51 protein-coding genes, 1 pseudogene and 1 riboswitch (2 of these 53 running past the window's edge) are annotated in these 56,526 nt (G+C 69.8%); of the genes and pseudogenes, 26 read left to right on the forward strand and 26 right to left on the reverse strand.

Features of this window, described 5'->3' with window-relative positions:
- From FG385_RS00480 to FG385_RS00490, 3 genes are all read right to left on the reverse strand, one after another.
- On the reverse strand, positions 1-149 hold the start of the coding sequence (locus tag FG385_RS00480) for a hypothetical protein (protein WP_139094562.1). The gene continues 244 nt to the left of window position 1, outside the view; the window shows 149 of its 393 coding nt (coding positions 1-149); it begins with the start codon at positions 147-149; its stop codon lies beyond the left edge, outside the window.
- A gap of 170 nt (positions 150-319) precedes the next feature.
- Positions 320-967 (reverse strand): GntR family transcriptional regulator, encoded by a 648-nt coding sequence (locus tag FG385_RS00485; protein ID WP_139094563.1) that lies wholly within the window; start codon positions 965-967, stop codon positions 320-322.
- A gap of 8 nt (positions 968-975) precedes the next feature.
- Positions 976-2,136 carry an acyl-CoA dehydrogenase family protein gene (locus FG385_RS00490; protein ID WP_139094564.1) on the reverse strand — a complete coding sequence of 387 codons (1,161 nt, stop codon included), beginning with the start codon at positions 2,134-2,136 and terminating at the stop codon, positions 976-978.
- 82 nt (positions 2,137-2,218) lie between these two features.
- Here FG385_RS00490 and FG385_RS00495 point away from each other — a divergent pair, with 82 nt between their 5' ends.
- The 3 genes from FG385_RS00495 to FG385_RS00505 all read left to right on the forward strand — a co-directional run bounded on the left by FG385_RS00495 (position 2,219) and on the right by FG385_RS00505 (position 5,518).
- Entirely contained in the window at positions 2,219-3,373 is a 1,155-nt protein-coding gene (locus tag FG385_RS00495) for a CaiB/BaiF CoA transferase family protein (protein ID WP_139094565.1), read from the forward strand.
- A gap of 368 nt (positions 3,374-3,741) precedes the next feature.
- A complete protein-coding gene (locus FG385_RS00500) occupies positions 3,742-3,987 on the forward strand; it encodes a hypothetical protein (RefSeq protein WP_139094566.1) in 246 nt (81 codons plus the stop codon).
- A gap of 82 nt (positions 3,988-4,069) precedes the next feature.
- Positions 4,070-5,518: a phytoene desaturase family protein gene (locus tag FG385_RS00505; RefSeq protein ID WP_139094567.1), complete on the forward strand. Its 1,449-nt coding sequence runs from the start codon at positions 4,070-4,072 to the stop codon at positions 5,516-5,518.
- Here FG385_RS00505 and FG385_RS00510 read toward each other — a convergent pair.
- The 3 genes from FG385_RS00510 to FG385_RS00520 form a co-directional block, all read right to left on the reverse strand.
- Positions 5,486-6,955, reverse strand: a complete 1,470-nt coding sequence (locus FG385_RS00510; RefSeq protein ID WP_235022286.1) for a PH domain-containing protein — start codon at positions 6,953-6,955, stop codon at positions 5,486-5,488. The genes FG385_RS00505 and FG385_RS00510 overlap by 33 nt on opposite strands.
- Complete coding sequence (locus FG385_RS00515; RefSeq protein ID WP_235022287.1) at positions 6,952-7,446, reverse strand: PH domain-containing protein; 495 nt, start codon at positions 7,444-7,446, stop codon at positions 6,952-6,954. The genes FG385_RS00510 and FG385_RS00515 overlap by 4 nt, the downstream gene beginning before the upstream one ends.
- 178 nt (positions 7,447-7,624) lie before the next feature.
- Positions 7,625-7,897 carry a hypothetical protein gene (locus tag FG385_RS00520; RefSeq protein WP_139094568.1) on the reverse strand — a complete coding sequence of 91 codons (273 nt, stop codon included), beginning with the start codon at positions 7,895-7,897 and terminating at the stop codon, positions 7,625-7,627.
- A 7-nt stretch (positions 7,898-7,904) separates the two neighbouring features.
- On the opposite strand from FG385_RS00520, the gene FG385_RS00525 reads away from it, so the two are divergent.
- Positions 7,905-9,287 (forward strand): aminotransferase class I/II-fold pyridoxal phosphate-dependent enzyme, encoded by a 1,383-nt coding sequence (locus FG385_RS00525; RefSeq protein ID WP_139094824.1) that lies wholly within the window; start codon positions 7,905-7,907, stop codon positions 9,285-9,287.
- Here the strand turns inward: FG385_RS00525 and FG385_RS00530 are convergent.
- The 4 genes and pseudogenes from FG385_RS00530 to FG385_RS00545 form a co-directional block, all read right to left on the reverse strand.
- Positions 9,275-9,805, reverse strand: a complete 531-nt coding sequence (locus FG385_RS00530; protein ID WP_139094569.1) for a TetR/AcrR family transcriptional regulator — start codon at positions 9,803-9,805, stop codon at positions 9,275-9,277. The two genes, FG385_RS00525 and FG385_RS00530, sit on opposite strands and share 13 nt — an antisense overlap.
- Positions 9,778-10,584: an SGNH/GDSL hydrolase family protein gene (locus FG385_RS00535; protein ID WP_139094570.1), complete on the reverse strand. Its 807-nt coding sequence runs from the start codon at positions 10,582-10,584 to the stop codon at positions 9,778-9,780. Before FG385_RS00535 ends, FG385_RS00530 begins: the two co-directional genes overlap by 28 nt.
- A 71-nt stretch (positions 10,585-10,655) precedes the next feature.
- Positions 10,656-11,144: pseudogene (locus tag FG385_RS00540) on the reverse strand (family 20 glycosylhydrolase); the annotation flags it as partial.
- A gap of 109 nt (positions 11,145-11,253) precedes the next feature.
- A complete protein-coding gene (locus tag FG385_RS00545; RefSeq protein ID WP_139094571.1) occupies positions 11,254-13,119 on the reverse strand; it encodes a propionyl-CoA synthetase in 1,866 nt (621 codons plus the stop codon).
- Positions 13,120-13,244: 125 nt separating this feature from the next.
- Here FG385_RS00545 and FG385_RS00550 point away from each other — a divergent pair, with 125 nt between their 5' ends.
- The gene (locus tag FG385_RS00550) at positions 13,245-14,972 is read left to right on the forward strand and encodes a serine/threonine-protein kinase (protein ID WP_235022288.1); all 1,728 of its coding nucleotides are present in this window, start codon (positions 13,245-13,247) and stop codon (positions 14,970-14,972) included.
- 51 nt (positions 14,973-15,023) lie between these two features.
- Here FG385_RS00550 and FG385_RS00555 read toward each other — a convergent pair whose 3' ends face one another.
- Positions 15,024-16,571 (reverse strand): dolichyl-phosphate-mannose--protein mannosyltransferase, encoded by a 1,548-nt coding sequence (locus FG385_RS00555; protein WP_139094572.1) that lies wholly within the window; start codon positions 16,569-16,571, stop codon positions 15,024-15,026.
- A gap of 60 nt (positions 16,572-16,631) precedes the next feature.
- Here FG385_RS00555 and rsmI point away from each other — a divergent pair, with 60 nt between their 5' ends.
- Both rsmI and FG385_RS00565 read left to right on the forward strand, forming a co-directional pair.
- Positions 16,632-17,456 carry a 16S rRNA (cytidine(1402)-2'-O)-methyltransferase gene (gene rsmI / locus FG385_RS00560; RefSeq protein ID WP_139094573.1) on the forward strand — a complete coding sequence of 275 codons (825 nt, stop codon included), beginning with the start codon at positions 16,632-16,634 and terminating at the stop codon, positions 17,454-17,456.
- A 244-nt stretch (positions 17,457-17,700) separates the two neighbouring features.
- Positions 17,701-18,648: a quinone oxidoreductase family protein gene (locus tag FG385_RS00565; protein WP_139094574.1), complete on the forward strand. Its 948-nt coding sequence runs from the start codon at positions 17,701-17,703 to the stop codon at positions 18,646-18,648.
- A 144-nt stretch (positions 18,649-18,792) separates the two neighbouring features.
- Here the strand turns inward: FG385_RS00565 and FG385_RS00570 are convergent, their stop codons facing one another.
- The 5 genes from FG385_RS00570 to FG385_RS00590 form a co-directional block, all read right to left on the reverse strand.
- The gene (locus tag FG385_RS00570) at positions 18,793-20,079 is read right to left on the reverse strand and encodes an aminodeoxychorismate synthase component I (RefSeq protein ID WP_139094575.1); all 1,287 of its coding nucleotides are present in this window, start codon (positions 20,077-20,079) and stop codon (positions 18,793-18,795) included.
- Between the two features lie 30 nt (positions 20,080-20,109).
- The gene (locus FG385_RS00575; RefSeq protein WP_139094576.1) at positions 20,110-20,799 is read right to left on the reverse strand and encodes a G1 family glutamic endopeptidase; all 690 of its coding nucleotides are present in this window, start codon (positions 20,797-20,799) and stop codon (positions 20,110-20,112) included.
- A 142-nt stretch (positions 20,800-20,941) separates the two neighbouring features.
- Positions 20,942-21,991, reverse strand: a complete 1,050-nt coding sequence (locus FG385_RS00580) for an ABC transporter substrate-binding protein (protein ID WP_139094577.1) — start codon at positions 21,989-21,991, stop codon at positions 20,942-20,944.
- Between the two features lie 15 nt (positions 21,992-22,006).
- The gene (locus tag FG385_RS00585; RefSeq protein WP_139094578.1) at positions 22,007-22,882 is read right to left on the reverse strand and encodes an ABC transporter permease; all 876 of its coding nucleotides are present in this window, start codon (positions 22,880-22,882) and stop codon (positions 22,007-22,009) included.
- A complete protein-coding gene (locus FG385_RS00590) occupies positions 22,872-23,675 on the reverse strand; it encodes an ABC transporter ATP-binding protein (RefSeq protein ID WP_139094579.1) in 804 nt (267 codons plus the stop codon). The genes FG385_RS00585 and FG385_RS00590 overlap by 11 nt, the downstream gene beginning before the upstream one ends.
- Before the next feature lie 186 nt (positions 23,676-23,861).
- Between FG385_RS00590 and FG385_RS00595 the strand changes: the two genes are divergently transcribed.
- The 3 genes from FG385_RS00595 (at position 23,862) to FG385_RS00605 (ending at position 27,362) form a co-directional block, all read left to right on the forward strand.
- Positions 23,862-25,439: a sensor histidine kinase gene (locus FG385_RS00595; RefSeq protein ID WP_139094826.1), complete on the forward strand. Its 1,578-nt coding sequence runs from the start codon at positions 23,862-23,864 to the stop codon at positions 25,437-25,439.
- A complete protein-coding gene (locus FG385_RS00600; protein WP_139094580.1) occupies positions 25,436-26,092 on the forward strand; it encodes a response regulator in 657 nt (218 codons plus the stop codon). The genes FG385_RS00595 and FG385_RS00600 overlap by 4 nt, the downstream gene beginning before the upstream one ends.
- 280 nt (positions 26,093-26,372) lie before the next feature.
- On the forward strand, positions 26,373-27,362 hold the full coding sequence (locus FG385_RS00605; RefSeq protein ID WP_139094581.1) for a DUF4185 domain-containing protein: 990 nt from the start codon (positions 26,373-26,375) through the stop codon (positions 27,360-27,362).
- Here the strand turns inward: FG385_RS00605 and FG385_RS00610 are convergent.
- From FG385_RS00610 to FG385_RS00620, 3 genes are read right to left on the reverse strand one after another with little or no spacing between them, the layout of a single operon-like run.
- A complete protein-coding gene (locus tag FG385_RS00610) occupies positions 27,334-28,068 on the reverse strand; it encodes an HpcH/HpaI aldolase family protein (RefSeq protein WP_139094582.1) in 735 nt (244 codons plus the stop codon). The genes FG385_RS00605 and FG385_RS00610 overlap by 29 nt on opposite strands.
- Entirely contained in the window at positions 28,058-28,930 is an 873-nt protein-coding gene (locus FG385_RS00615) for a cupin domain-containing protein (RefSeq protein WP_139094583.1), read from the reverse strand. Before FG385_RS00615 ends, FG385_RS00610 begins: the two co-directional genes overlap by 11 nt.
- A 10-nt stretch (positions 28,931-28,940) precedes the next feature.
- Positions 28,941-29,834: a DUF6282 family protein gene (locus FG385_RS00620; protein ID WP_139094584.1), complete on the reverse strand. Its 894-nt coding sequence runs from the start codon at positions 29,832-29,834 to the stop codon at positions 28,941-28,943.
- Between the two features lie 168 nt (positions 29,835-30,002).
- Between FG385_RS00620 and FG385_RS00625 the strand changes: the two genes are divergently transcribed.
- Together FG385_RS00625 and FG385_RS00630 are read left to right on the forward strand one after the other, a co-directional pair.
- Positions 30,003-31,325, forward strand: coding sequence for an MFS transporter (locus FG385_RS00625; RefSeq protein ID WP_139094585.1), 1,323 nt, complete (start codon positions 30,003-30,005; stop codon positions 31,323-31,325).
- A gap of 13 nt (positions 31,326-31,338) precedes the next feature.
- Positions 31,339-32,139, forward strand: coding sequence for an IclR family transcriptional regulator (locus tag FG385_RS00630; RefSeq protein WP_139094586.1), 801 nt, complete (start codon positions 31,339-31,341; stop codon positions 32,137-32,139).
- Here the strand turns inward: FG385_RS00630 and FG385_RS00635 are convergent.
- Entirely contained in the window at positions 32,106-32,720 is a 615-nt protein-coding gene (locus tag FG385_RS00635) for a glycoside hydrolase family 25 protein (RefSeq protein ID WP_139094587.1), read from the reverse strand. The genes FG385_RS00630 and FG385_RS00635 overlap by 34 nt on opposite strands.
- 270 nt (positions 32,721-32,990) lie before the next feature.
- On the opposite strand from FG385_RS00635, the gene FG385_RS00640 reads away from it, so the two are divergent.
- The 7 genes from FG385_RS00640 to FG385_RS00670 are packed head-to-tail and all read left to right on the forward strand — an operon-like array spanning position 32,991 to position 41,703.
- Entirely contained in the window at positions 32,991-34,145 is a 1,155-nt protein-coding gene (locus FG385_RS00640; RefSeq protein ID WP_139094588.1) for an acyl-CoA dehydrogenase family protein, read from the forward strand.
- A gap of 23 nt (positions 34,146-34,168) precedes the next feature.
- Positions 34,169-35,770, forward strand: coding sequence for an acyl-CoA carboxylase subunit beta (locus FG385_RS00645; RefSeq protein WP_139094589.1), 1,602 nt, complete (start codon positions 34,169-34,171; stop codon positions 35,768-35,770).
- 10 nt (positions 35,771-35,780) lie between these two features.
- A complete protein-coding gene (locus FG385_RS00650; protein ID WP_139094590.1) occupies positions 35,781-37,778 on the forward strand; it encodes an acetyl/propionyl/methylcrotonyl-CoA carboxylase subunit alpha in 1,998 nt (665 codons plus the stop codon).
- Positions 37,778-38,539 carry an enoyl-CoA hydratase/isomerase family protein gene (locus tag FG385_RS00655; RefSeq protein ID WP_139094591.1) on the forward strand — a complete coding sequence of 254 codons (762 nt, stop codon included), beginning with the start codon at positions 37,778-37,780 and terminating at the stop codon, positions 38,537-38,539. The genes FG385_RS00650 and FG385_RS00655 overlap by 1 nt, the downstream gene beginning before the upstream one ends.
- 1 nt (position 38,540) lies before the next feature.
- Positions 38,541-39,350 (forward strand): TIGR03084 family metal-binding protein, encoded by an 810-nt coding sequence (locus tag FG385_RS00660; protein ID WP_139094592.1) that lies wholly within the window; start codon positions 38,541-38,543, stop codon positions 39,348-39,350.
- Entirely contained in the window at positions 39,344-41,107 is a 1,764-nt protein-coding gene (locus tag FG385_RS00665) for an acyclic terpene utilization AtuA family protein (protein ID WP_139094827.1), read from the forward strand. Before FG385_RS00660 ends, FG385_RS00665 begins: the two co-directional genes overlap by 7 nt.
- Positions 41,108-41,115: 8 nt before the next feature.
- On the forward strand, positions 41,116-41,703 hold the full coding sequence (locus FG385_RS00670) for a TetR/AcrR family transcriptional regulator (protein ID WP_139094828.1): 588 nt from the start codon (positions 41,116-41,118) through the stop codon (positions 41,701-41,703).
- A 7-nt stretch (positions 41,704-41,710) separates the two neighbouring features.
- Here the strand turns inward: FG385_RS00670 and FG385_RS00675 are convergent, their stop codons facing one another.
- Positions 41,711-42,736, reverse strand: coding sequence for an LLM class F420-dependent oxidoreductase (locus FG385_RS00675; protein ID WP_139094829.1), 1,026 nt, complete (start codon positions 42,734-42,736; stop codon positions 41,711-41,713).
- Positions 42,737-42,883: 147 nt separating this feature from the next.
- Here FG385_RS00675 and FG385_RS00680 point away from each other — a divergent pair, with 147 nt between their 5' ends.
- Positions 42,884-44,557: an AMP-binding protein gene (locus FG385_RS00680; protein WP_139094593.1), complete on the forward strand. Its 1,674-nt coding sequence runs from the start codon at positions 42,884-42,886 to the stop codon at positions 44,555-44,557.
- Positions 44,558-44,699: 142 nt separating this feature from the next.
- Here FG385_RS00680 and FG385_RS00685 read toward each other — a convergent pair whose 3' ends face one another.
- Entirely contained in the window at positions 44,700-45,332 is a 633-nt protein-coding gene (locus tag FG385_RS00685; RefSeq protein WP_139094594.1) for a TetR/AcrR family transcriptional regulator, read from the reverse strand.
- A 336-nt stretch (positions 45,333-45,668) separates the two neighbouring features.
- Here FG385_RS00685 and FG385_RS00690 point away from each other — a divergent pair, with 336 nt between their 5' ends.
- A complete protein-coding gene (locus FG385_RS00690) occupies positions 45,669-46,925 on the forward strand; it encodes an alpha/beta hydrolase (protein WP_160148698.1) in 1,257 nt (418 codons plus the stop codon).
- A 46-nt stretch (positions 46,926-46,971) separates the two neighbouring features.
- On the opposite strand, the gene FG385_RS00695 is transcribed toward FG385_RS00690, so the two are convergent.
- From FG385_RS00695 to FG385_RS00705, 3 genes are all read right to left on the reverse strand, one after another.
- Complete coding sequence (locus FG385_RS00695) at positions 46,972-47,739, reverse strand: ABC transporter permease (RefSeq protein ID WP_139094596.1); 768 nt, start codon at positions 47,737-47,739, stop codon at positions 46,972-46,974.
- Positions 47,729-48,715, reverse strand: coding sequence for an ATP-binding cassette domain-containing protein (locus FG385_RS00700; RefSeq protein ID WP_139094597.1), 987 nt, complete (start codon positions 48,713-48,715; stop codon positions 47,729-47,731). Before FG385_RS00700 ends, FG385_RS00695 begins: the two co-directional genes overlap by 11 nt.
- Before the next feature lie 81 nt (positions 48,716-48,796).
- Positions 48,797-49,384 (reverse strand): PadR family transcriptional regulator, encoded by a 588-nt coding sequence (locus FG385_RS00705; RefSeq protein WP_139094598.1) that lies wholly within the window; start codon positions 49,382-49,384, stop codon positions 48,797-48,799.
- A gap of 48 nt (positions 49,385-49,432) precedes the next feature.
- Here FG385_RS00705 and metG point away from each other — a divergent pair, with 48 nt between their 5' ends.
- The 5 genes from metG to FG385_RS00730 all read left to right on the forward strand — a co-directional run bounded on the left by metG (position 49,433) and on the right by FG385_RS00730 (position 55,967).
- Positions 49,433-51,226 carry a methionine--tRNA ligase gene (metG, locus tag FG385_RS00710; RefSeq protein ID WP_139094599.1) on the forward strand — a complete coding sequence of 598 codons (1,794 nt, stop codon included), beginning with the start codon at positions 49,433-49,435 and terminating at the stop codon, positions 51,224-51,226.
- Positions 51,216-52,094: a TatD family hydrolase gene (locus tag FG385_RS00715; RefSeq protein WP_139094600.1), complete on the forward strand. Its 879-nt coding sequence runs from the start codon at positions 51,216-51,218 to the stop codon at positions 52,092-52,094. The genes metG and FG385_RS00715 overlap by 11 nt, the downstream gene beginning before the upstream one ends.
- 216 nt (positions 52,095-52,310) lie before the next feature.
- Positions 52,311-53,720, forward strand: a complete 1,410-nt coding sequence (locus FG385_RS00720) for a resuscitation-promoting factor (RefSeq protein WP_139094830.1) — start codon at positions 52,311-52,313, stop codon at positions 53,718-53,720.
- 47 nt (positions 53,721-53,767) lie between these two features.
- Positions 53,768-54,616, forward strand: a complete 849-nt coding sequence (rsmA, locus tag FG385_RS00725; RefSeq protein ID WP_139094601.1) for a 16S rRNA (adenine(1518)-N(6)/adenine(1519)-N(6))-dimethyltransferase RsmA — start codon at positions 53,768-53,770, stop codon at positions 54,614-54,616.
- A gap of 66 nt (positions 54,617-54,682) precedes the next feature.
- A riboswitch (SAM riboswitch) is annotated at positions 54,683-54,773 on the forward strand.
- A gap of 183 nt (positions 54,774-54,956) precedes the next feature.
- On the forward strand, positions 54,957-55,967 hold the full coding sequence (locus FG385_RS00730; RefSeq protein WP_139094602.1) for a methionine ABC transporter ATP-binding protein: 1,011 nt from the start codon (positions 54,957-54,959) through the stop codon (positions 55,965-55,967).
- On the opposite strand, the gene FG385_RS00735 is transcribed toward FG385_RS00730, so the two are convergent.
- A protein-coding gene (locus FG385_RS00735) for a class I SAM-dependent methyltransferase (RefSeq protein WP_139094603.1) crosses the window boundary here: on the reverse strand, positions 55,964-56,526 show its 3' portion. It continues 241 nt past the right edge of the window; only the last 563 of its 804 coding nucleotides appear in the window; its start codon lies off the right edge, out of view; it ends in the stop codon at positions 55,964-55,966. The two genes, FG385_RS00730 and FG385_RS00735, sit on opposite strands and share 4 nt — an antisense overlap.

The following is a 56,526-nucleotide window of genomic DNA, read 5'->3' on the forward strand; positions in this document are numbered from 1 at the left end:
CTGGTGTACGAGCATTCGTCGGACACCGGGCCGAACTTGAACGGGGCGCCGCTCGCGCGGCTGTGGCACAGGGTCGCCGCCTGGCTTTCGCCCGCGGTGGCGACGACCGTGCCCGCTGCGGCCGTCAGCACGAGCAGGGCCGCCGACAAGATTTTGACTGAATGTCGCAGTGGTTCGTTTATTATTGACATGAATCGAAAGGTACAGACCACGCGGATGGTCCGCCTCGGCCAAACGGCCGACCCCGAATGGGCGATCGGCCGATCCGGTGGCGCTGTCGCGGACGGCGCCGCTGCGCTGATCGGTCCGCCAAGCGCGGTCAGCCGGCGAGGATGCCGGTGAGGACCTTCAGCGCGCGGTCGCGGTGCTCGTCGAGTTCCGCGATCACCTCCTCGACTGCTTTGCGGCGGACCGCGTCGAGGATCTTGTCGTGGGCGCCGATCGTCTCCTCCCGCTCCTCCGGCGAGTTGTAGTACATCGCGCGGTACGCCTCGGTGGAGTCCCAGAGCAGCCGGATCACGCGCAGCGTGTGCGGTTGGTCGGGCGACTCCAGCATGCCGAAGTGGAACCGGCGGTTCGCCGCCAGTTCCGCGGCCACGTCACCGCGCCGGGCGGCCTCGGCGCAGTCGCGGGCGGCGAGGGCGATGCGTTCGACGGCGTCCTCGTCCAGGGTGGGCAGGGCGTGGCGCACCGCGCGCTCTTCCAGTACCTGCCGCAGCGCGTAGATCTCCCGCAGATCGGCCGTATGCAGCTCGGTGATGAAGTACCCCCGCCGCGGCCGGTAGACGACCTGCCCTTCCTGCTCGAGCGCGCGCAGCGCCTCGCGAACCGGCGCGACGCTCACCCCGAGGCTGCCGGCAATCTCCTCCTGGCCCACCCGCTGCCCGGGCCGGTAACGCCCGGCGACGATCGCCCGCCGCAACTCGTCGAGTGCGTGCTGCGCGGTCGTTCCCGGCCCCTGCGTCATCGAGCCGGTCACCGGAACGCGTCGATCCCGGTCAGCGCACCGCCGATGACCAGCGAATGCACGTCCGCGGTGCCCTCGTAGGTGACCACCGACTCGAGGTTGTTCATATGCCGGATCACCGGGTACTCCAGCGTGATCCCGTTCGCCCCCAGCACCTGCCGCGCGGTCCGGGCCACGTCCAGCGCCGCGTTCACGTTGCCCAGCTTGCCCATGCTCACCTGCTCCGGGCGCAACTTCCCGGCGTCCTTGAGCCGCCCGAGATGCAGCGCGAGGATGGTCGCCCGGTTGACCTCCAGCGCCATCGTCGCGAGTTTCTGCTGCTGGATCTGGAAACCGCCGATCGGCCGGCCGAACTGGACGCGGGTCTTGCTGTAGTCGATCGCCGCCTCCAGGCAGGCCCGGGCGGCACCGGCCGCGCCCCAGATGATCCCGTACCGCGCCTCGCTCAGGCAGGAAAGCGGGCCCCGCAACGAAGTCGCGCCGGGAAGCTGTGCCGAGGACGGCAGGCGGACGTCGTCGAGGACGAGTTCGGACGTGATCGACGCGCGCAGCGACAGCTTCTTGTGGATGTCGTTGGTCGTGAAACCCTTGGTGCCCTTGGGGACCAGGAACCCGCGGACGCCCTCGTCGGTGCGCGCCCAGACGACCGCGACATCCGCGAGCGAGCCGTTGGTGATCCACATCTTCCGTCCATTGAGGACCCAGTCCTCGCCGTCACGCCGGGCGGCGGTGCGCATCGAAGCCGGGTCCGAACCGGAATCCGGCTCGGTGAGGCCGAAGCAGCCGACCGCTTCACCGGCGGCCATGCGCGGTAACCACTCCTGCTTCTGCTCCTCCGAGCCCCACCGGTGGATCGCGAACATCGCCAGCGAACCCTGTACCGACACCATGCTGCGGATCCCGCTGTCCCCAGCCTCCAGTTCGAGGCACGCCAGCCCGTACGCGGTGGCGCTCGTCCCGGCGCAGCCGTAGCCCTCCAGATGCATGCCGAGCACGCCCAGCTTGCCCAGTTCGCCGATCAGGTCCCGCGGGATCCGCCCCTGCTCGAACCAGTCTCCGACCTCGGGCACTATCCGGTCGCGGACGAATGCCCGCACCGTGTCCCGGATGTCGCGCTCCTCGTCGGAGAGGAAGTGATCGACCGAGAGGAAGTCCAGCGGGGTGGTCATTCGCGTCTCCTTGACCTCGTGCGGGAGGCACCCTAGCCTACTGATCATCGATTTTCGAAAATCGATGATTGGATGCTCGCATATGCCGACCGCTCTTGACAACCTCCGCGTGCTGGACTTCTCCCGGGTGCTGGCCGGGCCGTTCGCCACGATGCTGCTGGCCGATCTGGGCGCCGTCGTGACCAAGGTCGAGCGCCCCGGCACCGGCGACGACACCCGGTCCTGGGGCCCGCCCCACGACGAGCACGGCCAGGCGACCTACTTCCAGGCGGCCAACCGCAACAAGGACGCGATCGTGCTCGACCTGTCGGACCCGCGCGACCGGGCCGAGGCGCGGCGGCTGGCGCTGGCCGCCGACGTGGTGGTCGAGAACTTCCGCCCGGGGCTGATGACGGAGTTCGGCCTCGGCGAGGAGCAGCTGCGGCCGGGCAACCCGGGCTTGATCTACTGCTCCATCACCGGTTTCGGGCGCGGCGCGGGTGCGCGTCTGCCCGGCTACGACCTGCTCGTCCAGGCGCTCGGCGGGCTGATGAGCATCACCGGGGATCCGGCGGGCGAGCCGCAGAAGGTCGGCGTGGCGGTGATCGACGTGTTCGCCGGGTTGTTCGCCGCCACAGGCATTCTCGCCGCGCTCCACCACCGGACGCGCACCGGCGAAGGGCAGCGGATCGACGTGGACCTGCTGTCGAGCCTGCTCGCCGCGCTGGTCAACCAGGCCAGTTCCTACACCTCCGCGGGTGTCGTGCCGGCCAGGATGGGCAACCAGCACCCGAGCATCGCGCCGTATGAGCTGCTGCCCTGCGCCGACGGTGATCTCGTGCTCGCGGTCGGGAACGACCGCCAGTTCGCCGGACTCTGCCGCGTGCTCGGCGCCCCGGGGCTCGCCGACGACGAGCGGTTCGCCACGAACGCGGCCCGCGTAGGGAACCGCGCGTGCCTGCGTGCGGAACTCGTTCGCCTGCTCGCGGACCGCCGGGTGGCGGCCTGGGTCGAGGAGCTGACGGCGCGGCGCGTTCCGGCAGGGCAGGTCAACGACATCGCGGGCGCCTTCGCGCTCGCCACGGAACTCGGGCTCGCCCCGACCGTCGAGTTGCCGCGCACCGGCGGCGGCACCGTGACCCTGCCGCGGAACCCGATCAATCTCTCCGTGACGCCACCGGTTTACCGGTCCGCGCCGCCGGATTTGCCGGAGAGAGCGCGGACTTCGGGGACCCGCCACCGTGGATCGCGGCGGTGAACAGCAGATTCCCACCCGGAACTGATGAACCACGCCCGGAAAAAGCATCCGTCAGTGGCTCCTGCCACGGCGCGGCCCCGACGTCTGCACTCGAAAGGGTGAAGATCTCCGCTGGAATGCTGCTCAAATGATGACCGCTCGCCCGTTCGTCGCTGAGGCGTTGCCGGTTACCGCAGCCTCCGCTCGGTGACGCGGCGAACCGCGTCCGGCCCGGGCACTATGGATTCGCGACCGGCTGGCAAAGGAGCGACCTCAGAACGCAGACCCACTCGCCAGAATGAAAGAAGGCTCCGAGTTTGGTCACCGTACCCCCCGATCCGGCCGGCGTGCCAGAGGACCATCCGATCCGGAGCCGGCGACCGGTCATCTTGAACGACAAGTTCTTCGCCGAGGCCAAAATCGAGAGCGACGCGCCCTTCGAGGCGCCGCCGCTTCGCCGCCGGCATGGCCGCCCGCGAGTGCTTGGCGTGGTCACCGGGGTGTGGGCGTTCGTCGCGGCGAGCGGGCTGGTGGTGTTCGCGATCCTGCAGTCGGTCGTGCTGAGCGCGGTGGCGGTGTCCGCGCTGGTGCTGGCGAAGGCGGTCGATCACTGGACCCGGCGGGCGGTGACCTGACCACCGTCGTGACCACCCGCGGCAACCGGACTCACCGGACGCGGTGGTTTGCCCAGCTCTTCTGATGGGGTAAACCCGACTGGTGCCCGGTGATGTCGTCGTGGTCGGCTCGGGGCCCAACGGGCTCGCCGCCGCCGTGCTGCTCGCGCGCGCCGGGCTGCGCGTCGAGGTGCGCGAAGGAGCGGACCAGTTGGGCGGCGGTATGCGGTCCAAGGCGCTGTTCGACTCCGGGATCGTGCACGACGTGTGCTCCGCGGTGCATCCGCTCGCCGTCGCGGGGCGCTTCTTCCGCGAGTTCGATCTGCCGGGCCGCGGGGTCGAGATGTGCCAGCCCGAGATCGCCTACGGTCATCCGCTCGATGGTGGCCGCGCGGCGCTGGCGTACCGGAGTCTCGACCGCACGTGCGAGGCGCTCGGCCTGGACGGCCCGCGTTACCGGATGCTGATGGCGCCCCTCGTCGCGCATTCGCGGGCCGTGGCGGACGCGCTGCTTTCCGATCTCCGCTCCGTTTCGTGGGCGCTCGCGTTGTTGCCGTTCCGGGTCCTCGCCGCCGGGAACCCGCGTTTTTTTCGGACGGAGGAAGGGAAAGCCCTGCTTACCGGCGTCGCCGCGCATACCGGGGGCAGGCTGCCGCGCCTCCCGGCCGCAGGCATCAGCCTGCTGCTCGGTCACCTCGCTCATACGACGGGCTGGCCCGTGCCACGTGGCGGCAGCCAGCGGATCGCGAACGCACTGGCCGACGATCTCCTCGACCACCGCGGGATTATCCACATCGGACAGCCGGTGACCGATCTGCGGGAGCTGGGCGAGTTCCGTGCCGTGCTGCTGGACATCGGGCCGCGCAACCTCCTTGACATCGCTGGAAATCTCCTGCCCGACGGTTACCGGCGAGCCCTTGAGAAGTACCGGTACGGCCCCGGCTCGGCGAAGGTCGATTTCCTGGTGTCCGAACCGGTGCCGTGGGCCAACCCCGAACTGAGCCGGGCGGGGACGGTGCACGTGTGCGGGGACCAGGCAGCGGTGTACGCGAGCGAAAACGCCACGGTACAAGGGCAACTGTCGGACGAGCCGTACGTGCTGGTGACCGACCCGATGGTCGCGGACCCGAGCCGGGGCCTGCCAGGGAAGCGGCCGGTGTGGGCGTACTGCCACGTGCCGAACGGGGATCCGCGCGATGTCACCGGCCTGATCCGCCGCCAGATCGAGCGGTTCGCACCAGGGTTCTCCGACACTATCCTGGCCAGCCGCGGCACGAATGCCGTGCAGCAGAACGAATACAACCCCAACTACGTCGGCGGCGACGTCTCGGCCGGTGCGCTCGACCTACGCCAGGTCCTCGCCCGGCCGGCGCTGAGGTGGAACCCGTACCGCACCCCGCTGAACGGCGTCTACCTGTGCTCGGCGGCGACCCCGCCCGGTCCGGCCGTGCACGGGATGGGCGGGTACCACGCGGCGAAATCCGTGCTGCGCGACGTGTTCGGCATCAGCGAGTTGCCGTCACTCGCGCCGGACGAGGAACGGGTCCAGTAGTCCTGGCACCGCGTCGTGCGCGAGCGCGATGGCTTCCGCGGTAGGCAGATCGGGGCAGGTGTAGTGCTGCCGCCCCGCCGCGGTGGTCGCCGTGAGCGAGACGAGCCCGGCGCGGCGCTGGAAGAACGACCGGTGCACGACCCAGCCGATCACCCCGTCCGAAGACAGCATGTACCGGCGCCGCACGAGGCTGCCGTTCCGGAACACCAGACGGCGCCCGAGCAGCACATGGCCCAGATTGCGGTACCGGTCCTCGGCCAGCAGCGCGCCGGCCGGGAACAGGGCGAGTGAGATCTGCCAGGGCAGGGCGGGCCAGCGCGCGAGCCACCACAGCAGTACGAGGACGCCGGTCACGATTGCCGCGAAGGCGAACGCACGCGTGTAGCGGCGGCGGTGGGCTCGGGGGCCGTGGCCGGCAAGCTCGTGCACCGTCGGATCGGCGTCACCGATCACCTCGCCCGCGACGCGGCGCGCCTCGGCGAGCGGCGCGGGCGGCAGCAGGACCGATCCGCCGTGCTCGGCGCCGCGGCCGACGCGCAGGCCGGTGGTGATCGCCATGCAGCGGGCCCCGCCGGCCGCGCGCAGCAGGAGCGGCTCGCTGATCTCCGCGCCTCGTAGCCGCCGGACCTCGATCGTCGTCGAGCGGCTGGTGAGCAGGCCGCGCGTGACGTGCAGCGTGCCGTCCACGCGCACCAGCCGGAAGTTCCAGAACGCGAGGATGTACGCGAGCGCGGACAGGACGGCGACGAGCACCACGGCGAACACGGTGATCTCGCCGACCGCGACCGGCACCGGTAGCGACGCGAGCTGGCCGATGACCGATCGCAGCAGGCCGAATTCCTCGGGGTCGAGCCTGGTTTCGTTGAACAGGTTCGCGAGCGACCCGACGACGACACCGATCGTCGCGATCCCGGACAAGGTGAACGGTCCGAATCGGACCCAGCTCGGCGAGAGCTGGGCGACGGTGGTGCCCTCGGGCGCCGCCCGCTCGACCGGGGCCGTGCGGTGCAGGAGTTCTTGGCGCAGCGTCGCGGCCGCCGGGGTGGCGAGCGCGTCGAGGGTGACGCCTTCGTCATGCCGGTCCGAACGGCCGGTGCCGATGACGACCCGGCTCAGGCCGAGGACCCGTTGCAGCGGATGCGCCGTCAGGTCGACCGAGCGGATCCTGTCCCGCGGCACGGAAAGTTCGCGCCGGCGAAGCAGTCCCCGGCGGACGCGGACGTGTGTCGGGGTGAGCTGGTAGGTCGTGGTGAACCAGCGCAGCAGCCCGCCGGCCACGGCAAGGCCGAGGCCGACGAGGGTCCAGATGTGGCCCTGGCCGTTGCTGCCGATGAACAGCACGCCGATGAGCACGGGCAGGAAGCGGACGATCTCCTGGACCGGGTGCACGGCGAGCATCTTCGCGCTCAGGCGGTGCCAGGGCAGTGGCTCGGTCACGTGGCGTCCCCGACGGTCGCCTGCGTGCGGGTCGCGAGATCGGCGGCGAGCCGCTGCGCGGTGTCGAGGTCCAGGCCGTGGATATGCACGGGGCCGCGCGCGGAGGCCGTGGTGACGGTCAGGTTGGCGAGGCCGAACACGCGCTCCAGGGGACCGCGTTCGGTGTCGACGGTCTGGATCCGCGAAACCGGCGCGATCCGGCGTTCCTGGTTGAACCAGCCGGACTGGGTGTAGACGACCTGGTCGGTCGTCTCCCAGCGGTGCACGCGGTAGCGCCATTGCGGCATCACGAGCAGGTGCGCGACGGCGAGCACGAGCGTCACGATCAGCGCGATCGCCAGCGGGGTTCCGCCGTCGCCGACGGCGAGCCACAGCAGCTCCGCGACCAGCGGGACGGCCCAGCCCAGGCCCGCTCTGGTGGTCCAGAACAGCACCGCGCGGCGGCTCACCAGATTGGCCGGCGCCCGGAGATCCAGCACAGGTTCACTCACACGCCCACTCTGCCAGCTACCCCCACCCCGTGCCCCCGACCCGACCCCACTTGCCCCCCGCGAGCCGGGCTCTCGCCGCCCGCGAGTCCGGCTTTGGCTGCGGGTGAGTCGGGTTTTGGCTGTGGGTGAGTCGGGCGTTCGGCGCGCGTCGCGAGGAGTCGCGACAGCGGGACGGTGGCTATGCGGGTTCCGCGCGGTCCTGCATGCCGAGCCGTAGATGCTCGATGTGGTAAACGGCCATCGCGGCGACGTTCATCCTCGGGCTCGTGCTGTGGGACATCCTCGGCCGGTTGCCGTTGCCGCTGGGCGTCGCGGGCCACGAGGGCTCGACGATTCTGGTGGCGCTCAACGGGTTGCGCTTGTTGCGGAAGTCGGCGTGGAGGTGCGCCAGCCCCTCGCCCGACCACCACCCCTGATGGGCACGCTTCGCGTGGCTAGTCTCATGGCCCATGCCACACATGTCGCCAGAGGAGTTCCGGCACTACGGCAAGCAGGTCGTCGACTGGATCGCCGACTACCTCGCCGGGATCGAGCAGTACCCGGTGCGCTCGCGGGCGCGGCCGGGCGAGGTGCGCGCGATGCTGCCGGCGCATCCGCCGGAGCGGGGCGAGCCGTACGAGCAGGTGCTCGCCGACATGGACCGGGTGATCCTGCCCGGTATCACGCACTGGCAGCACCCGAACTTCTTCGCGTATTTCCCGGCGAACGCGAGCGGCCCCGGCATCCTGGGGGACCTGCTTTCCTCGGGCCTCGGTGTGCAGGGCATGGTGTGGGCGACGAGCCCCGCGTGCACAGAACTCGAGACGGTCGCCGTCGACTGGCTCGCGGAATTACTGGGGCTGCCGGACCATTTCCGGACCGACTCGGCCGGCGGCGGCGTGATCCAGGATTCGGCGTCGAGCGCCGCGCTCGTCGCGGTGCTGGCCGCTTTGCGCCGCGCCGAGGGGACCACAAAGCGGATCTACGTTTCCTCGCAAACGCATTCCGCGCTCGAGAAGGCCGCGCGGATCGCCGGAATCGGATCGCAAAACGTGCGGACGGTGGACGTTCACCCCGAAACGCTGGAGATGGATCCCGCGCGGCTGCGAACCCTGATCGACGAGGACGTGGCCGCGGGCCTGACCCCGGCGCTGGTGTGCGCGACGATCGGCACCACGTCCACGACGGCGATCGATCCGGTGCGGGCGATCGGCGAAATCTGCCGGGAACGCGGGATCTGGCTGCACGTCGACGCGGCATACGCCGGTGTCGCCGCAGTGTGCCCGGAACTGCGGTGGATCAACGACGGCGTGGCCGAGTACGTCGATTCCTATGCCACGAACCCGCACAAATGGCTGCTGACCAACTTCGACTGCGGCGTGCTGTGGGTCCGCGACCGCGCACCGATGATCAACGCGCTGTCGATCCTGCCCGAGTTCCTGCGCAACGCGGCGACCGAGTCGGGTCAGGTGATCGACTACCGGGACTGGCAGGTGCCACTCGGCCGGCGGTTCCGGGCGCTGAAGCTGTGGTCGGTGATCCGCTGGTACGGCGCGGAGGGTCTGCGGGAGCACATCCGCACCGGGATCGCGCTGGCGCAGCGGTTCGCCTCGTTGGTGGCCGCGGAGCCCGATTTCGAGGTGCGCGGGCACCATCCCTTCGGCCTGGTGTGCTTCCGTCCACTTCGGACGGACGTGCTGGAGTTGATGGAGCGGGTGAACGCCTCGGGCGCGCTGTATCTCAGCCACACCAAGGTGGGCGACGAAGTGTGGCTGCGGATGGCGATCGGCGCTCCCACGACGACGGAGGCACATGTCGACGCGGCGTGGGCGGCCTTGCGGGCGGCGGCTCAGTCCAGGTAGGCGCTCAGCGTCAGATCCAAGGTCATCAGCAGATCCCGGTCGGCCAGCCCGCCCCACAACCACAGTTCCGCCAGCCCGTGCAGCGCCGCCCACAGCGAGGCGGCCAGGGCGCGCGGATCCGTCCCCGCACGCCAGCCCGCCGCCTGCGCGTCCGTGACCAGCTTCGTGAACCGGGCGAAAACCGCCTGGTCCAGTTCCGCCGTGTCGATGAGGTCGTGCCGGAACATCAGTTCGAACATCGCCGGGTTGCGCTGCGCGAACTCGACGTAGGAGCGGCAGGCGGCGAGCAGCCGCGCCCGCGCGCCGCGCGAAGGCAGTTCCGCCTCGGCAAGTTCGGCGAAACCTTCGCTCGCCACCGCCGAAAGCAACTCCGCCCGGCCGGTGAAATGCCGCAACGGCGCGCCATGCGACACACCCGCGGCTCGCGCGATCCGCCGCAGCGTGACCGCCTCGACGCCTTCGTCGGCGAGGAGCGCGACCGCGCTGGAGATCAGGCGCCGCCTGGGATCGCTGTCCACGGGTTCAGTTCGTCGGCCAGCACGGGCAGGAGTTCGGGGCGTTTCGGCGCGAACCCGTCGCCGGGCGAGCGGCCGACGAACCAGTTGCGCGTGCGCGTCGCGGCGGCGGGCAGCACCTCCCGCGCCATCCACCGCACATGCGCCCGCACCCCCGGGTGCAGCGGGTCGCCGGGCAGCGGTTCGAGCCAGGCCGGTTCGACCGGGACGCCCAGCCGGGTCAGCAGGTGCGCGGCCAGCCGCCGGTGGCCCGGCTCCGACAGGTGCAGCCGGTCCGGGCCGAAATACCGCAGGTCGTGCACGTCCTCTTCGGACAGTTCGACCAGTGTGGCGCCGTACTGCCGCGCCGAAGCCCGGACCGCCTCGTTCAGCGCCTCGATCCGCGGCCGGACACGCAGCACGCCGGGCATCCGGCTGGACACGTCGCTCAGGGTGAACACGACGACGGTGGGCACGGACCTGGTCAGGATGCGGATCGCGCCCTCGACCCGTTTCGCGACGATGTCGGCGCGGAAATGCCTGGTCATGACGTCGTTCGCGCCGCCGAACAGCGCCACGAGATCGGGCTGGAGGTCGAGCGCGGACGGGATCTGCTCGACGATGATCTGGTCGAGCCGCCGCCCCCGGACGCCGAGGTTGGCGTACCGGAGCCGGGGGTTGGCGGTGGCGAGGGTGGCCGCCGCCAGGTCCGCCCAGCCCCGGTACGTGGTGCTGCCCGGGTACGGGTCGTGCAGGCCCTCGGTGCAGCTGTCCCCGAGGGCAATGAACCGTTCGTACTGCATTCAGGTCTCCGTCATGAGTTGTTCACCCAAGAGACCTTGGTATCAAAAGAAGTAGACAGTGTCTACGGGGACTACTTCCAGTCGACCTGTGGTGACCGATAGAAGTCGATGCCCTGCGCGGTCCACCGCGGCGCCTGTTGCGCGAGCCGCTCGCGGTAGGCGTTCCAGTCGTGCGCCGACCGCGGTGACCAGCCGATCTCGGCGATCCCCGCCAGCCGCGGGAAGGCCATGTACTCGATCGCGTCGCTGGTGGTCAGCGTTTCCGACCACAAGGGCGCCTCGACGCCGGCCACCTGCTGTTCACCCACGCCCGGCACGGCCGACGCGGGATCCCAGTCGTAGGAGTCCCGGACCTCGACGTACCCGGCCCAGTGCAGGCCGAGCGGGCTGTCGGGGTCGTACTGCATGTCCAGGTACACCTTGTTCGCCGGCGACATCAGGATCTTGTTGCCCCGCGCGGCCGCGGCGGCCGTCGCGTCGTCCTGGCCGTCGGTGTCCCAGAACTGCGGGACCGCGGAGAGCGGCGGATCGACGCTCGCGATCTCGTGCCAGCCCTGGGCCAGCTTGCACAGGCTTGCCAGGGACACGCGTCTACGCATCGGGCACACTCCGGCTGTCGTGGGGAGCGGATCCTCAAAGGTATAGACCACTCGACGCCGGTGTGCAACGCTACCGCAGGACGGACCGGAGCGCGTCCAGCACCGCGGGGTCCTCGATCGTCGAAGGAACCGGTTCGTTCCGGCCTTCGGCGATCCCGCGCATCGTCTTGCGGAGGATCTTGCCGGACCGCGTCTTCGGCAGAGCGTCCACAATGGACACCTGGTGGAAGGCCGCCACCGGGCCGATGTCGCGGCGGACGGCGGCGACGAGTTCCGCTCGCAGCGTCTCCTCGGCGATGTCCGCACCGGCCTTGAGTACCACGAGCCCGCGCGGCAGCTGGCCTTTCAGCTGGTCCCGCACCCCGATCACCGCGCACTCCGCGACCGCCGGGTGCGCGGCGAGCACCGCCTCCATCGAACCGGTGGACAACCGGTGCCCGGCCACGTTGATCACGTCGTCGGTGCGGCCCATGACGAACAGGTAGCCGTCCTCGTCCTGGTAACCGGAATCGCCGGTGAGGTAGAAGCCCTGGTATTGCGACAGGTACGAGTCGATGTACCGCTGGTCGTCGCCCCACAGCGTCGGCAGGGTGCCGGGCGGCAGGGGCAGCCGGATCGCGATCGCGCCCTCGTGGCCCGGCGGCAGCGGCTCGCCGTCCGGGGCGAGGATCCGCACGTCGTAGCCGGGCACCGGCACGGTCGCCGAACCCGGTTTGACCGGCATCGGTTCGAGGCCGCGCGGGTTCGCGGCGATCGGCCAGCCGGTTTCGGTCTGCCACCAGTGATCGACGACCGGGGTGCCGAGCTTTTCGTGCGCCCAGTGATACGTCTCGGGATCAAGCCGTTCACCGGCCAGGAACAGGGTCTTGAAATCGGCGAGGTCGTATGCCTGCAGTTCGCGGGCGTCCGGATCGACGCGCTTGATCGCGCGCAACGCCGTCGGCGCGGTGAACAGGGACTTCACCCGGTGCTCGGAGATGACGCGCCAGAACGCGCCGGCGTCCGGGGTGCCGATCGGTTTCCCTTCGTACAGAACGGTCGTCGCGCCGATGAGCAGCGGCGCGTACACGATGTACGAGTGGCCGACGACCCATCCGACATCGGAAGCCGTCCACCAGATGTCGCCGGGCCGGACGTCGTAGACCGCGCCCATCGACCACGCGAGCGCGACCGCGTGGCCGCCCGTGTCGCGCACGACGCCCTTGGGCTTCCCGGTCGTGCCCGAGGTGTAGAGGATGTACAGCGGGTCGGTCGCGGCGACGGGGACCGGGTCCGCCGGCTCGGCATTCAGGTCCTGCCAGTCGATGTCACGAGGCCCGAGTTCGGCCCTTGCCGCGTCGCGTTGCAGGACGACGACCTTGTCCGGCTGGTGCGCCGTCGCGCCGAGCGCCGCGTCGATGATCGGTTTGTACTCGACGATCCGGTTCGGCTCGATCCCGCACGAGGCCGCGACGATGACCTTCGGTTTGGCGTCCTCGACACGGGCCGCCAGCTCCTTCGGCGCGAACCCGCCGAAGACCACCGAGTGCACCGCGCCGATCCGCGCGCACGCGAGCATCGCGATCACGGCCTCGGGCACCATCGGCATGTAGATGATCACCCGGTCGCCCTTGCCGACGCCGAGTGAACGCAACGCACCCGCGAAGCGGGCAACCTCGTCCCGCAGCTGTGCGTAGGTGTACGTCCGCTTCGCCGAGGTCACCGGTGAGTCCCAGATCAGCGCCGCCTGCTCGCCGCGCCCGCGTTCGACATGCCTGTCCAGGGCGTTGTACGCGGTGTTGAGCTCGCCGCCGGGAAACCACCGGTACAGCGGCGGGTTCGAGGCGTCGAGGGCCTGGACGGGTTCCCGCACCCAGTCGATGGCCTTGGCCGCGCCCAGCCAGAACCCCTCCGGGTCGGTCAGGCTGTGCTGGTACTCCTCGGCGTAGGCACCCATCAGAACGGACCTCCTCATCGTCGAGCCGGTCCCAACATCATGACGCATCGCGGCCCGGCCGACATCGCTTCGCAACCCGCCCGTCGGGCCCCGCGTCCTCAGGACGAATAGGGTGGGGACCCGGAATGGCACCCGAGCAGGAGGGACCGGCGGTGAACGCTTTCGCGAGCTGGTTGCTGTCGCTCGCGCACACCCTGTTCAACCCGGGGTTCTGCCCTGGCGACTGGGTGTGGGCGACCAGCGCGGCCGGTGCGCTCATCGCGCTGTTCCCGGTGCTCGGCGCCGTGATCGTGGCGATCATGCGCAAGTTCACCGGCAACACCTACGACGCGGTCACGATCAGTGTCATCGCGGTGACCGGGCTGGTGACGGTGCTCCTGCTGCCGTGGCTGCTGGCCAACGGCATCTCCGGAACCTTCCGCGCGGCGTTCACCGGTCAGGATTCCGGTCTGTCCGCCGCCGAGCTGTCCACGTTCGGCCGTGACTACTGCGGGTTCATCGGGAAGCAGAGCGAGTACCTCGGTGGCGGGCAGAACGTGTTCGAGACGCTGTTCTACCCGTCGGGCAGCAAACTCGCCTACGGCTACTACATCGGCGCGCTCGTCGGGCTGCCGGTCGCGTCGCTGTTCTTCATGATCCTGCAGGCGCGCACGGCGATGCGCCGCGGGCAGAAGTGGCCGGGCCGGCTGCTGTGGGTGCCGTACGTGCTGTTCGTGGTGTTCAGCTCGACGGTCGAGGCCAACACGGCGGTGCACCTGTGGCTCGGGTTCCTGCCGGTCGCCGTGCTCGGGCTCATCCCGATCGCGCTCGTGGGGCCCCCGCCGTGGGCGGTGATCAACCGGGGGGCGCGCCGGGACCGCGCGCCCGAGCCCCGGCCCGCGCCGCCCCCGCCGCCGCAGAAGGAGTACAAGCCGACCACTGTGGCGCCCGCGCAGCAGCTCGCGGCCGCACCCGGTCCGGTGCCTGTGCCGCCGGGTTCGACGGCGAACGGCAGCGAGCGGTACCGGCGGATCCGCAGGCTGGGGCACGGTGGGTTCGGCACGGTGTGGCAGGCGGTGGACAACCAGCTGGGCCGCACGGTGGCGCTGAAGATCGCGCACGCGCCCGACCGGGACACCGAGGAACGCATGCGCCGCGAGGCCCGCGCGCTCGCGATGGTCAGCCACCCGAACTGCGTCCGGGTGTACGACCTGGTCGAGGAGCCGGATGGGCTCGCGCTGGTGATGGAGTACCTGGAGGGGCAGGCGCTGGCCGGCGCCGTGGACGCGCAGGGCCCGCTCGACGACGTGGCCGCCGGGCGGCTGTGGGCGACGATGGCCGGTGCGCTGCAGGCCGCGCACGAGAAGGGCGTGCTGCACCGGGACATCAAGCCGTCGAACATCATTCTCGACCCGGGTGGCCTGCCCCACCTGATCGACTTCGGCATCGCCCGCAGTCGCGGCGACTCGACGATGACCGCGACCGGCATGATGATCGGCACGCCGGACTTCGTCGCGCCCGAACAGGCGGCCGGTACGGGGGCGTCTCCGGCTTCGGACGCGTGGCAGCTCGCGGCGACGGTGTCTTACGCCTTGTCGGGCTACCCGCCGCGAGGGACGCGCGAGAGCCCGATGGCGGCGCTGATGGCGGCGGCCAGGGCGGAACCGGTGTCACGCCTGCCGCAGCGGTCGGCACACGCGCGGTTGCTGATCGCCTCGCTGGACAACGAACCCCGCAGGCGCCCGACGCTCAACGCCGTGCGCCACGAGGTCGAGGGCTGGCTCGCCCGCGCGGGAAAGACCCCCGACGGCCCGGTCACGCGCATCGTCCCCAGGCAACCCTCGGCCACGCGCGCCCTCCCGCCACGGCCGTGAGGGACCCCCTGATGCCCTTATTTGCCGTTAGGGGGTCCCTCACGGCACTTCCTAGCGCCAGCTGGGCAGCCAGAGTTCGGCCTGCCAGTGCGCGCCGGAAATGGGGTCGCCGTTGAGGATCGGCCATAGCCAGGCGAAGTTGGCGACCACCAGGCCCACGTACAGCGAGACCACGAGCAGGCCCGTGCCGCGGCGTTCGAAACCGCGCCTGGCGCTGCCGAGGATCTGCCCGAGGGCGAGGGTCAGGCCGAGTGCCAGGAACGGCGCCATCGGCGTGGCGTAGAAGAAGTACATCTGCCGGTCGATGTTGAGGAACCACGGCAGGTACCCGGCCAGGTACCCGACGACGACCACGGCGTACCGCCAGTCGAACCGGCAGATCCAGCGCCACAGGCCCCAGCCGAGCATCGGGAACGCCAGCCACCAGGTCGCGGGCGTGCCGATCAGCATCGTCGCCTGGACGCAGTCGCTGCTGCCGCAGGTGGCGGTGCCGGACTCGTAGTAGTAGAGCATCGGCCGCAGGCCCATCGGCCAGGTCCACGGCTTCGACTCCCACGGATGCGGGTCGTTCTTCGGGGTCAGCAGGGTCTCGTGGAAGTGCAGCACGTTCATCGAGTAGTCCCCGAGCGAACGCAGCCCCGCCGGTACCCAGCCCCAGAAACCCGGCGCGATGCCCTGGATCTCCGTGTAGTGCCGGTCGGTCGCGGACTCGCTCGCGAACCAGGCCCACCAGCTGGCCAGGTAGACCAGGGCGGGCAGGAGGACCATCGCCCACAACGCGGGCAGGACGTCGCGCCGCAGCGTGCCGAGCCACGGGCGCGGGACACCCGCCGCGTGCCGGGCGGCGACGTCCAGGCCGACGACCAGCAGGCCGAAGAAGGCCATGTAGTACAGCCCGGACCACTTGACCGCGAACGTCAGCCCGACGCACACCCCGGCCGCGAAGCGCCACCACCGGAACCCCAGCCGCGGCCCCCACGGCGATTCGTCCGCCCAGCCTTCCCGCACCGCGACCGCGAGCCGTTGCCGCACCTGGTCCCGGTCGACGAGCAGGCACGCGAAGGCGGCGAACGAGAACAGCGCGATGAAGATGTCGAGCATCCCCATCCGTGACTGCAGGAACAGCACGCCGTCGCAGACGACCAGGATGCCCGCGACCCCGCCGAGCAGCGTGGAGCGGGTGAGCCGGCGCGCGGCCCGCACCACGAGGATCACGATGACCGTGCCCGCGACCGCAGAGGCGAACCGCCAGCCCCAGCCGTCGGAGCCGAGCATCCATTCGCCGAGCGCGATCAACTGCTTGGCCAGCGGCGGATGCACGATGAGCTCGTACCCGGCGTTGTCCTCGTACCCGCCGTTGCGCAGCATCTGCCACGCCTGCACCACGTAGTACTTCTCGTCGAAGACCGGGGTGCCCTTGTCGGTGGGGAACCCGAGGTTCTGGAACCGGGTGACCGCCGCGACCAGCCCCAGCACGATCGTGACGAGCCAGCCGCGCAGCCGGTCCGGCGGCATCGGCCGCCCGACGAGGGTCGCCTCGCGGTCCGTCGGCGGCCGCGACGCATCGACGGCGTCCGGGCGGGTGAGGAGGGCGGTCACGGCTTGATCCTAGGAGTAGCGCGTGACGGTGATGCTTCGCATCGCGGTACCTTGCCAGATATGCCGCTCGTGCTCGCCGCCACACCCCTGGGCGATTCGCGTGACGCGTCGCCGCGCCTGGTCGCGGCGCTGGCGGACGCCGACGTCATCGCGGCGGAGGACACCCGCCGCCTGCGGGCACTGGCCGCCGCGCTGGACGTCACGCCGGGTGGGCGGATCGTCAGCTTCTACGAGGATGTCGAGACCGCGCGGCTGCCCAAGCTGCTCGAAGCGTTGCACGAGGGCGAGACCGTGCTGCTGGTGACGGACGCCGGCATGCCCAGCGTGTCGGACCCCGGCTACCGGCTCGTGGCGGCCTGCGTCGCCGAGGATCTGCCGGTGACCTGCCTCCCAGGCCCGTCGGCCGTGACCACGGCGCTCGCCGTCTCCGGGCTGCCCAGCGCCCGGTTCTGCTTTGAGGGGTTCGCCCCGCGTAAGGCCGGGGAGAAGGCGAAATGGTTCGCTTCGCTCGCCGGCGAGCAGCGGACCGTGGTCTTCTTCGAGTCGCCGCACCGCCTGGCCGCGACTCTCGGGGAGGCGGCCGAGGCGCTCGGCGAACGCCGGGCCGCCGTATGCCGTGAGCTGACGAAGACCTACGAAGAGGTGCGGCGCGGCACGCTCCCCGAACTCGCGAAGTGGGCGGCCGAGGGTGTGCGCGGCGAGATCACGGTGGTGCTCGAAGGGGCCGAGCCGGCGACCGTGCGGGTCGACGATCTGGTCGAGGAGGTCGCGTCACGCGTCGCGGCGGGCGAACGGCTCAAATCCGCCGCGGCCGATGTCGCCGGCGTCGCCGGCGTCTCCCGGAAAGAGCTCTACGACGCCGTCCTCGCCGCCCGTCGAGGCTAATGCCCGCTTCGCGGCGATGACCACCCGCCTGCTGATCACGGCGGTCGGGAGCTTGCGCACGGCCCGCACGTTGAGTTCGACCGTCAGCCGCCGCTTGCGTTCCCCGACGATCACGTATCCGATGTCGCCCGCGATCGGATAGCTCACGCTGTTGTCATTCATGATTTCCCCCCGCTGACGAATTCCCCACAGCGCCGCCAGACTACCGCCGTTCGTCGCATTACCGGCAGGTAAGGTTTAGTCCATGCGCGCGGTCCAGGTAACGGAGTTCGGCGGTCCCGAAGTCCTGCGAAATGTCGAAGTGCCCGAACCGATGCCAGGTCCTGGCCAGGTCCTGGTCGAGGTGGATCACGCCGGGGTGAACTACGCGGACACCCACCAGGCCGAGAACACTTACCTGGCACCGAGTGTGTTACCGCTGGTCCCGGGCGGCGAGGTGGTCGGGCGGACGCCCGACGGGTCCAGGGTCGTGGCGCTGCTGGCCAGTGGCGGCTATGCCGAACGGGCCGTCGCGGACCGGCGGGCGCTCGTTCCGGTTCCGGACGGGGTCGAGGATCTTTCCGCGCTCTCTTTCATCGTCCAGGGCGCGACCGCATGGTTGTTGTTGCGTAAGAACGCGCATTTGGAATCGGGAGAAAGCGTCGTCGTGCACGCGGCGGCCGGCGGGGTCGGCACGATAGCGGTGCAATTGGCGAAGGCGTGGGGTGCCGGGCGGGTGATCGCGACGGCGAGCAGCGAGGCGAAACGGGCGCTGGCACTGGAACTCGGCGCGGACGTGGCGGTGGACTCACGGGCCGGGGACATGACGGCGACCCTGCGCGAGGCCAACGGCGGCAGCCGGGTGGACATCGTGCTGGACATGACCGGCGGGCGCGTGACCGACCAGAGCATCGCCGCGCTGGCCCCGTTCGGGCGGCTCGCGTTCTACGGGATGGCCAGCCGCGAGCAGCCGAAGCCCGTGCAACTGGGCTCGCTGCTTCGCCACTCGACGACCGTCTCGGGGATGTGGCTCCCGCATGCGCCCGCGGGGGTCATGGCGGCGGCGATGACGGACCTGTTCGAGCTTTCGCTCGCCGGCAGGATCCGCGCCGTGGCAGGCGGCGAGTACCCGTTGTCGCAGGCCCGCCAAGCCCACGAGGCACTGCGCTCCCGCGCCACGATCGGCAAACTCCTCCTGGACCCCCGCCGCTGACCCCGGGCCCCCGCACCCACCCGCGCCGAGTTCTACATTCAGGACGGCGAGTTCTGCGTTCGGGACGGCGAGTTCTGCGTTCGGGACGGCGAGTTCTACGTTCGCGACAGCGAGTGCCCGACCCGCGCGCGGCGGGAGCCCGACTCACCTGTCGTGGGAGCCGGGCTCGGGGGAGGGTGGGTGGGGGCGAGGGGTGGGCTGGGTGGCTAGGAGTTGTTCGAGGAGGGCGGCTTTGTGCAGGCATTCTGCCCACTCGGCCGCGGGATCCGAGCCGGCGGTGATTCCGCCGCCTACGCCGAGCGCGATGTGCCCGCCGGAGATCTCGAACGTCCGGATCGCCACGTTCAGCTCCAGTCCCGCGACGGGCGACACCAGCCCCACGGCGCCGGTGTAGACCCCGCGCGGCGAGGGCTCCAGCTCCGCGATCAACTCCAGTGCGCGGATCTTCGGAGCCCCGGTCACCGACCCCGGCGGGAAGGCCGCCGCCAGCAGGTCCTCGTCGGTACCGCGCAACCGTCCCTCCACTGTGGACTCCAGATGCCATACCCCGGGCGCGGGCCGCACGGCCAGCAGTTCCGGCACCCGCACGCTCCCGACCTCGCACACCCGGCCGAGGTCGTTGCGCACGAGGTCGGTGATCATGACGTTCTCCGCCACGTCCTTCACCGACTCTCGCAACCGGGCACGCAGGTGCTCGTCCTCGGGGCCGCGCCGGGGGAGGGTGCCCTTGATCGGTGCCGACCGCACGGAATCCCCGTGCCGGGCAAGGAAAAGCTCGGGCGAAAGCGAGACGATCGCACCCCAGCGGCCTTCGAGATAGGCGGCCCGCCGCGGCGCCAGGGCGCGCACACCGGCGGCGAACAGGCCAGCTGGATCCCCCGAGAACCGGCCGGTGAACCGCGTGCAGATGTTGGCCTGGAACAGCTCACCCGCTTCGATGGCGTGGATGCAGGCCTTGACGGCCTCGGAATTGGGCAGCGGCCGTTCCAGCGACGTGGGCTCCCAGGTCAGCCGCGGCGGCTCGGCCGCGAGCAGCGACTCGAACTCGGCTGGGTCCACGTCCGGGGTCAGCGCCTCGAACCACCACTGCCCGCCGGCGTCCAGCCGCAACACGTGATCGGCCCAGCCCCAGACCGCCCGCGGGATGCCGGTCGAGCGGCCGGACGGGTCGGTCAGGTCGTAGGCCAGGTAGCCGAACCAGCCGCCCCCGACGCCGTCGCCGGGAACCCGCGGCAGGTTCCGCAGCGGCGCGAACGGATCGGCTACCGGACCGAGCCGCACCTCCGGTGCCAGGACGGCCTGCGCGCCGAACCAGTCGCCGCACAGGCCGCCAGCCGCGCCCACCCCTCGCTTCCGGGCGCGCACCGTCAGTGACGCCAGGGCCTCGTCCGCGGTCCGGTCACCCCGCAACCGTTTCCGGACGAACCGCACCCGGACATTCTGACCTGCCGCCCGCGGGGCTCAATGCCGGGTCATCGTGAAGTCGGTGCCGTCGGACGCGATCGCGCTCGGGCTCCAGGTGTAGGTGCCACGGTCGTCTGCGTTCAGCCCCTGCGGCGAGGTCGACGCCAGGTTCGTCCCGTTGAACTTCACGGCGGTGAAGTTCACTCCACCGCTGATGTTCGGGTACGAGTCGGTCGGCGACTCGATGATCGCCTCGGCCGAGGAATGCTGCGAGGACAACGACTTCGACACGCTCTTCGACCAGCCCTTGGTGGTGTCGGTGATCACCAGGTTGTACGTGTTCGTGCCGGTGCGGGTGACGGTCGCGGTGATGTGGTCACCGGCGCTCACCGAGTCGCTGTAGTACACCGGCCCGGCGGGGTACATCTCGTACCACGCCTGGTACACGGGAGATCCGCTCGAGCAGTCGGTCGCGACACCCGTCTGTTCGACCGTCGACGAGCCGTCGCCGTCGATACCGACCCATGGCGCGAACAAGTCGTTGGTCGAGTTGCAGGTGACCGACGGTTCCACCCAACTGGCGGTCGCGGTGGTGAAACTGCCGAAACTCACGTAACCGCCCCAGTTTCCACCGGAGAAGTTGTCCGCGCCGAACACGGGCGCCGCTGCCGCCGTTCCCGCGAACGCGGTGGTGGCGACAGCGGCGACCGAGAACAGGCCGGCGCAGCGGGCAAGGGTCGATTTCATGGCGGATTCCAATCCGTTCACTGGCAGGGACTCGAGCGTGATCGGTGTTGTTCCGCCGGTAATTATCGATTTGTGGGAACCTTGCCAACAGCTACTTTCGGCTCAAAATGATCAACCAAGCGCAGGTAAAGTAGTCGTAAACTCACCCCTGTTTGGCCGCGGCGTCCACGAACTCCGTCGTGTAGGTCTTCGACAGGTCGATGGAATCCTTGCGGGGCTTGACGTTCGTCGAGAACGTGGACAGCACCTCCAGTGCGTTCTTCGCACCGTCGGCGTCCATCGTCCCGTCGGTGTTGAACATCCCGATACTGTCCTTGATGGACTTCACGTACAGGGCCTGGTCGCCGCCGCTGTAGGAAGGCGGCATCTTCGCCGCGATCTCCTCCGGGCTGTGCTGGCTCATCCATTTCAGCGTCGCCACGAAAGCGTTGGCCAGCTTCTGCACGACGTCCCGGTGCTGCTGGACGAAGTCGCAGTTCAGGTACAGCGACGAGGCCGGGTATAGCCCACCGAGCGCGGCCTTCGTGCCCTCGACCGTGCGCAGGTCGTAGAGCACCTTCGCCTTGCCCGTGCTGGTCAGCTTGGCGATCGTCGGGTCGGTCGTCATCCCGCCGTCGATGCCGCCGTTGTCCAGGCTGGCGATGAACGTCTGCCCGGCCCCGACCTTGACCGGGGTGTACTGGTCGGCGCCGACGCCGGCTTTGGCGGCCAGCGCCTTCGTCAGGAAGTCGGTGGACGAGCCGAGCGAGGTGACGCCGAGCTTCCTGCCCTTGAAGTCCGCCGCGCTCTTGATCGTGTTCGCGTTCGCGGTGCCGATCATCTCGGCCTCACCGGGAATGTTGGCCATCTGCACGACGCTTTCGATGCACTGGCCCTTGGCCTGCAGGTCGATCGTATGGTCGTAGAACCCGACGACCCCGTCGACCTGCTTGGCCACCAGCGAGGTCTCCGCGGTGGCGCCCGACTGCTCGCCCTGCAGTTCGACGTCGAGACCCTGTGCCGCGAAGTTGCCGAGTTGCTGGCTCAGCATCGCGGGCAGGTAGATGACCTTCTCCAGGCCGCCGACGATGATCGTCACCTTCGGCTTGCCGCCCGAGCCGGTCGCCACGCCGCGCGAGTCCTGGCAGGCGGTCGTGCCTGCGGCGATCAGGGCGAGCGCCGCGACGGCACCCGCGATCCTGCGAATCCTCATTGATCCGGTTTCCTTTCAGAAGACGGCGGTTTCGGAGTTGCTCGAGACGGAGGGCCGCCAGCGCAGCAGCCGTCCCTCCAGATGCCCGATGCCCCATTCGGCGACCAGGGCGACGACCGTGATGATGATCATGGCGGCGTAGATCCCCGCCGAGTCGAACGTGCCCTGCGCGTTCGCGATGAGGAAGCCGATACCGGCCTTCGAACCCGCGTACTCACCGACCACGGCGCCGATCAGGGCGAAGCCGAAGGCGGTGTGCAGGGAGGACAGGATCCACGAAGTGGCGCTCGGCAACACGATGGAGCGCAGCACCTGCAACCGCCCGGCACCGAGGATGCGGGCGTTGTCGATCAGGTTCCGGTCCACTTCGCGGGCACCGGTGAAGGCGTTGAAGAACACCGCGAAGAACACCAGCACGATCACGGTCGCGACCTTCGAGGCGAGCCCGAGGCCGAACCAGATCACGAACAGCGAGGCCAGCACGATCCGGGGAACCGCGTTGGCGGCCTTGATGAACGGCGCCAGCACGTCCGCGAGGTACTGGCTGCGCCCGAGAATCACCCCGAGTACGACCCCGGCGAGCGCGCCGAGCACGAACCCGAACACGGCCTCCTCGACCGTCACCCACAGCTGGTACCAGATCGAACCGAAATCGGTGCCCGCGGTGAACCAGCCGGCCAGCCGTTCCCAGATCCGGGACGGTTTGGAGTAGAAGAACGGGTCGATCCAGAAGGTGGCGGCCAGCTCCCAGGAGCCAAGCCACCCGACCGCGATCGCCAGGCGCAGCAACCACGTGTTGCGCCGGCGCCTGCCGACGGCCTTGCGCTGCCTGGCCAGGATCATCTCTTCGGTTTCCGGTTGTGTCAGAACCGGCATGGTGTCAAGCGACATCGCTGATCCCTCCCCGCGCCTTGCCGACCTCCCCGCGCAGCGATTCCCAGACCTCGCGGTAGATGCGCAGGAACTCCTCGGTGAGGCGCAGTTCTTCGACCTGGCGCGGGCGCGGCAGGTCGATGATGAACACGTCCTTGACGGTGGCCGGGCTTGTGGTCAGCACGACTACCTTGTCGGCCAGCGCGATGGCCTCCTCCAGGTCGTGGGTCACGAACACGACCGCGGCGCCAGTGCCCGACCACAGGCGCAGCAGTTCGTCCTGCATCAGCGCGCGGGTCTGCACGTCCAGCGCCGAGAAGGGCTCGTCCATCAGCAGGATCCGGGGCTCGGTGACCAGCGTCTGGGCGAGCGCAACCCGCTTGCGCATGCCGCCGGAAAGCTGGTGCGGGTAGTACTTTTCGAATCCGGCGAGGCCCACGCGCCTGACCCAGTCGGCCGCGCGCTCGCGCGCCTGCGCCTTGGCGGCGCCCCGGAAGCGCGGCCCCGAAGCGACGTTGTCCAGTACCGAACGCCACGGCATCACCGCGTCGTTCTGGAACATGTAGCCGACACCGTCCGGAATGGACGTCACGGGCTCGCCGTTGACGCGCACCTGCCCCGCGGAAGCCGGCTGCAGGCCGGAGACGAGCGAGAGGGTGGTCGACTTGCCGCATCCGGTGGGGCCGACCACGGCGACGAACTCGCCGGGATCGACGGTCAGCTCGAGATCTCGGACCGCGGTGTGCACCGAGCCGTTCCCGCTCGGGAACCGCTTGGTCGCACCGATCAGTTCGATCAGTGGTGAGGACATCGGGTGACTCCTTCGTCACGCGCTGGAGGAATCCGTGTGACGCACGTTAAGAAGCCGGCCCGCCCCGCGGGAAGCTTGTCCGCGTTCTGCGTCCCCACCGCGCGTTCTTCGCGTTTTGCACATTCTGTGCACAGCCTTGACCAGCGCGTATCGTGTCCCCGCATGGACAAGGGTGTCTTCGGGCGCATGCGGTTCTCGCGCCAGATCCTGATCCTGCAGATCGGGGTCGTGGTGCTGCTGCTCGCCGTCGGGCTGGCGCTGGTGAGCTGGTTGCTGTGGGGCACCCTGCGTGACCAGTACGGGGAACGCGCCCTCGGGATCGCGCGCTCGGTGGCCGTCGATCCGGTCGTCGTCACGAACGTCACGGACAAGCGCCCGGGCGGCCCGCTCGAGGATCTGGCGCAGGCGGTCACCCGCCGGACCGGCGCGTTGTTCGTGGTGATCACCGACGACAAGGGCATCCGGCTGGCGCATCCGAACCCGGGTGAGATCGGCAAGCCGGTCAGCACGCCCGCGGTCGAGGCCCTGGCGGGGAACGACGTCGTCAGCGCGGTCCAAAAAGGAACGCTGGGGGTTTCCGTGCGGAGCAAGACACCGATCTTCGCCGCGGATGGCCGGGTCGTCGGCGAGGTCAGTGTCGGGTACGAAATCGGTGAGGCGACGGGGGATCTGATCCGGTTGATCCTGACCAGCGCGCTGTTCGCGGCCGGGGCGCTGGCGCTCGGCGTGGCCGCGTCGGCGCTGCTGACCCGCAGGCTGAACCGGCTGACGCACGGGCTCGAACCGCGCGAACTGACCGAACTGCTCTATGAACGGGAGGCCGTCCTGCACGGGATCGGGGAGGGCATGCTCGCGGTGGACGCGGGCGGCCGGGTTTCGGTGCGGAACGCCGAAGCCGAGCGGCTGCTGGGAAAGCCGCTGCCGGTCGGGGTGCCGGTGTCCGAACTGGGCCTTTCACCACGGCTGGGGAAGGCGGTGGCCGATCACCAGCCGGTGGACAATCTCCTTGCCGTGGCGGGGAACCGGGTGCTGGTGGTGAACTCCCGCGCGGTGCAGCGGGACGACCGCGATCTGGGCATGGTGCTGACCTTCCGGGATCGTACGGATCTCGATACGCTGACCCGCGAGCTGGACGCCGTCCGGTCCCTTTCGGACGGTCTGCGCGCGCAGCGGCACGAGTTCAGCAACCGGCTGCACACGCTGTCCGGCTTGCTGCAGCTGGGGCACAACGGCGAGGCGGTCGAGTACCTGCAGACGCTGACCGACACCTCGATCTCGAGTCCCGGTGCGCTCGGCGACAGTGTGACCGACCCGTACCTGCAGGCGCTGCTCGCCGCGAAAATCGAGCAGGCGCAGGAAAAAGGCGTCCGGCTTCGGTTGTCGGACGACTCGTGGGTGCGGGCTCCGGTGACCGATCCGATCACCGTGAACACAGTCGTGGGCAACCTGCTTGACAACGCGCTGCACGCGGCTCGGCTCGGCCGCCTGCCCGCGTTCGTCGAAATCGCTTTGCTGGCCGAGGGAACTACGTTGCACGTATCTGTTGTGGACAGTGGTAGCGGGGTCGCCGCCGAGGTGCGGGAGAAGCTGTTCGACGAGGGAGTGTCGACGAAGATCTCGCCAGGGCACGGGCTGGGCCTCGCGCTCGCCAGGCAGGCGGCGCGGGCGCACGGCGGCGACGTGTGGCTCGCGGATCCCGGCGGCGAGGACCGGGGCGCGCTGTTCGTGGCGGCTTTGCCGGACCTGCTGGAGGCACAGGAATGATTCGCACGCTCATCGTGGACGACGACTTCCGGGTCGCCGGAGTGCATGCGGGGTTCGTCGAGGAGGTGCCGGGGTTCGCGGTCGTGGGCACGGCGCGCACGGCGGCGGAGGCCAGGGCGCGGGTGCGCGAGCTTGCGCCGGATCTGGTGCTGCTGGACGTCTACCTGCCGGACGAGTCGGGCTTGACCCTGCTGGCGGAACTGCAGACGGACACGATCATCCTGTCCGCGGCGACCGACACGAACTCGGTCCGCGCGGCGGTTCGCGGCGGGGCGCTGAACTACCTGATCAAGCCGTTCACGACCCGGCAGTTCGCGGAGCGGCTGGCCGGGTACGCGCGGTACCGGCGGCTGGTCGGGGAGGAGCGGAACCTGGACCAGTCGGACGTCGACCGGGCGTTCCGGGTGCTGCACGAACAGGACCGGGCGGCGCCGCCCAAAGGCCGGTCCGGCGCGACGGCGCGCCTCGTGTCCGAGCAACTCCAGCGCGCGGCGCGCCCCCTGTCGGCGGCGGAGATCGCTTCGGAACTGGGCGTCGCCCGCGCCACGGCGCAGCGCTACCTGACGGCCCTGGCGGAGGCGGGCACGATCGAGATGCGCCTGCGGTACGGGGCGACGGGCCGCCCGGAACACGAGTACAGCTGGCGCTCGTGAGGCGGATCGGTGCGCCCGGCGCACACCGCCCGCCGCCCCTAGCGTTTCGTGATCTTGTTGTCTTTGCGCGCGGGTGTGTTTGTTCGCCAGGGTACTGAGTTGGCCCTTGGCGTCGCCGAGTTGGCTCGGGGCGTTATCGAGTTGGCCGGCCGCTGTCGCCGGGGGCACAGTCAGCGACCGGACCAGCCAACTCGACACCGCAGCGGACAAACCCACCGACCCTACGGGCAAACACGGCAACGTAAACCGGACAGGATCACACGCCCCTAGCCTGGGTCGCATGAAGATCGAGCAGACGGAGTTGGTAGCGAAGATCACCGGACCCGGGTCGGTGAACCGGACCGACGAGCGGTTCGCCGTGCACGGGACCGACCTCGGGATCCTGTGGGACGCCGGGGACGGGCGGGTGTTCGCGCTGTTCGGGGACACCTTCGGCGAAGGCTGGGGCGGGGACGGAGGCGGGCCGAACACCGCGGACTGGCGCTCGAACGTCCTCGGCTTCTCCCGGACCCGCGACCTGTCGCAGGGCCTGCTGCTCGACGGGTTCATCCCGCGCCAGGACGGCACGGCCGCGCAGGTGATTCCCCGCGACAGGCGCCGCGACGAGGTCACCGTCATCCCGAACACGGGCATCGCCGTCAACGGGGTGCAGTACGCGCAGTACATGTCCGTCCGCCAGTGGGGCCCGCCCGGCACCTGGCAGACGAACTACGGCGGCCTCGCCGTTTCCACCGATGGGGGCGTCACGTGGGACAAACCGCACGGCTCCCGCTGGATCAACCGCGCCGAGCGCGACGATCCGTTCCAGATGGGCGCCTTCGCCCGCGACGGGGACCACGTGTACCTGTTCGGCACCACCAACGGCCGCCACGGCGACGCGTACCTCGCGCGCGTCCAAGCCACCGGCATCATGGACGCGCAGGCGTACGAGTACTTCACCGGCAACGGCTGGACCTACGACGAGTTCGCCGCGGCGCCGGTGCTGCCCGGCCCGGTCGGCGAACTGTCCGTCGCCTACAACGTCCATTTGGGACGGTGGCTCGCCATGCACCTCGACGACCCCGGCGGCGCGATCCTGCTGCACACGGCCGACCGCCTCGAAGGGCCGTGGTCCCCGGGTGAGGTCGCCGTCCCCGGCGCGCAGTACCCCGGTCTGTACGGCGGCTACCTCCACCCGTGGGCGCTGGACGGACCCGACGTCTACTACCTGATGTCGCAGTGGGGCCCGTACAACGTGTTCCTCATGCGGTCCCGGCTCGCACCTGGCTGACGAGCGACCGGGCGGCCGTCGCGAGCATCGACGTGTCGTTCGAGACGACGACGAACCCGCAGCCCTGCCCGATCGCCTCGACGGCCGGGCCGGCGGCACCGAACGCGAGCCCGCACGGCTCACCCGCCGACGCGGCATGCCGCAGTGTCTGCGCGATCAGTTCCCGCACGGCCGGATCCGCCGGCGTGGTGCCCATCGACATCGACAGGTCGGCCGCGCCGACGAACACCGCGTCCACGGCCGGCAGCGCGAGGATCTCCGGGGCCGCCGCGATCGCCTTTTCGCTTTCCAGTTGCGGGATGCACAGCACGTGCTCGCCGACATACTCCGCGTTCGGCCGCAGCCCCCACCGGCCGGCCCGGCTGGTGCCGCCCGCGCCGCGGTCGCCCTCGGGCGGGAACCGCACCGCGCGGCCCACTGCCCGCGCCTGCTCGACACTGTCCACTTTGGGCACAAGCACGCCCTGCGCGCCGGCGTCCAGGATCTTCTGGATCGTCGACGGCGTATGGTCCGGTACCCGCACGAGCGGCGTCATCCGCAGCGCCGCCGCGCTGTTGACCAGGCGATACGCCGTTTCGAGCGTCAGCGGCGCGTGTTCGAGGTCGACGATCACGAAATCGAACCCGGCGTAGGCCATGATCTCCACCGGCTCGGGCCCGGCGATCTTCAGCCAGGTGCCGACCGGCACTCGCCCGTCACCGAACATCTTCGGGGTACTCCTCCTCGTTCAGCACCCACCCCGGCTGCGCCGAGAAATCCTTGCGCGGCGGGGAGAAGATGTCGATCAGCTGGTTGCGCCCGGCGGCGATCGCGGCCGAGGTGTGCACGGTCGGCGGCGGGATGACCGTCACCGACGGGCTCCCGGCACGCTCGTGATCGTCCTCCCGCCACGCGCGCGAGTCCGTCGTCCACGGGGTGCGGATGTGGTGCACGTACTCACCCTCGACGGCCAGCGAGATCTGCTCGAAGTCGTCGTGATGATGCGGTGAGAGCTTCGACGGATCGCGCGGACCCTCTTGCGGGGCAAGGAAGTTCACCATGAAGGCGCGGGTGCGGAAGATGCGCCCGAACCGTTTCGGATCCTCGGGCACGTCGGCGAGCGGGTAGAAACGCAGCCGGTCCTCCGCGGGAGCGGGCCACGGGGTGAGCGGCGTGACCCGGGGATGGGGTTCGGCATAGGAAGCGGCGTTGCGAGCCCGCGAAGCCCAGTCCGCCTCGTCGGGCTGGATCAGCCGCACGAGGTCACCCTCGCCGAGGGACACGATTTCGCTGATCCCGGGCGGGATCACGATCATGCCCTGGCCCCGCAACGAAACCTTCCCGTCCCCGGCGACGACTTCCGCCGCCGACGAGTGGTGCACGAGCAACAACACGTGCTCGAACCGGAATTCGCCCTTCCCGAGCGACTCGCCGGCGGACGGGCGGGTGTAGGCCAGCACGACGTTCTGCGCTCGCGTGATCTCGGTCCTGCGGCCGGATCCGGAGAAGTCGTGGTATTCGGGCGCCGCGATGCCCGAGGCGACCCCGGATCCGCCCAGCGCGGCGCGCGGATCGTCCGTTGTGTACATTTCGCCCCCTTCAGTCGAGTCCGAGCAGGTAGGACGGGTTGTCGCGGGTCATCCGCTGAAGATCCTTTTCGCGCACCCCGAGGTCGAGCAGCGCGCCGCAGACGCGCAGGTACGCGTCGACCGGCTTGGGGTTCGTCTTCTGGCCGAGGTCCGAGGACAGCACGGTGTGCCCCGGCCCGATGCGCTCGATCCAGTCCACCAGCAGCTTCGGGTCCCAGCGTTGATGCCCCTCGGGGTCGTACATGGCGACCTCGTGCTCGATGAAGGCACCGAGCCGGACGAACTCCTCGCATTGCCCGGGTTCGGCGCCGATCACGAAGTTCGGGTGGTTCACGATCATCCGGCGGATCCCCTTCCGCCCGGCTTCTTCGAAGAGCAGCTGGATGTCGTCCGGGTACATATGCCCGCCGGACAGCAGCGCCCCGGTCTCCTTGACGACGTCGAGGATCTCGCCGACCTCGGGCCTGAGCCCGCCGGAGGAGTCCCGGATGTCGACGCGTTCGCAGGTCAGCGGCACGGTCTCGGTGGGGAAGCCGTCGCCGTCGTGATGACATTCGATATGCCGGCCGGACGACATCGTCGGGAACCAGACGACCTTCCCGCCCATCCGCAGCGACATCCGCACCGCGTGGGGGTTGAGCCCGCCGACGAAGCTGTTGAGCGCGATCCCGCCGAACACCCGGGTCCGCAGGTCCCGTAGCCGGGGTGCCATCGCAAGCACGTCCATCACGGTGTTGTGGTGGTGCGACTTGACCACGATGGCCCGCATCCCGAGCCGCTCCTGCGCGTCGAGCGCGGCCTCGACGTGGTCGAAGCGGCGGGGGAACGGGCTCGGTCCGGAGTGGCAGTGCAGATCGACGCTGCCTTGCAGCACCTTCGCGACGGCGTCTGACCTCGTTGTCATCAAGGAAACTCCCTTCGTTGTCCGTATATCAGGATGGAGTTTCGTATTGCGAACGTCAAGGGGCGATTGCTACCGCGAGCCGGGATATGTACAGTCGGATCGTTCGTCATACAGGACGTGCTTGCGTGATGTGAACATCAACGGCGATCCTCACCGCAAGGAGCCCCCATGACCGAGATCCGCGCCGACCACGGCGTTCCGGTGACCGGAACCCATCCCAAGGCCCGGGCCGCGATCCGCGCGGGCGTGCTGGCCTACTTCGTCGACCAGTTCGACATCTACCTGCCGATCATCGCGCTCGCCCCGGCCAGCGCCTACTTCCAGTCGGCGGGCGTGAGCGCCGGGACCGCGGCCCTGCTCAACGCCTTCGTGTTCGCCTCGACGCTGATCGCCCGGCCGATCGGCGCCGCGGTCTTCGGCCACTTCGCGGACAAGCGCGGCCGCCGCGGCACCACGCTGATCGCGGTCGCCGGGTTCGGCATCACCACCGCGCTCATCGCCTGCCTGCCCGGGTACGAGACGATCGGTGTCGCCTCGGCCGGGCTGCTCATCGCGTTGCGGTTCGTGGACGGCTTCTTCCTCGGCGGCGAGTACACGACGGCCGTGCCGCTGGCGATGGAGTGGAGCCCGCGCCGTCGCCGCGGCCTGATCTCCGGCACCATCACCAGCACGTCGCCGGGTGCCTACGGCCTGGTCGCGGCCATGACGCTGATCCTGCTCAGCGTGATGCCCTCGGCCGGCGTGCATTCGGCGTACTCGCAGTGGGGCTGGCGGATCCCCTTCCTCATCGGTGCCCTGCTCGCCGTGGTGCTGTTCCGGCACTACCGCAACGAGGTCGAAGAGCCGGCGACCGAGCGCACGCACACCGGCTCGCCCCTGACGATGCTGGTCAAGGGCGCGCACCGGCGCGACATGGTGCAGGTGTTCGTGCTGATGACCGGCGTCTGGCTCGCCACGAACGCCGCGGTCGCCGTACTGCCCGCGCTGCTCAAATCGCATATCGGGCTGAGCAGCAAGCAGGTCTCGGTGACGATGATGGTCGCGGAGGCGGTGACCGTCGTGTCGTACCCGCTGTTCGGGTTGCTGTCGCAGCGCATCGGCCGCCGCCGGTTCTACGTCGGTTACGGGCTGGCCATGGTCGTCATCGGCGGGCCGGCCTACGGGTTCGCGATGACGCTCCACAGCGGACTGGCCGGGGTGATCGTGGCGACCAGCGTGACGCTCGTGTTCACCATCGGTACCTTCGGCCCGATCGCGGCCTACCTGACCGAGCGGTTCCCGGCCCGCGTCCGGGCCAGCGGGTACGGCGTCGGCTACAGCCTCGCGCTGATCATCCCCGCGTTCTACGCGTTCTACCTCGACGGCATCGGCGCGTTCCTGCCCGCGCATCTCGCGCCGATCGTGCTCGTCGTCGTGGCCGGGCTGCTGGTCAGCATCGGCGGGTTCGCCGGGCCCGAGACGAAGAACGTGGACATGGGTCATACGGTGTGAGGAGTACGTGGCGATGAGGGAGTTCCCAGTGATCGACGGTTCGGTGTCCTCCGGTGACATCCAGGCGGTGAGCCGGGTCGGGCAGATCCTCGGGCTGTTCTCCGTGGAGAATCCGACCACCACCGTCGCCGAAGCGGCTGAGCGGCTGGGCCTGAACCGGAGCACGACGCACCGGTACTTCACCTCCCTCGTCGCCGCCGGCCTGCTCGAGCGCACGCACGAGCCGTCGCGGTTCGAGCCCGGCCGCCTCCTGATGCAGCTCGGCGCCGCCGCGCTGTCGAGGCGGCGGGTGCTCGACGTGGCGCCGCCGTTCCTGCGCCGGGTGAGCCGGTCGACGCACCTGACCACGGTCATCAGCCTGTGGGGTTCGTCCGGTCCGGTCGTTTCGCGGACCGAGGAGGACAACACCCGCTCGGTCATGGTGACCGTCCGCGCCGGCACCCAGCTCGGGTTGCGGTCGGCACAGGCGAAGGTGTTCCTCGCGTTCCTGCCCGACCAGTTGCGCGTCGACCGGCTGCTCGCGACGCTGCGGCCGGACGAGCGCGACGAGCTGACCGCGCAGCTCGACGAGGTGCGGCGAACCGGTGTCGCCACTGATCATCTCGTCGAATCGGGCTTCACCGCGGTCGCCACCGGGGTGTTCGACGAGTACGGCATCTGCGCGACGATCGCGCTGGTCGGCACCCAGCGGACGCTGCCGGTCGAGGGCCCGTTCCGCGACGACCTGGTGGCGGCCGCCGCGGAGATCTCGGAACGGATGGGCGGTTCGAGCCCGGTGGCTCAGAGCAGCACGTCGGCCATCGTGAACGGGTAGACGAGCGCGTCGAGGCCGATCGGGCCGTCGAGCCCGGGTGCGATCGGCGCCGCGCGGTGCTGGTGCAGGCCGAGCCGCGGATGGAACCAGCCGGGGCGGCCCGGGATCCCGTTGTGCCGGCGCACCCAGAGGACCACGTCGGAGTCGGCCCATTTGTTCGGGTGCAGCTGGTGCAGCCAGGCGTCGTACGGTGCGTACACCAGCACGCGGCGGATCCCGGCCGCGTTCCGGACGGCCTTGATCCAGGCCTTGATGAACCGGTCGGTCACCCCGACGGCTTCGACGTCGAGCGCGGGCGCGAGCGAACCGGGCCCGAAGACGCCGAGTTGCTTACCGAGGCGCACGCAGTGCTCGGCCTGGTCCTGCGGGGCGCCGGGCCGCGCGTAATGGCGGATCCCGGCGCGCACCCCGGCCTCCTGCGCGGCGGCGATCTGCCGCCAGGCACCCGAATCGCTCCAGTTGACGTTCTCGGTGACGGTGATGGAGGCGAAAGCGACAGCGGCGGACCGCACCGTGTGCCAATCGGCCACGGTCGCATGCAGCGACAGGTTTATCCCACGCGCCGTTTCGCCCTCGCTCAAACCTCCACCTTCGCACTCCCCAGAGCCGTTCCAGCCACTCTAGGTGCGAAAAGGCCAGGATGCGGGATTGACGCGAGCCCCACGGACTCCAGGACCGGCCCGAGTGGTCCGGCCGAGGCCGAGTTATCCGGGATTCACGTTCTTGGCGAGGCTGTGATCTGAATCGCGGCGCAGAAAACTTCCAGCAGCTAGGGACATGAGCGAGATCCAAGCCGACTTGCCAAAATCGCGGGTAGTGAATCATGATGCACTAGAGCGGAAGGAGTCGGTGTGGACTTTCGGGAGACCTCGGAACACAGGGATCTGCGGGACACCGTGCGCGCGATCACCGCGAAGTTCGGCCCGGAGTACTACGTCCCGCGGGCCGAGGCCGGCGAACCGACCCATGAGCTGTGGGCGGAACTGGGGCGTAACGGCTTTCTCGGGATCAACCTTCCCGAGGAGTACGGCGGGGGTGGCGCGGGTCTCGCCGAGCTCGCGATGGTGTGCGAGGAAACCGCCGCGGCGGGCTGCCCGCTGCTCCTGCTGCTGGTGTCGGCGGCGATCTCGGGCGAGATGATCTCGGACTTCGGCACCGAGGAACAGAAGCGGCAGTGGCTGCCACGTATGGCTTCCGGCGAGTCGAAGGTGGTCTTCGGCATCACCGAACCGGACGCCGGCTCGAACACCCACCGCCTCTCGACCGTCGCCGAACGGGACGGCGGCGACTTCGTCATCAACGGCACCAAGCACTACATCTCGGGCGTCGACGAAGCCGAGGCGATCCTGCTCGTGGCCCGCTCCGGACGTGACGAGGCCACCGGGCGCGGCAGGTTGTCGCTGTTCCTGGTGCCCACCGACACGCCCGGTCTGGTCGCGACCCCGCTGCCGGTGTCGGCGAAGCTGCCGGAGAAGCAGTTCGTGCTGCACTTCGACGCGCTGCGGCTGCCCGCGAGCGCGCTACTCGGTGAGGAGGGCAACGGCTTCGCCCAGGTCTTTCACGGGCTGAACCCGGAACGGATCACCGGCGCGGCCGTCTGCGTCGGCATCGCGCGGCATCTGCTCGCCCAGGCCGCGGACTACGCCTCGACCCGTTCGGTCTGGGGTACCCCGATCGGCGCGCACCAGGGCATCGCGCATCCGCTCGCGAAGGCTCGCATCGAGACCGACCTGGCGGCGCTGATGACGGCGAAGGCGGCGTGGCTGCACGACAACGACCAGCCTGCCGGTGAAGCGTCCAATATGGCCAAATACGCCGCCGCCGAGGCCGCGGGCGCCGCCGCCGAGGCGGCCATCCAGGCGCACGGCGGGAACGGTCTCGCCACGGAGTACGGCATCCTGCCCTACTGGGGCATCTCCCGTCTGCTCCGGATCGCGCCGGTCAGCCGCGAGATGGTGCTCAACTTCGTCGCCCAGCACAGCCTCGGCCTGCCCCGATCCTACTGAGCAACAGAACGGACCACCCCGCCATGACGACCGTCTTGCGTTCCGCGCTGAATACGGCGGACGAGACCTTCCAGGCCAACTACCGGCATCAGAAGCAGGTACTGGCCGAGCTCGACGAGCAGATCCAGGCCGCGATCACCGGTGGCGGGCCCCGGTACCAGCAGCGCCATCGTGACCGCGGGCGCCTGCTGGTCCGCGAGCGCATCGAGCTCCTGCTCGACCGCGACGCCGCTTTCCTCGAGCTGTCCACGCTCGCGGCCTGGGGCACGCAGTTCCCCGTCGGCGCTTCGGTGGTGACCGGGATCGGTGTCGTCTCCGGTGTCGAATGCATGCTCATCGCGCACGATCCGACGGTTCGCGGCGGCGCGATGAACCCGTACTCGCTGAAGAAAACCTTGCGGGCGCTGGAAATCGCGCGGGTGAACCGGCTGCCGGTGATCAACCTGGTCGAGTCGGGCGGCGCCGACCTGCCGACGCAGTCGGAGCTGTTCGTGCATGCCGGCAAGATCTTCCATGACCTGACCGAGCTGTCGTCGCTGGCGATACCCACGATCGCGCTCGTGTTCGGCAACTCCACTGCCGGCGGCGCCTACGTGCCCGGAATGTGCGACTACGCGGTCATGGTCGACCAGCAGGCGAAGGTGTTCCTCGGCGGCCCGCCGCTGGTGAAGATGGCGACCGGCGAGGACGCCGACGACGAGGAACTCGGCGGCGCGGCCATGCACGCCAAGGTTTCCGGGCTGTGCGACCACTTCGCCGTCGACGAGCGGGACTGCATCCGCATCGGGCGGCGGATCGTGTCCGAGCTCAACTGGCGCAAGTTCGGCCCCGGACCGACGCTGCCCGCCGATGAACCGCGCTACGATCCCGACGAGCTGCTCGGTATCGCACCGGCGGACATCAAGGTCCCGTTCGATCCCCGCGAGGTCATCGCCCGGGTCGTCGACGGCTCCCGGTTCGGTGAGTACAAACCCTTGTGGGGCACCAGTCTGGTGACCGGCTGGGCATCCGTGCACGGCTACCCGGTCGGCATCCTCGCCAACGCCCGCGGCGTGCTGTTCAGCGAGGAGGCGAAGAAGGCCAGCGAGTTCATCCAGCTCGCCAACCAGGCCGACACCCCGTTGCTGTTCCTGCAGAACACCACCGGTTACATGGTCGGCAAGAACTACGAGCAGGGCGGGATCATCAAGGACGGGTCCAAGATGATCAACTCCGTCGCGAACAGCAAGGTCCCGCACATCACCGTCAACCTGGCCGCGTCCTTCGGCGCGGGCAACTACGGCATGTCCGGTCGTGCCTACGATCCGCGGCTCATGTTCGCGTGGGCCGGCTCGCGGCTCGCGGTGATGGGCGCCGCTCAACTGGCCGGGGTGATGTCCATCGTGGCGAAGCAGTCGGCGGCCGCGTCCGGGCGCGAGTTCGACGCCGAGGCCGACGAGCGCGCTCGCACGGCGATCGAGGCGCAGATCGAGCGGGAGTCGCATTCCTTCTTCGTCACCGCGCGCCTCTACGACGACGGGCTCATCGACCCTCGCGACACCCGCACGGTGCTCGGCATCGCGCTGTCGGCCGCGCATTCCAACACCGTCGCCGGCCAGCGTGGCTACGGCGTCTTCCGGATGTGAGGACCAGCTGATGACCAACCACCCGATCCGGAAGCTGCTCGTGGCCAACCGGGGCGAGATCGCGGAACGGATCATCCGGTCCGCCCGTGCGCTGGACATCGTCACCGTCGCGGTGCACTCCGAGCCCGACGCCGGCGCCCTGTTCGTCGAGACCGCGGACGAGGCGGTGCTGCTCCCGGGCGCCGCACCGGCCGAGACCTACCTGCGCGCGGACCTCATCGTCGAGGCCGCAGTGGCCACCGGCGCGGACGCGGTCCACCCCGGCTATGGATTCCTGTCCGAGAACGCCGACTTCGCCCGAAAATGTGCCGAGGCGGGGCTGGTGTTCGTCGGGCCGCCGGCCGGGGCGATCGAGGCCATGGGCTCGAAGATCGCGGCGAAGCAGTTGATGGCGAAGGCCGGTGTGCCGGTGCTGCCGGGCGCCACGATCGACGACTCGGCCGAACTCGACGCCGCGGCCGTCGCCGCGCTCGGGGACGAAATCGGCTACCCGCTGCTGGTCAAGGCGGCCTTCGGCGGTGGCGGGCGAGGGATGCGGATCGTCCGGCGAGCCGGGGAAGTCGTCGAGGCCGTGACCGGTGCCCGGCGCGAGGCGGCGTCGGCGTTCGGTGACGGCACTGTTTTCCTCGAACGGTTCGTCGAGGATCCCCGGCATATCGAGGTGCAGATCTTCGGTGATACCCACGGCACCGTCGTGCACCTCTTCGAACGCGAATGCTCCATCCAGCGCCGCTACCAGAAGATCATCGAGGAGGCGCCGTCTCCCGCCGTGGACGAGGACCTGCGCAAGCGGCTCGGGGACGCCGCCGTCGCCGCGGGCACCGCGATCGGGTACACCGGCGCGGGCACCGTCGAGTTCGTCATGGCGCCCAGCGGCGAGTTCTTCTTCCTCGAGGTGAACACGCGCCTGCAGGTGGAGCACCCGGTCACCGAGGAGATCACCGGGCTCGACCTCGTGGCGCTGCAGATCCAGATCGCCGAAGGCGAACCGCTGCCCACGGAAGCGCGCGAAGCGACGATCAGGGGACATGCGGTCGAGGCCCGGCTCTACGCGGAGGACCCCACCGCCGACTACCTGCCGGGCAGCGGCACGCTGCACCGCTTCCGCATCCCCGATCTCGCCGGAGTGCGCGTCGACACCGGGGTGCGGGACGGTTCGGTCGTCGGTACGAACTACGACCCGATGCTGGCCAAGGTCATCGCGCACGGCCGGACCCGCACCGAGGCGGTGCGCAGGCTGGCCCGCGCACTGGCCGAGGCGCAGATCCACGGTCTGGTGACCAACCGCGACCTGCTTGTCGCGATCCTGCGCGAACCCGAGTTCGGCGCGGGCGGCACCGATACCGGTTATCTCACGCGGCACGAACCGGCGGCCCTTGTCGGTGTCCCCGACAAGAACGCGGTGGCCGTGCACGCGCTCGCGGCGGCGCTGGCGGACCAGGCGGACCGCCGGGCGCACGCCCCCGTGCAGCGGGCGGTCCCCACGGGCTGGCGCAACGTCGTGAGCGCACCGCAGGTCGCGGAGTACCGCGTCGGCGAGGTCGAGGTGGACCTCACCTACCGCTTCACTCGCACCGGTCTGGAGGCGTCGGTCGACGGGACCCCGCTTGCCGGTGTCGCGGTGCTCGACGCCCGCGCAGACCGGATCGACCTCCGCGTCGAAGGCATCCGCCGCACGATCCGCGTGCACCGGGTCGGTGACATCACCTACTGCGACAGCGTGCTCGGCGGCACGACGTTCGTCGAGCGTCCCCGGCTGCCCGAACCCGGCACCGGCGCCGCGCCCGGATCGTTGCTGGCGCCGATGCCCGGCACGGTGGTCCGCGTGGTCGCGGAGCCGGGACAGCCGGTCGAGGCGGGCGCGGTGATCGTGGTGTTCGAGGCGATGAAGATGGAGCATTCGGTCCGTGCGCCCATCGCGGGAACCGTCGCCGAACTGACCGTCCAAGTAGGACAGACCGTCGAGTCCGGCGAGACCGTCGCCGTCATCACCGAGGAAGGCGCCTGATGGCCACCGTGCACTACGAGGTGACGGACGGCGTCGCCTGGCTGACGATCGACCGACCCGAGGCGCACAACGCGCTGAGCGCATCCGTCCGAAATGGACTGTTCGACGGGGTGCGCCGGTTCAACGCCGACGGCGAGGCCAAGGTGCTCGTCCTCACCGGGGCCGGGGAGAAGGCGTTCTGCGCGGGTGGCGATCTCAAGGAGATGAACGAGACGGCGCTGACCGTCCCGCCGCCCGATTTCCTGCCACAGCTTGGCCGCAACATCGACGTGCCGAAACCGACCATCGCCGCCGTCAACGGCATCGCCTACGGCGGTGGGTTCCTGCTCGCCCAGCAATGCGATCTCGTCGTCGCCGCCGAGCACGCCCGGTTCGCCGTTTCCGAGGTCAAGGTAGGCCGCGGCGCGCCGTGGGCGGCCCCGCTGTCCTGGCTCGTGCCGCCCCGGGTCGCACTGGAGATCCTGCTGACCGGTGACCCGATCAGCGCCGCCAGAGCCCAGCGGTACGGACTGGTCAACGAGGTCGTCCCGGGGGCCGAGTTGCGCGAGCGCACGCAGCGACTCGCCGAACGCATCGCCGCGAACGCTCCGCTCTCGGTGCTCGCAGCTAAACGCACCGCCTACCTGTCCGCCAGCCACGACCGCGCGGACGCCTACGACCGGGCGGAGGAGATCTGGGCACCGGTCTACCTGTCCAAGGACGCGCAGGAGGGCCCGCTGGCCTTCCGGGAGAAGCGCAAGCCGGTCTGGCAGGGCCGCTGACATGGGCGTTTCACTGGGCCAGGTGCTCGAAGACCTCGTCGTCGAGACGCAGGTGCTGCAGGGTCTGGTCGCCGGTCTCGGCGACACCGGGATGTCCGCCGCCACCCCCGCTGCGGGCTGGAACATCCGCGACCAGCTCACCCACCTCGCCTACTTCGACGAGGCCGCGACGCGGGCCGCCGTCGCCCCGGAGGCTTTCCGGCGCGACGCCGAGGCGTTGATGGCCGGGGGAATGGACTTTCCCGACCGCGTCGCCGCCGAGCACGCCGAAATGCCTGCCGGGGACGTCCTCGCCTGGCTCGCCAAGGCGCGCCTCGAGTTCGTCGCGGTCTTCCGCCGTCTCGACTCCAGGATGCGCGTGCCGTGGTACGGGCCGGATATGAGCGCGCTGTCCTCCGCCACGGCCCGGCTGATGGAGACCTGGGCCCACGGCCAGGACGTCGCGGACGCGCTCGGTGTCGACCGTGAGCCGACCGACCGGCTGCGGCATATCGCCCACCTCGGCGTGCGGACGACCGCGTTCTCCTTCTCCGTCAACGGAAGACCCGTACCGGCCGCCCCGATCCGGGTCGAGGTCGACGCGCCTTCCGGGGACAGGTGGACATGGGGACCGGCCCGAGCCGCCGACCGGGTCACCGGGTCCGCGCTCGACTTCTGCCTCGTCGTCACCCAGCGGCGCCACCTCGACGACACCGCGCTTGAGGTCACCGGACCGGTCGCGGCCGAGTGGCTCTCGATCGCCCAGACCTTCGCCGGCGCCCCTGGCACCGGCCGGATGCCCGCGGCGAGCCAGTCAGGAGGACCATCGTGAGGGCCGTGCGGATCGGCAACTGCTCCGGCTTCTACGGCGACCGGCTGCAGGCCGCCCGTGAAATGGTCGAAGGCGGCCCGATCGACGTCCTCACCGGCGACTACCTGGCCGAGCTGACGATGCTGATCCTGTGGAAGGCCAAGCAGAAGGACCCCGCCGCCGGGTACGCGAAGACCTTCCTCACCCAGGTCGAGCACGTCCTGGGCACCTGCCTGGACCGGGGCATCCGGATCGTGTCCAACGCCGGCGGGCTCAACCCGGCCGGGCTCGCCGCCGAGCTGGTGGCGCTGGCCGCCCGGCTCGGCCTGCGTCCCCGCATCGCCCACGTCGACGGCGACGATCTGATCGACCGCCTCGACGAGCTGCGGGCCGCCGGGCACGCCCTCGCCCACCTCGACACGGGCCGCAAGCTCGCCGACGCCGACGTGCGCCCGGTGTCCGCCAACGCCTACCTCGGCGCGTGGGGGATCACCGAGGCGCTGCGCGCGGACGCCGACATCGTGGTGACCGGCCGCGTCACCGACGCGTCGCTGGTGGTCGGCCCGGCGGCGTGGTGGCACGGCTGGGCCCGCGAGGACAGCGGAATCCACGACAAGATCGCCGGCGCGATGGCGGCGGGCCACGTGATCGAATGCGGTCCGCAGGCCACCGGCGGGAACTACGCCTTCTTCGAGGAGGTCACCGACCGCCGCTACCCCGGCTTCCCGATCGCCGAGGTCGAGGCCGACGGTTCGAGCGTGATCACCAAGCATGAGCACACGGGTGGTCTCGTGTCGGTGGGCACGGTGACCGCGCAGCTGCTGTACGAGATCGGGGAGCCGGCGTACCCCGGGCCGGACGCCGTCGCCCAGTTCGACACGCTCGAGCTGGTGCAGGAGAGCGAGCACCGGGTCCGCATCCGCGGCGCGCGCGGCAGTGCCCCGACGGACCAGCTCAAGGTCGCGCTCAACTACGAGGGCGGGTACCGCAACACGATGACGCTCGTGCTCACCGGGCTGCGGATCGAGGAGAAGGCGGCCTGGGCCACCCAGCAGCTGACCGACCTGCTGGGCGGGCGCGACCGGTTCGCCGAGTTCGACGCGCGGCTGCTGCGGTTCGACCATCCTGATGCGGCGACGAACCCCGAAGCCACCGCCCACCTGAGAATCACGGTGAAGGATCCCGACCGGCGCAAGGTCGGGCGCGCGTTCTCCAACACCACGATGGAACTCGCGCTCGGCGGTTATCCCGGATTCCACACCACGACACCCCCGTCGGCGGAAAGCGCTTACGGCGTCTACTGGCCCACGCTGGTCCCGGCCGGGGAGGTCAGGCACCGGGTCACGCTGCCCGACGGCACCGTCCGTGTCATCCCGCACAGCTCGGTCACCGCCCCGGTGCCCGCGTACCGGCAAGCGCGCGTGCCGGAGGCCGGTGGCCCGACCCGCCGGCTGCCGCTGGGCACGATCGCGGGCGCGCGGTCGGGAGACAAGGGCGGCAACGCCAACATCGGCGTGTGGGCTCGCACCGACGACGAGTACGCCTGGTTGCGGGGTTACCTCGACGTCGAGCGGATCCGGGAGCTGATCCCGGAATCCGCCGGACACGAGATCCGCCGCTATGAGCTGCCGAACCTGCGGGCGGTGAACTTCGTGATCGTCGGCATCCTGGGTGACGGGGTCGCCTCGGCCACGCGCCCCGATCCGCAGGCGAAGGGCCTCGGGGAGTACCTCCGCAGCAGGGTCGTCGACATCCCGGAAAGCGTGCTGGGGAGGTGATCACGGCGGTGGAGAAGGTGCGCCCCGCCCGGCGCGATCCCACGCGCAAGGCGCGGATACTGGCCGCGTCGGCCGAGCTGATCTCCCGGCACGGGTACCACGCGGTCGGCCTGGCGGAGATCGGTACGGCGGCCGGCATCGTGAGTACCGGCGTCTACCGGCACTTCGCGAGCAAGTCGGCGATCCTGGCCGCGCTCCTGCGGCAGGTGATGGACCTGCTGGGCGACGCGGGGCGTGAGATCGTGCTGAACGCCGCCGACGACCGGACCGCGGTCACCGAACTCGTGCGGCATCACGTCCGCGTCGCGATCCACGACCGGCGGATCCTGCAGGTCTACCACCTCGAGGCACGTAACCTCCCGGATGAGGACCTGCGCCGGCTTCGCCGGGCTCAGCGGCACTACGTCGAGGAATGGGTCGCCGTGGTGGCGCCGCTGCGGCCGGGCCTTACCGATGGCGAGGTGCGCGTTCTGGTGCACGCCGCGATCGGCAGCGTCCAGTCGATCCTGTTCCACAACTCCGGGCTGTCCGAGGACCAGCTGACGAAGTTGCTGCGCGCAACGGCGCACGCCTGCCTGGGGGTGGAACCGGTCTGAGCGCGGTTCAGCCGAGTACCGCGCGTGCCACGGATTCGAGGTCCTCGGGCAGCCCCTGCACGGCGATCGAATCGACCACAGTGGACTCCCAGCGGCCGAGGTCCTCGCGGATCTTGCCCGCCGGGCCGATGAGCGCGACCTGTTCGACGAGCGCGGTCGGGATAGCGGCGGCCGCGGCCCGCTTCTCCCCGCGCAGATACAGATGCTGGACCCGGGCGGCGAGTTCCGCATGGCCCGTCCGGGCGAAGACGTCGTGATGGAAGTTCGCGCCACGTGCGCCCATCCCGCCGATGTACAGCGCCAGCTGCGGCCGGACGCGATCGGCGGCGTGCTCGATGTCCTCGTCCACCACGACGGGAACAGTGGCGACCACCTCGAAGCCGGCGGGGCGGCCGCCCGGCCGGCGCGCGAAACCGGCGTCGAGTGCCGCCCGGTAGAACGCGTCGGCGGCCGGGGCGAAGAACATCGCGTGCCACCCGTCGGCGATCTCGGCGGCGAGCGCGACGTTGCGGGGGCCTTCGGCACCGAGCTGGATCGGCAGGTCCGGCCGCAGCGGATGCAGGGACGAGCGCAGCGGTTTGCCGAGCCCGGTGCCGCCGGGCAGCGGCAGCCGGTGGAACTCGCCATCGTAGGAGAGCGGGCGTTCACGCGCGAGCACCTGCCGGACCACGTCGACGTATTCGCGGGTGCGGGCCAGTGGCCGGGGATAGGCGACACCGTGCCAGCCCTCGGAGACCTGCGGACCGGAGACCCCGAGCCCGAGCACGACCCGGCCGCCGGAGAGATGGTCGAGGGTCGCCGCGGACATGGCGGTGGCGGCGGGGGTGCGGGCCGGGATCTGCGCGACCGCCGTGCCCAGCCGTATCCGCGCGGTACGGGCCGCGCACCACGCGAGCGGGGTGAACACGTCGGAGCCGTAGGCCTCGGCGAACCAGATGCCGTCGAAGCCGAGGTCCTCGATCCGCCGGACCCGCTCGCCCCATCGCGGCGGTGGTCCATCGAAGAAGTGCCCGACGTTGATGCCTACCGGTATGGCCACTAGTGCATTGTCGTTCACAACACCGCCGATGAAAAGCTGGGCTGACGGAATTCTAATGTGAATCATTAGTGACTCATGTCTTGCCAGGAAGCCCGCCAGGTTGGATGCTGTCGGCATCAGGCATGCGGCAAGGAGGCTGATGTGGACCTGAACGGGAAGATCGACGTCACGACGTTGCGTGGCCGCCGCGCGGTCAACCGCTGGGAGCGCACCTCCGTCGGCGATGTGTTCGAACGGCTGACGTGGAGCTACCCGGACAAGGTCGCCGTCACGGGCAGGCCGGGCGCATACGGCGAGGAGCGGTTCGCCGAGGTCACCTTCCGCCAGGCCGACGAGATCGCGAACCAGATCGCGCACGCGCTCGCCGGCCGCGGGCTCGAGCCAGGTGACCGGGTCGCCCTGTTCTGCGAGAACTCCGTCGAGGCCTATCTCGCCAAGATCGGTATCGCGAAGGCCGGGATGGTCGCGATGCCCGTCAATCCCGCGCTGGCCCCGGACGTGCAGGAGTACCTGATCCGGCAGGCCGAGCCGCGCGCGGCGATCGTCGACGCCGAACTGTTTCCGCGCGCCGAACAGGCCTTCACCGCGACCGGCCTCCCGGTCGCGGCGACGATCACGATCGGTGGTGGCCCGGTCGCGGGCAGCCCGAGCTTCGGCGAGTTCGCCGGGGCGCAGCCGGTCACCGAGCCGGAGGTCGAGATCCACGGCGACGACATCTGGCAGCTGCTCTACACCTCGGGCACCACGGCCATGCCCAAGGGCGCCATGATCTCCCACTACGCCAGCCACTTCGCGGCACTGAACTTCTCGGTCTCGCTCACGCGCGGGCTGCGCCTGGAGACCGACCTGAAGGTGCTGACCTACCTGCCGATGATCTACCACGTCGGTGACCAAGTCTTCACCTTCTCGGCGTTCCTCGCCGGGGGTTCGCTGGTGCTGGGCCGCCGGCCGGTCCCGGACCAGGTCGCCGCGGCGATCGACGAAGAGCGCCCGACGGCGTTGTGGGCGGGGTCCCCGCAGTTCGTCGCCGCACTGGCGGGCGAGGCGGAGAAGTCCGGACGCGACCTGTCGAGCCTGACCGTCCTGGTCTATGGCTGGGGTGCGCTCACCCCGGCGGTTTACCAGACCCTGCAACGGAACGCGCCGGGGCTGGTGGTGCTGGGCATCTTCGGGCAGACCGAGGCCATCGCCTGCCACCGGTTCTGGCCGGCGAAGTGGCCGGAGGTGTACGAACGCACCGCGCCCGCGGTCAACTACGTCGGCGTGCCCAGCCCGCTCCTGGCTTCCGACGTGGTGGACGAGAGCGGGGAGTCCATCCGCGAGAAGCCGCACACGCCGGGCGAGGCGGTCTACCGGAGCCCGACCGTCACCGCCGGGTACTTCCTCAACGAGGAGGCGACGCGGGAGGCGTTCCGGGGAGGCTGGTTCCACTCCGGGGACAGCGCGGCCGTCGATCCCGACGGCCTGCGGGTGATGGTCGACCGGTTCAAGGACATCGTGAAGTCCGGTGGGGAGAACGTGTCCAGCCTTCGGGTGGAGTCGGTGCTGCACGGGCACCCCGCGGTCGAAAAGGCCGCCGTGATCGGCCTTCCGCACGAGCATTGGGGTGAGGCGGTGACGGCGGTGGTGGTGCTCCGGCCGGACGCCCCGGCGGACGAGGCGGAGATCATCGCGCACTGCCGCGCCGCACTGGGCGGCTACGAGACGCCGAAGGCCGTCGTCTTCACCGACGCCCTGCCCGAAACGGTCGGGGGCAAGATCCTCAAGTACAAGCTCCGTCAGCGCTACGCGGATCACTTCGAGGCCGGGCGCTGAAGTTGGCGATTTCGAAGACGCCCGTACCCGCCGCAGCGACCGCCATAGCGACGTCGATCTGCGCGGCCAGGCTCAACGCGCGTGGCGAACGCCGCCAGGGACCTGCCCACCGCCGAGGCGCTCGGGCTGGACGGTGATCGGCTCAGGCGCCCTGCTCTTCCCACCATTCCGCGCTCGCCTCGGTGACCGGCGCGGAGTCGACGCCGAGGCACGCATGGGCGGCGCCGGTCAGCAGCTCCGCCAGCTGCTGGACCGGCAGTCCTGAGTTGAAGAACAAAATGGACTGGATACTGCCGATCGCCGCGTGGACCAGCACCCGGATCTCACCGTCGGCGAGGTCGGGCCGCAGCGGCGCCACCGCCGCGACCCACTCTTCGATGTAGTGGCGCTGTGCCCGGCGCAGGCGGCGGAGGTCGTTCTCCGGGAGATTGCGGGCCTCACGGTGGTAGACCTGGAGGATCCGGCGGTCGTGAATGGCCACTCGCACATGGTTGCGGACCAGTTCGCTTACCGCGCTCCGGTCGTCGCCCGCCTCGTCCACAATCGACGACGCGGCCGCCGAGAGCCGGTCCATGACCTGCTCGAGCAGCTCCGCGAGGATCGCGGACTTGCTGCCGAAGTGCCGGTATATCCCCGAACCCACGATGCCAGCGGCCTGACCGATATCGGCCATGCCCACGGTGTGGTAGCCGTTCCGCGAGATCAGCTCCGCCGCAGCGGTCAGAATGCGGGCCTTGCGCGCGGGGTCGCGCCGTGGGCGTTGCGCCTCCTTCACTGACACCTCCCTCGGCGGTCGCAGTTGTCGATGCTACCGCGCCAGCCGCGGCCGGCGTGCGAGTGCGCCGCGACTCCGCGGACGAAAAATAACCCGATCATGTGAGGCCGGGCCGGCCCCCTTCGTGATACATTCCGTCCGCTAGTGAACAGTCATTCACTGACAGGTCTCCTTCCTGTCGGCTGCGAAACCTGTTGAAGAGGCAGGTTTTGTTCAGGCTGCCCATATTCCGGATTGACAACGAGGTCAAGTATGCGCGTCCTAAAGAACTATCGTTCACAACATCGCTCGGCTGTCCGGCGAGCGGTCGCACTGCTGAGTGGACTGTTCCTTGCCGTGACCGGTACCGTCGCCCCGGCTTCCGCGTCGGCGATCCCCGCCACCACCTGTAAGAACGTCGCGGTGCCGGTCACCGCGGCCGGGCAGGCCGCGACGATCACCGGCACCCTGTGCGTTCCGCCGGGCGCCAAGACGGTGCAAATCCTCGTTCACGGTTGGACTTACGCGCGGTACTACTGGGACCTGCCTTACCAGCCGGACACGTACTCCTACGTGCGAGCGGCGAACAAGCGCGGCTACGCCACGCTCAACATCGATCGCCTCGGTGACGGCCAGTCCACCCATCCGCTGAGCGCGTTCGACAACTTCTACGCCGACGTCAGCACCGTCCACCAGGTCATCACCGCATTACGGGACGGCAGGCTCGGCACCCCGTTCACCAAGGTGGTCGAGGTCGGGCACAGCCTCGGCGGCATCGTCACCATGACCGAGGCCGGCCTGTACAAGGACGTCGACGCCATCATCCCGACGGGGATCGCGCACTCCCTGAACTACGTCAACGTGGTCACCAAGATCATCGCCGACGACTATCCGGCGGCGCTCGATCCCAAGTTCGCCGCCGCCGGCCTCGACCCCGCGTACCTGACCAGCTATCCCGGTACCCGCGGCGGGTTCTACTTCAACGGCCCGTCCTCGACCGACGCGGGTGCGATCGCGAAGGACGAGCAACTGAAGGAAACCGGCAACCTGGTCGAACTGGCGACGCTGGCGGGCTACAACGTGCTGAACGTCGATCGCACACTCGACATCCCCGTCTACACGGTCGTCGGGCAGCAGGACCCGTTCATCTGCGGGCTGCTCGGCCCGAGCTGTACGGATTCCCAGGCGCTGGCGGACTTCGAGCGGCCGTTCTACGGTCCTCATGCGACAGTCGTCGCCGAGGTGGTCCCCAGCACCGGGCATGATCTGCAACTGGAGAAGAGCGCGCCGGAGAGCAACGCGCGCATGCTCGACTTCGCCGACAAGTACGTCGGCGCCGGCGACGCCCTGCGAAACACCGCTCCCGGCGCGGCCGCTCCGTCACCGACACCGGCCAATCCGGCGCCCAGCCTCGCCGCCAAGGCCGTCAACGCCACCGTCCTGCAGGCGGTCGTGCCGGCCATCGCGCTCCTGCAGCAGGCGAGCAACGTGGTGCCGGGGCTCGGCGGCAACCAGGACCCGATCCCGGGCATGGCGGAGGCCCTGTCCACCATCGGGAATCTGACCGACTCGCTGGTGGGGACCTTCCCCGAGGGCGCCATCGGCGGGCTCTGACACCCGGGCCGCGCATCGCGCCGCGTGGTGCGCGGCCCGAGGTGTGTCAGGCGTTCTCCCGCTGGAAGGTGCGTGCGCCCCACCAAACGGCCAGCACCGCCATCACCAGCAGCACGATCCCGCCGACATACAGACCGCCGAACGTGAAGTCGCCGCGGAACGTGGCCCGTTCGGCGTTCACGACATGAGTGAACGGGTTGATCCGCGAGATCGTGTAGAGCCAGTTCGGCGCGAGGATGCTGGTGATCGGCAGGAGGATTCCCGACAGCAGCAGCACCGGCATCAGCACCGCGTTCAGCAGCGCCGGGAAAGCCTGCTCGCTCTTGATCAGCAGGGCCACCGCGTACGACGCCGAGGCCAGGGTGATCGCCGTCAGCGCGACGATCACCAGGCTCAGCAGGATGCCGCCGACCGGCGCGTCGAGCCCGAACACCAGGTACGCCAGCACGATGATCAGGAGCGCCTGCACGACCGCCTGGATCGCGTTGTTCAGCACCTTCCCCATGAGCAGCGCGATCCGGCTCGCGGGCGTGACCCGCAGCCGTTCGAGCACCCCGCTGCGGTATTCCATCAGGATCGAGAAACCGGCGAACGAGGAACTGAACAGCGCCAGCTGGATGATCAGCGCCGGGGTCAGGATCGTCCAGCTGCTGCCGGGCGGGAAACCGGGTGTCGAGTTGACGACCTTTTCCATCAGCGGGCCGAACAGCACGAGGTACAGCACCGGCTGCATGATCCCGATCATGATCCACGCCGGGTTCCGCAGCGACAGTCGCATATCGCGCTGGAAGATCAGCCAGGTCTCACGCAACATGAGCGGCCTCCTTCGGCGTCGCGCCCGCTTCGGCGTCGCGCAAGCTGCGTCCGGTCAGGGTCAGGAAGACGTCGTCGAGCGTCGGGCGCTGCACCTGCATCGAGGTCATCGCGACTCCCGCGGAGTCCAGCGCGCGCAGCAACTCCGGCATCGCGGTGTCCCCGCGCGGCACCCGGAACGTCACCGAGCCGTCCACAGTGGTCACTTCATGCGCGCCCGGCAGCCGGCCGGCGACCTCCGCCGCCACGGCCACCGCCCCTTCCGGCACGCCGACGGTCACCCCGTCGCCCGAGACGCGGGCCTTCAGCGCGTCCGGTGTGCCCTCGGCGACGAGCTCACCGTTGTCGATCACCAGGATGCGATCACACAGCGAATCGGCCTCGTCGAGATAGTGAGTGGTCAGGAACAGCGTGACCCCGTGCTCGGATCGCAGCCGCCGGATGTGCTCCCACAGGTTCGCCCGGCTCTGCGGGTCCAGGCCCGTCGTCGGCTCGTCGAAGAACAGCAGCTTCGGTTCGTGGACGAGGCTCAGCGCGATGTCCAGCCGCCGTCGCTGGCCCCCGGACAGCGTTTTGGTCAGCCGCTGATCCAGCCCGGACAGATCGAGCTGCCCGGTCAGCGCCGCACCGCGGCGACGCGCGGCCGCCTTCGACAAGCCGTACAGCCGGCCCTGGAGTTCGATCTCCTCGACCACCTTGCATTCGGGCGCGCTCCCGCCGCTCTGCGCGACGTACCCGATCCGCCGCCGCACCCCGACCGGGTCCCGCAGCAGATCGCACCCGCCGACCGTCGCCTCGCCCGCGGTGGGGCGCAGCAAGGTGGTCAGCATCCGCAGTGTGGTCGTCTTCCCGGCCCCGTTCGGCCCGAGGAAACCGACGAGCTCCCCCTCCGACACTTCGATGTCGACGCCCTTGACGGCCTCGACCGTGCGGCCGCGCGCGGTGAACTTCCGCGCCAGGCCGCGTGCCCTGATCATGTCCTCCCCTTCCGGTAGTCAAGTTTGACTAGCAAGACGTGCGCACTCTATCCCGAAGTATCGTTGCGTAGTCAAATTTGATTACCGAGGAGGTTCGCCGAATGACCGCCCGGGGTCGTCCGCCATGACGTATTCCCCGGCTTCGAGCCGTTCGATCAGCTCGCGCAGCCATTTCAGGCTGGTCTCCGAATGCAGCTGCCAGATCCGGAACAGCTCGCGGACATGCGGGGGCTGGCCCCAGTTCGTGCTCTCCTCGAACAGCAGCTCGGCGCTGCGCTGATCGGCCTCGAGTTTGAACATACGGTGCTGCAGCAACCCGATCACACGCTTGCGCGGCAGGGCGGTCATGAACGTGATCGCGGCCGCCATCTCCGCGCCGTCGCGCTCGGCCTCCGAGAGGGCCTGGGTGAGCAGTACGTGGAACTGGGTCTCGCCCTCGCCGGTCAGCCGGTACGCGGTGCGCTCCGGACCGGACTCGCCGGGCTCGACCTCGACCAGCTCCAGCAGGTCCTCGGCCGTCATCTTCTTCAGCGCGTGGTAGATCGAACCGGGCTGCACGTTGGCCCACTTGTCCGCGGACCAGGTGAGCAGCTCACGGCGCACCTGGTAGCCGTGCGCCCTGCCGTACATCCGCACGACGCCGAGCACGAGCAGCCGGGTCGCGGACACGTGCACCTCCGGATAATCAGTACAACACCCCCCGTACGCTAATAAAGCATGAGCACCAATGTGTTGACGGCGGTGGCCTGGCCGTATGCCAACGGGCCCCGTCACATCGGCCACGTGTCCGGGTTCGGGGTCCCCTCCGACGTCTTCTCGCGCTACCAGCGAATGGCCGGCAACCGGGTGCTCATGGTGTCCGGGACGGACGAACACGGCACCCCCATCACCGTGCAGGCCGACAAGGAGGGGCTCACCCCGCAGCAGACGGCGGACAAGTACACCCGCCAGATCAGCTCCGACCTGCAGGGTCTCGGCCTGAGCTACGACCTGTTCACCCGCACCACCACGGGCAACCACGCCGAGGTCACCCAGCAGATCTTCACCGCGCTGCACCGCAACGGCTACGTCGTGCCGAAGACCACGACCGGGGCGATCAGCCCGTCCACCGGCCGCACGCTGCCCGACCGCTACATCGAGGGCACCTGCCCGATCTGCGGGTACGACGGCGCGCGTGGCGACCAGTGTGACAACTGCGGCAACCAGCTGGACCCGGCCGACCTGATCAACCCGAGGTCGCGGATCAACGGCGAGACGCCGAAGTTCGTCGAGACCGAGCACCTGTTCCTCGACCTGCCCGCGTTCACCGAAAGCCTGGGCAAATGGCTGTCCACGCGCACCGACTGGCGGCCGAACGTCCTGAAGTTCACCAGGAACCTGGTCGACGACATGCGCCCTCGCCCGATCACCCGCGATCTGGACTGGGGTGTGAAGGTGCCGCTGGACGGTTGGCGCGACCAGCCGCTCAAGCGGTTCTACGTCTGGTTCGACGCGGTGATCGGCTACTTCTCGGCGAGCGTCGAATGGGCCCGCCGCATCGGCAAGCCCGACGCGTGGCAGGAATGGTGGAACAACGCCGACGCCCGCACCTATTACTTCATGGGCAAGGACAACATCACCTTCCACGCCCAGATCTGGCCGGCGCTGCTGCTCGGGCACAACGGCGCGGGCGATCACGGCGGCGAGATCGGCCCGTACGGCACGCTGAACCTGCCCGACGAGATCGTCTCCAGCGAGTTCCTCACCATGAGCGGCTCGAAGTTCTCCACCTCGCGCGGGACGGTCATCTACGTGCACGACTTCCTGCGCGAGTTCGGCCCGGACACGTTGCGCTACTTCATCTCCGTCGCCGGCCCCGAGACCCAGGACACCGACTTCACCTGGGACGAGTTCGTCCGCCGGACCAACTTCGAGCTGGCCAACGAGTGGGGCAACCTGGTCAACCGGTCGATCTCGATGGCGCACAAGAACAACGGAGCGATCCCGGCGCCGGCCAAGCCGGCCCCGGCCGACGAGAAGCTGAAAGCGCTCTCCCGGGGGGCCTTCGACACCGCGGGCGCGCATCTGCGGCGTTCGCGGTTCAAGCTGGCCGCGAGCGAGGCGATGCGCGTCGTCACGGCCGCGAACCGGTACCTGTCGGACCAGGAGCCGTGGAAGCTCAAGGACGATCCGGACCGCCGCGACGCGGTTCTGCACACCGCGCTTCAGGTCGTTTCGGACGCGAACGCGCTGCTGACGCCGTTCCTGCCGCATTCGGCGCAGAAGGTGCACGAGGCGCTCGGCGGGACCGGCGTCTGGGCCGCCCAGCCGGAGTTGCAGGAGGTCGAGGACCTCGACATCGCCGGCCGGACGAACCCGATCCTCACCGGTGACTACGCGGCCGAGCAGGCGCGCTGGGAGTCCACGCCGATCGAGGTCGGGCGCCCGCTGGCGAAGCCGACCCCGCTGTTCGCGAAGCTCGACCCGAAGCTGGGCGAGACCGGGCCGGAGTGGGCACCTATTGAGCAGTAAGGAAAGGCCACCGGTGCCGGAGCGGCTTCCGGCGCCGGTGGTCGACGCTCACACCCATCTCGACGCTTGCGGCGCGGTCACCGCGGCGGATGTGGCGGACATGGTGGACCGCGCCGAGGCCGCCGGGGTGACCCGCGTGGTGACCGTCGCGGACGACCTCTCGGCGGCGCGCTGGGCCGCCGAAGCGTCCACATGGGATAGCCGCGTATACGCGGCGGTGGCCATCCATCCCACGCGTACCAAGGATTTCGGTGATGCCGAACGGTCCGGAATAGAGCGGCTGGCACGGGCCGAGCGGGTCGTGGCGGTCGGCGAGACCGGGCTCGACCACTACTGGGACTACGCCCCGCACGACGCCCAGGAAGAGGCGTTCCGGTGGCATATCGATCTCGCCAAGCGGGTCGGCAAGCCGCTGATGATCCACGACCGCGACGCGCACGAGGACATCCTGCGCGTTCTGGCCGAGGAGGGCGCGCCGGAGCGGGTGGTGTTCCACTGCTTCTCCGGGGACGCCGATTTCGCCCGTCGCTGTGTCGAGGCCGGTTACGTTCTGTCGTTCGCCGGCACCGTCACGTTCAAGAACGCGCGGGCGCTGCGGGACGCGGCGAAATTGGTCCCTTTGGAGCAACTTCTCGTGGAGACTGACGCGCCGTTCCTGACGCCGCACCCGTTCCGCGGCCGGCCCAACGAGCCCTACTGCACCGCGTACACCGTGCGATACCTGGCTGAGCTGCGACAACAGAGCGTCGAAGAACTCGCATCGGGGGCTTGCCGAAATGCCGAGCGTGTGTTCCAACTCCCTTCTGTCACAACGAGTTGCACGGATTGCGACGTTCGTGACACGGCCATCCACCACACAGACGAGTGACGAAGGCCACTAGATTCCAGGCGGTGTTTGCGCAACCTCCCGGGACCCGTTACTGTCCCGTGATCGTGCCGGCCGATTAATCGGCTGACACACACCGCAGTCAAGTCAGTGCAGGTCGGGGTCGGGGATGACATGGGCTGCGGTTGCCGATAGTGCGAAAGGGAACGACCTGCTGTGACTGGTAGTAGACAGGCTTACGCGCGCCTCGACGACACGATGGACTTCTACTCGTCCCCCCGTGGCGGCGTAGGCACGCTGGACTGGCCGGCTCCCGAGGACGACTGGGACTTCTCCGACGACCTCACCATCACCGAGCACGACGTGCGGATGGTTCTCGGTCCCGACGCCGAAGACCTGATGGCGGAAGCCGAGCTCGACGTCGACGAGCTCATCCGGCTGATCAACGCCGAGACCACCATGCTGCCCGCGCTCGCGCTCCCGGACGTCGCGTCCGGCGACCGCACGGCGAGCGCCGAGGCGCAGGAGGAGCCCGAAAAGCGGGCCCTGGTCACCGCGATCAAGACCTGGAAGAAGCGGTTCCTCCGCGGCTCGGTCCTGGCGCTGCTGATCAGCATCACCGGCGGCGGCGCGGCCGCGCTGGCCATGAACAAGAGCGTCACGATCGACGTCGACGGCCACGAGCAGACCGTGCACAGCTTCGGCAAGACCGTCGGCGAGGTCCTGCACGACGCCGGCCTGACCGTCGGCGAGCACGACGCGCTCTCCCCGTCCCCCCAGGCTTCCGTCGGCGACGGCGGGGTCATCAAGCTGGAACACGGCCGGCACCTCAACCTGATCGTCGACGGCGTCGCGCAGGACTCGTGGGTTCGCGCCGACACGCTCGCCAGGGCGCTCGACCAGCTCGGCATGACGGGCAAGTTCGCCAACGGCAGCTTCTTCTCGATGGCCCCGAACGCCCCGCTGCCGGTCCAGGGCGCGACCGTCACGATCAACACCCTCAAGCACGTCACGCTCTACGACGGCGGTGCCGACCCGCGCCAGGTCACCACGACCGCGGTCACGGCCGCGGACTTCCTCAAGGACCAGAACCTCACCCTCGGTCCGGACGACGCCGTCGACGGCGGCCTGCAGTTCAAGATCACCAACGGCGCCGAGGTGCACATCAGCCGCACCGGCGTCTCCGTGATCAACCAGCAGGAGACCATCGACCCGCCGGTCCAGCAGATCCAGGACAACACGCTGGACGCGGGCAAGCAGGTCGTGCAGGACCCGGGCATGCCGGGCCAGCAGCTGGTCACCTACCGCATCACCGAGCGCAACGGCGAGGAGACCGCGCGCCAGCAGCTTTCGGTGAAGGTTCTGGTCCAGGCCAGGCCGAAGATCATCCGGATCGGCACCAAGCAGCCGGACATCAGCAACGGCGGGCTGTGGGACCGGCTCGCGCAGTGTGAGTCCACCGGCAACTGGGCGGCCAACACCGGCAACGGGTTCGAGGGTGGCCTGCAGTTCACCAACAGCACCTGGCTCGCCTACGGCGGCGGTGCCTACGCGCAGCACGCCTACCAGGCCAGCCGCGAGCAGCAGATCGTGATCGCGCAGCGGGTGCAGGCCGGCCAGGGCTGGGGCGCGTGGCCCGTGTGCTCCAAGAAGGCCGGCATCGCCTGATCCCCGGCGGGGACGGGCCCCTCACGGCCAGGCCGTAAGGTTGCGGCGTGGCACAACTGCTCGGTCCGGCCGAGATCCGTGGGCTGGCGGCCGAGTTGGACGTGCGGCCGACGAAGAAGCTCGGCCAGAACTTCGTGCACGATCCCAACACCGTGCGCCGGATCGTGGAGCTGTCCGGGGTGCGGCCGGGTGACGCGGTGCTCGAGGTCGGCCCCGGGCTCGGTTCGCTCACGCTGGGGCTGCTGGACGCCGGAGCCCGGGTGTCCGCGGTCGAGATCGATCCCGTGCTGGCTGCGCGGCTCCCCGCGACCGTGCGGGAGCGCGCGCCCGAGGGCGTGCTGACCGTGCTCGAACGGGACGCGCTGAAGCTTCGCGCCGGCGAGTTGCCCGAGCCGCCCTCGACACTCGTCGCGAACCTTCCCTACAACGTCGCCGTGCCGGTCGTCCTGCACCTGCTCGCCGAACTGCCCTCGCTCGCCCGCGCCCTGGTCATGGTCCAGACGGAGGTCGCCGACCGGATGGCCGCCGCGCCCGGCGGCCGGATCTACGGGGTGCCGAGCGTGAAGCTCGCCTGGTACGGGAAGGTGCGGAAGGTCGCCGCCGTACCACGGGCGGTGTTCTGGCCGGTGCCGAACGTCGACTCCGCGCTCGTCGAGTTCGAACGGGGCGCCGAGCGGGCCGGCGACCGGGAGGCCGTCTTCGCGGTCATCGACGCCGCGTTCGCCCAGCGGCGCAAGACGCTCCGCGCCGCGCTGGCCGGCTGGGCCGGTTCGGCCGAGCGGGCGGGCGCCGTGGTGCGGGCTGCGGGTGTCGATCCGGGTACTCGCGGTGAGCAAATCACCATCAACGAGTTCGCGAAGATTGCGGAGAGTGCCCGCTTGCGGCCGTCCGTGTGATTGAGCGGTGTGATCTGCGGCCGGAGACTTGCGCGGAACGCGGGACATCCGTTCTACTTCTTAGGGTATCCATCCCGAGCGGCTGAGAGACCTGGCTCGTCGAAGTCGCAGCAACCACCCTCCGCGGGGCAGGTGCTACCGCCAGGATCGATGGAGGAAGCTGTGTACCTGACGCGAATGCTCACCAGACGCAGAGTCGTCGATGAGTGCCGCCGCACCGCGTGCGCGTGTCGTCGCTGACCGTTTTCACCCGCTGAGTTCGATTCCTTTCGGACTGTCCTGTTCGGGCGGTCCAGTCGGTGACGGTCGGCGCTCGCGCGCCCGCGACGTGGAGCTTTCGTTGATCACAGTAGAAAATCTCACCAAGTCCTTTCCGGGAAAGAGTTCTCCCGTCCTCGCCCTGCGCGAGGTCAACCTCGAGATCGATGCCGGCGCGCTGTACGGGGTCGTCGGCCCCGCCAAGTCCGGCAAGTCCACTCTGGCCCGAGTCGTTGCCCTGCAAGAGAAGCCGGACCGCGGCACGGTGCGGCTCGACGGGCTGAACACGGCGAGCCTCGACGGCCGCCGGTTGCGCGAGGCCCGCCGCCAGGTCGCGGTGCTGGACCCCGCTCCGGCGCTGAACGCCGAACGCACGATCGCCGGTAACGTGGCGGCCCCGCTCGAGCGACTGGGCGTAGACGGCCCGCAACGGCGAAACCGCGTCGGCCGCGTGCTCGACCTCGTCGGTCTCACGCAGCGCGCGACCCAGCAGCCGGGTGAGCTGACCGAGGCTCAGCGTCGCCGCGTCGCGATCGCCCGCGCGCTCGTGGCCGGGCCCGCGGTACTACTCGCCGACGACCCGACAGCCGGTATTCCGGCCGACGAGGCCGGTCCGGTGCTGACCGTCCTCGACCGCGCGAGGGCCGAACTCGGCGTCACGGTCCTGCTCACTACCCAGGAAGGCAGCATCGTCGGGCGGGTGTGCGACGAGGTGGCCGTACTCGACTCAGGCCGCGTCATCGAGCACGGCACCGTGCTGGACCTGCTCGCGTCGCCGGGTAGCCGGATCGCCGAAACGCTGCTGCCCGCGATCGACACCCCCCGCGCGCAGACGGCGGCGTACGACCGGGCCGCGGACGTGGTGTTGATCGGCTTCGCGACCGTCGGCGCGCTCCTGCCGGAGGCTTCGATGCGGTTCGGCGTCGAACTCGCCACGATCGGCGGCGGGCTGGCCCGCGTCGGTGACACTCCGGTGGCGCGGTTCCGCATCGGCGTACGCGGCCGCCAGGCCGACAGCGCCTTGGCCTGGATCGCGGACCGGGGCGCGCACGTCACGCACCTCGCCAAGGGCCCCTGCAGCGTCGCGGCCTAGGCATCTTTGCGCGTCCCGATGACCTGCAGGTACTCGTAGTCGTAGCGGCTCGGGCCGCCGTCGGGCCCGGAGTCCTCCTGCCTGGCGAAGGCAAGCAGGTCGGCGTCCAGCGCCGCGATGCGCTCGGCGTCACCGGCCATTCCGGCGTAGGCGGCGATCACCGGCGCGAAATGCCGCCGGTAGAAGTCGACCAGCCGCTCGGGCGGGCCGTCGAAGCGGATCGTCACGGTCCGGGTGGTGGTGCGCAGGTCCGAGCAACCGGGCCCGAGCAGCCGCGCCACGTACGCCGGGTCGCCCCACGCGGTCGGCGGCCAGGCACCGGCGGGCGGTGTATGCGCGGCGAGCACCCGGAAGAAATGCCCGGCGGCGCCGCCGGGCGTCCAGTTCGCCAGCGCCAGCCGCCCACCCGGCCTGCACACCCGGAGCAGCTCGCGGGCCGTGGCCGCGTGATCGGGCGCGAACATGGCCCCTACGCACGAGAGCACCACGTCGAACTCGCCGTCGCCGAACGGCAGGGCTTGCGTGTCCGCCTCGATCCAGCGGATCCGCAGACCTTCGG

It is taken from the genome of Amycolatopsis alkalitolerans, from assembly GCF_006152065.1.
In the GTDB taxonomy this organism is placed as follows: Bacteria; Actinomycetota; Actinomycetes; order Mycobacteriales; family Pseudonocardiaceae; genus Amycolatopsis_E; species Amycolatopsis_E alkalitolerans.

What these genes read in the sequence shown, in the direction of transcription:
- FG385_RS00650 (WP_139094590.1), top strand. Translation starts at nt 35,781, where the DNA reads ATGACCAACCACCCGATCCGGAAGCTGCTCGTGGCCAACCGGGGCGAG.
- FG385_RS00495 (WP_139094565.1), top strand. Translation starts at nt 2,219, where the DNA reads ATGCCGACCGCTCTTGACAACCTCCGCGTGCTGGACTTCTCCCGGGTG.
- FG385_RS00590 (WP_139094579.1), bottom strand. Translation starts at nt 23,675, where the DNA reads ATGTCCTCACCACTGATCGAACTGATCGGTGCGACCAAGCGGTTCCCG.
- FG385_RS00490 (WP_139094564.1), bottom strand. Translation starts at nt 2,136, where the DNA reads ATGACCACCCCGCTGGACTTCCTCTCGGTCGATCACTTCCTCTCCGAC.
- FG385_RS00620 (WP_139094584.1), bottom strand. Translation starts at nt 29,834, where the DNA reads ATGACAACGAGGTCAGACGCCGTCGCGAAGGTGCTGCAAGGCAGCGTC.
- FG385_RS00695 (WP_139094596.1), bottom strand. Translation starts at nt 47,739, where the DNA reads ATGTTGCGTGAGACCTGGCTGATCTTCCAGCGCGATATGCGACTGTCG.
- FG385_RS00615 (WP_139094583.1), bottom strand. Translation starts at nt 28,930, where the DNA reads ATGTACACAACGGACGATCCGCGCGCCGCGCTGGGCGGATCCGGGGTC.
- FG385_RS00545 (WP_139094571.1), bottom strand. Translation starts at nt 13,119, where the DNA reads ATGGGTGCCTACGCCGAGGAGTACCAGCACAGCCTGACCGACCCGGAG.
- FG385_RS00485 (WP_139094563.1), bottom strand. Translation starts at nt 967, where the DNA reads ATGACGCAGGGGCCGGGAACGACCGCGCAGCACGCACTCGACGAGTTG.
- FG385_RS00655 (WP_139094591.1), top strand. Translation starts at nt 37,778, where the DNA reads ATGGCCACCGTGCACTACGAGGTGACGGACGGCGTCGCCTGGCTGACG.
- FG385_RS00535 (WP_139094570.1), bottom strand. Translation starts at nt 10,584, where the DNA reads ATGCAGTACGAACGGTTCATTGCCCTCGGGGACAGCTGCACCGAGGGC.
- FG385_RS00660 (WP_139094592.1), top strand. Translation starts at nt 38,541, where the DNA reads ATGGGCGTTTCACTGGGCCAGGTGCTCGAAGACCTCGTCGTCGAGACG.
- FG385_RS00595 (WP_139094826.1), top strand. Translation starts at nt 23,862, where the DNA reads ATGCGGTTCTCGCGCCAGATCCTGATCCTGCAGATCGGGGTCGTGGTG.
- FG385_RS00645 (WP_139094589.1), top strand. Translation starts at nt 34,169, where the DNA reads ATGACGACCGTCTTGCGTTCCGCGCTGAATACGGCGGACGAGACCTTC.
- FG385_RS00630 (WP_139094586.1), top strand. Translation starts at nt 31,339, where the DNA reads ATGAGGGAGTTCCCAGTGATCGACGGTTCGGTGTCCTCCGGTGACATC.
- FG385_RS00565 (WP_139094574.1), top strand. Translation starts at nt 17,701, where the DNA reads ATGCGCGCGGTCCAGGTAACGGAGTTCGGCGGTCCCGAAGTCCTGCGA.
- FG385_RS00625 (WP_139094585.1), top strand. Translation starts at nt 30,003, where the DNA reads ATGACCGAGATCCGCGCCGACCACGGCGTTCCGGTGACCGGAACCCAT.
- FG385_RS00550 (WP_235022288.1), top strand. Translation starts at nt 13,245, where the DNA reads ATGGCACCCGAGCAGGAGGGACCGGCGGTGAACGCTTTCGCGAGCTGG.
- FG385_RS00720 (WP_139094830.1), top strand. Translation starts at nt 52,311, where the DNA reads ATGGACTTCTACTCGTCCCCCCGTGGCGGCGTAGGCACGCTGGACTGG.
- FG385_RS00585 (WP_139094578.1), bottom strand. Translation starts at nt 22,882, where the DNA reads ATGTCGCTTGACACCATGCCGGTTCTGACACAACCGGAAACCGAAGAG.
- FG385_RS00600 (WP_139094580.1), top strand. Translation starts at nt 25,436, where the DNA reads ATGATTCGCACGCTCATCGTGGACGACGACTTCCGGGTCGCCGGAGTG.
- FG385_RS00580 (WP_139094577.1), bottom strand. Translation starts at nt 21,991, where the DNA reads ATGAGGATTCGCAGGATCGCGGGTGCCGTCGCGGCGCTCGCCCTGATC.
- FG385_RS00700 (WP_139094597.1), bottom strand. Translation starts at nt 48,715, where the DNA reads ATGATCAGGGCACGCGGCCTGGCGCGGAAGTTCACCGCGCGCGGCCGC.
- FG385_RS00575 (WP_139094576.1), bottom strand. Translation starts at nt 20,799, where the DNA reads ATGAAATCGACCCTTGCCCGCTGCGCCGGCCTGTTCTCGGTCGCCGCT.
- metG (WP_139094599.1), top strand. Translation starts at nt 49,433, where the DNA reads ATGAGCACCAATGTGTTGACGGCGGTGGCCTGGCCGTATGCCAACGGG.
- FG385_RS00520 (WP_139094568.1), bottom strand. Translation starts at nt 7,897, where the DNA reads ATGGGCCATGAGACTAGCCACGCGAAGCGTGCCCATCAGGGGTGGTGG.
- FG385_RS00605 (WP_139094581.1), top strand. Translation starts at nt 26,373, where the DNA reads ATGAAGATCGAGCAGACGGAGTTGGTAGCGAAGATCACCGGACCCGGG.
- FG385_RS00525 (WP_139094824.1), top strand. Translation starts at nt 7,905, where the DNA reads ATGTCGCCAGAGGAGTTCCGGCACTACGGCAAGCAGGTCGTCGACTGG.
- rsmI (WP_139094573.1), top strand. Translation starts at nt 16,632, where the DNA reads ATGCCGCTCGTGCTCGCCGCCACACCCCTGGGCGATTCGCGTGACGCG.
- FG385_RS00610 (WP_139094582.1), bottom strand. Translation starts at nt 28,068, where the DNA reads ATGTTCGGTGACGGGCGAGTGCCGGTCGGCACCTGGCTGAAGATCGCC.